Annotated in this window: 33 protein-coding genes and 1 pseudogene (2 of these 34 only partly in view); 17 read left to right on the top strand and 17 right to left on the bottom strand. The window is 68.9% G+C overall.

All coding sequences use genetic code 11. From position 1 onward, the window contains the following. Together G7063_RS00960 and G7063_RS00955 are read left to right on the top strand one after the other, a co-directional pair. Positions 1-368 carry the 3' portion of a TetR/AcrR family transcriptional regulator gene (locus G7063_RS00960; protein WP_166412668.1) on the top strand. The gene continues 232 nt to the left of window position 1, outside the view, so the window shows 368 of its 600 coding nt (coding positions 233-600); its start codon lies beyond the left edge, outside the window; it ends in the stop codon at positions 366-368. Positions 369-1001: 633 nt separating this feature from the next. Continuing rightward, positions 1002-1241, top strand: a complete 240-nt coding sequence (locus G7063_RS00955; RefSeq protein WP_166412667.1) for a hypothetical protein — start codon at positions 1002-1004, stop codon at positions 1239-1241. A gap of 187 nt (positions 1242-1428) precedes the next feature. On the opposite strand, the gene G7063_RS00950 is transcribed toward G7063_RS00955, so the two are convergent. From G7063_RS00950 to G7063_RS00930, 5 genes are all read right to left on the bottom strand, one after another. Further along, a complete protein-coding gene (locus tag G7063_RS00950) occupies positions 1429-1827 on the bottom strand; it encodes a hypothetical protein (protein ID WP_166412666.1) in 399 nt (132 codons plus the stop codon). 57 nt (positions 1828-1884) lie between these two features. Beyond that, positions 1885-11640: an invasin domain 3-containing protein gene (locus tag G7063_RS00945; RefSeq protein ID WP_166412665.1), complete on the bottom strand. Its 9756-nt coding sequence runs from the start codon at positions 11638-11640 to the stop codon at positions 1885-1887. A gap of 246 nt (positions 11641-11886) precedes the next feature. Further along, positions 11887-14442: a LuxR C-terminal-related transcriptional regulator gene (locus tag G7063_RS00940; protein ID WP_166412664.1), complete on the bottom strand. Its 2556-nt coding sequence runs from the start codon at positions 14440-14442 to the stop codon at positions 11887-11889. A gap of 243 nt (positions 14443-14685) precedes the next feature. Further along, positions 14686-14952 carry a hypothetical protein gene (locus tag G7063_RS00935; protein ID WP_166412663.1) on the bottom strand — a complete coding sequence of 89 codons (267 nt, stop codon included), beginning with the start codon at positions 14950-14952 and terminating at the stop codon, positions 14686-14688. Positions 14953-14991: 39 nt separating this feature from the next. After that, the gene (locus G7063_RS00930; protein ID WP_166412662.1) at positions 14992-15858 is read right to left on the bottom strand and encodes a nuclease-related domain-containing protein; all 867 of its coding nucleotides are present in this window, start codon (positions 15856-15858) and stop codon (positions 14992-14994) included. An 87-nt stretch (positions 15859-15945) separates the two neighbouring features. On the opposite strand from G7063_RS00930, the gene G7063_RS00925 reads away from it, so the two are divergent. After that, positions 15946-16362, top strand: coding sequence for a (deoxy)nucleoside triphosphate pyrophosphohydrolase (locus G7063_RS00925; protein WP_166412661.1), 417 nt, complete (start codon positions 15946-15948; stop codon positions 16360-16362). 44 nt (positions 16363-16406) lie between these two features. Further along, a complete protein-coding gene (locus G7063_RS00920; RefSeq protein ID WP_240916146.1) occupies positions 16407-19487 on the top strand; it encodes a DUF3427 domain-containing protein in 3081 nt (1026 codons plus the stop codon). Positions 19488-19646: 159 nt separating this feature from the next. Here the strand turns inward: G7063_RS00920 and G7063_RS00915 are convergent. Next, positions 19647-20928 (bottom strand): annotated as a pseudogene (locus G7063_RS00915) (ISL3 family transposase). Between the two features lie 288 nt (positions 20929-21216). Between G7063_RS00915 and G7063_RS00910 the strand changes: the two are divergent. After that, the gene (locus G7063_RS00910) at positions 21217-22542 is read left to right on the top strand and encodes a site-specific DNA-methyltransferase (RefSeq protein WP_206188186.1); all 1326 of its coding nucleotides are present in this window, start codon (positions 21217-21219) and stop codon (positions 22540-22542) included. Here G7063_RS00910 and G7063_RS00905 read toward each other — a convergent pair. From G7063_RS00905 to G7063_RS00895, 3 genes are all read right to left on the bottom strand, one after another. Beyond that, a complete protein-coding gene (locus G7063_RS00905) occupies positions 22526-23329 on the bottom strand; it encodes a hypothetical protein (RefSeq protein ID WP_166412660.1) in 804 nt (267 codons plus the stop codon). The two genes, G7063_RS00910 and G7063_RS00905, sit on opposite strands and share 17 nt — an antisense overlap. Before the next feature lie 253 nt (positions 23330-23582). Next, positions 23583-24164 carry a hypothetical protein gene (locus tag G7063_RS00900; RefSeq protein ID WP_166412659.1) on the bottom strand — a complete coding sequence of 194 codons (582 nt, stop codon included), beginning with the start codon at positions 24162-24164 and terminating at the stop codon, positions 23583-23585. A gap of 76 nt (positions 24165-24240) precedes the next feature. Beyond that, positions 24241-26235 (bottom strand): AAA family ATPase, encoded by a 1995-nt coding sequence (locus G7063_RS00895; protein WP_166412658.1) that lies wholly within the window; start codon positions 26233-26235, stop codon positions 24241-24243. Positions 26236-27451: 1216 nt separating this feature from the next. Here G7063_RS00895 and G7063_RS15095 point away from each other — a divergent pair. From G7063_RS15095 to G7063_RS00855, 8 genes are all read left to right on the top strand, one after another. Further along, positions 27452-27808, top strand: coding sequence for a DDE-type integrase/transposase/recombinase (locus G7063_RS15095; RefSeq protein ID WP_206188185.1), 357 nt, complete (start codon positions 27452-27454; stop codon positions 27806-27808). A gap of 636 nt (positions 27809-28444) precedes the next feature. Next, positions 28445-29020: a hypothetical protein gene (locus tag G7063_RS00885; RefSeq protein WP_166412657.1), complete on the top strand. Its 576-nt coding sequence runs from the start codon at positions 28445-28447 to the stop codon at positions 29018-29020. A 129-nt stretch (positions 29021-29149) separates the two neighbouring features. After that, the gene (locus tag G7063_RS00880; protein ID WP_166412656.1) at positions 29150-32419 is read left to right on the top strand and encodes a carboxypeptidase regulatory-like domain-containing protein; all 3270 of its coding nucleotides are present in this window, start codon (positions 29150-29152) and stop codon (positions 32417-32419) included. Positions 32420-32503: 84 nt separating this feature from the next. Further along, positions 32504-34495 carry a carboxypeptidase-like regulatory domain-containing protein gene (locus G7063_RS00875; RefSeq protein WP_166412655.1) on the top strand — a complete coding sequence of 664 codons (1992 nt, stop codon included), beginning with the start codon at positions 32504-32506 and terminating at the stop codon, positions 34493-34495. Positions 34496-34890: 395 nt separating this feature from the next. Then, on the top strand, positions 34891-36270 hold the full coding sequence (locus tag G7063_RS00870) for a hypothetical protein (RefSeq protein ID WP_166412654.1): 1380 nt from the start codon (positions 34891-34893) through the stop codon (positions 36268-36270). 283 nt (positions 36271-36553) lie between these two features. Then, the gene (locus tag G7063_RS00865) at positions 36554-37096 is read left to right on the top strand and encodes a DUF6318 family protein (protein WP_166412653.1); all 543 of its coding nucleotides are present in this window, start codon (positions 36554-36556) and stop codon (positions 37094-37096) included. A 206-nt stretch (positions 37097-37302) separates the two neighbouring features. Beyond that, positions 37303-38052: a PKD domain-containing protein gene (locus G7063_RS00860; RefSeq protein ID WP_166412652.1), complete on the top strand. Its 750-nt coding sequence runs from the start codon at positions 37303-37305 to the stop codon at positions 38050-38052. 115 nt (positions 38053-38167) lie between these two features. Beyond that, positions 38168-38638, top strand: a complete 471-nt coding sequence (locus G7063_RS00855) for a hypothetical protein (protein WP_166412651.1) — start codon at positions 38168-38170, stop codon at positions 38636-38638. A gap of 564 nt (positions 38639-39202) precedes the next feature. Here G7063_RS00855 and G7063_RS00845 read toward each other — a convergent pair. Beyond that, positions 39203-41704 (bottom strand): putative Ig domain-containing protein, encoded by a 2502-nt coding sequence (locus G7063_RS00845; RefSeq protein ID WP_166412650.1) that lies wholly within the window; start codon positions 41702-41704, stop codon positions 39203-39205. A gap of 250 nt (positions 41705-41954) precedes the next feature. Here G7063_RS00845 and G7063_RS00840 point away from each other — a divergent pair, with 250 nt between their 5' ends. Further along, positions 41955-44174 carry a thioredoxin domain-containing protein gene (locus G7063_RS00840; protein ID WP_166412649.1) on the top strand — a complete coding sequence of 740 codons (2220 nt, stop codon included), beginning with the start codon at positions 41955-41957 and terminating at the stop codon, positions 44172-44174. Positions 44175-44380: 206 nt separating this feature from the next. Further along, entirely contained in the window at positions 44381-45202 is an 822-nt protein-coding gene (locus tag G7063_RS00835; protein WP_166412648.1) for a DedA family protein, read from the top strand. Between the two features lie 72 nt (positions 45203-45274). On the opposite strand, the gene G7063_RS00830 is transcribed toward G7063_RS00835, so the two are convergent. From G7063_RS00830 to G7063_RS00800, 7 genes are all read right to left on the bottom strand, one after another. Next, positions 45275-45478, bottom strand: coding sequence for a cold-shock protein (locus G7063_RS00830; protein WP_166412647.1), 204 nt, complete (start codon positions 45476-45478; stop codon positions 45275-45277). 239 nt (positions 45479-45717) lie between these two features. Then, entirely contained in the window at positions 45718-46302 is a 585-nt protein-coding gene (locus G7063_RS00825; protein ID WP_166412646.1) for a CDP-alcohol phosphatidyltransferase family protein, read from the bottom strand. Positions 46303-46344: 42 nt separating this feature from the next. After that, positions 46345-47418: a YihY/virulence factor BrkB family protein gene (locus tag G7063_RS00820; RefSeq protein ID WP_166412645.1), complete on the bottom strand. Its 1074-nt coding sequence runs from the start codon at positions 47416-47418 to the stop codon at positions 46345-46347. A gap of 201 nt (positions 47419-47619) precedes the next feature. Next, positions 47620-48351, bottom strand: a complete 732-nt coding sequence (locus G7063_RS00815; RefSeq protein ID WP_166412644.1) for a glutamine amidotransferase — start codon at positions 48349-48351, stop codon at positions 47620-47622. A gap of 306 nt (positions 48352-48657) precedes the next feature. Further along, a complete protein-coding gene (locus G7063_RS00810) occupies positions 48658-51813 on the bottom strand; it encodes an efflux RND transporter permease subunit (protein WP_166412643.1) in 3156 nt (1051 codons plus the stop codon). 75 nt (positions 51814-51888) lie between these two features. Continuing rightward, positions 51889-52572, bottom strand: coding sequence for a TetR/AcrR family transcriptional regulator (locus tag G7063_RS00805; RefSeq protein ID WP_166412642.1), 684 nt, complete (start codon positions 52570-52572; stop codon positions 51889-51891). A gap of 196 nt (positions 52573-52768) precedes the next feature. Further along, complete coding sequence (locus G7063_RS00800) at positions 52769-54361, bottom strand: aspartate:alanine exchanger family transporter (RefSeq protein WP_166412641.1); 1593 nt, start codon at positions 54359-54361, stop codon at positions 52769-52771. A 222-nt stretch (positions 54362-54583) separates the two neighbouring features. Here G7063_RS00800 and G7063_RS00795 point away from each other — a divergent pair, with 222 nt between their 5' ends. Both G7063_RS00795 and G7063_RS00790 read left to right on the top strand, forming a co-directional pair. Then, complete coding sequence (locus G7063_RS00795; protein WP_240916145.1) at positions 54584-56290, top strand: methyl-accepting chemotaxis protein; 1707 nt, start codon at positions 54584-54586, stop codon at positions 56288-56290. A gap of 198 nt (positions 56291-56488) precedes the next feature. Beyond that, positions 56489-57671, top strand: the 5' portion of a protein-coding gene (locus G7063_RS00790) for an HAD-IC family P-type ATPase (protein WP_166412640.1). It continues 908 nt past the right edge of the window; only the first 1183 of its 2091 coding nucleotides appear in the window; its start codon is at positions 56489-56491; its stop codon lies off the right edge, out of view.

Genomic DNA, 57671 nt, shown 5'->3' with positions numbered 1-57671 from the left:
CCGAACGCCTCAGCACGACGCTCGCCACGGCGCGCGACGCCGCGCGCGCGGACGAGCGGATCGACGCGATGGTGCGCGCCCTGCTGCAGTCGGTTCACACATACCCGGACCTCGCCAAGCTCGTGGCGGCCGAGGTGTTCCGTGCCGAGCGCGAGTGGCAGCAGTCGATCGCGACGCTGCGCGCCGAGACGATCTCGATGTTCGCGGCCGAGCTCGCGGAGCGTCGGCCGGGCGAGGACGTGTCGCTGCTCGCGGCGGCGGTCTTCGGGGCGACGCTCGTCGCGGGGCTCGAATGGCTCGTGTTCCAGCCTGGGCGGACGCTCGACGACGTGCACGCGAGCGTGCGGGGGCTCACGGTCGGGCTCTAGGCAGCGTCTCCCGGGATCGCACGCCACGGCGGGAGCGGTGGCACCCGCCCGCGGGTGCGGGTGCCACCTGTCAGCCTTCCACCGTCGGGCACACAGCGAAGCTGGTTTGCCACGTGCACCGTCCCGTCGCGCGGTTCGCAGACGAGGCCCCGGAATGCGGGGCCCCGTCGGGTCCCGGAAGCAGAACCCGGCCTCGGCCAGTCCAATGGGGGGAGGGTGCTGGCACCGAGCGTGACTCGGCTGTCGAGGCACTACGACGCTACGGCGCGCCGAGCGCCTCGTGACGTGAGGACGTCCCGCTGAGCACCGCACCAGCGTCGGCCCGCACCAGGACCGGTACGTCCGTGCCCCCCGCTCCGTAGCTCCCGCGGTCACCACCAGCGCCCCCAGGGGTCTCCGGCCCGGAGTCCGCAAGGCACGCGCGCGGACGCGTCCGCCGACATGGACGACGCCATGCCGGCAACTCGGGTGCGGACCCACCGCCCCCTGCTACCGACGGACGCGCAGAGCCGTGCGGGTCGGGACGGCACCGCGACCGATCATCCGCGGCCGGGTACGGAGCCGTCGTCGAACGCGAGGTCGCCGTCCGAGGCTAGGGGTGTCAGCCGCTCAACCCACCCCTGGACGGACACCGTGAAGGACCTGCATTCGAACGTCGCAGTCGTCAGAGCGTCGCTCATCGCACGACTCCTGTGCGGCCCCGCGTCGACCCTCGAGCTCGCGCCCGACGGGCTCCGCGCCGACGTGCTCACCGACCTCTGCCTCGACGGCCTCGTCCTGCTCTCGGTCGACGGCCTGCAGGCGAGCCTCGAGCCGAACCTGACGTCGTACGCACTCGACCGCCTCTGGGGCGTCGTCGCGCAGGCGTCCTGACCGAGGCTCCTCCTCGGAGACGGAAGGCCTCTGACACCGCGGTGTCAGAGGCCTTCTGTCGTCCATGGCCGTGGGGCAACGGCCGAGCGGCTCGATGCCACCTGGACGAGCCATCGTGCGAACTCCACGGGGAATGCCGACCGGGGAGGTCGTCCCGATCTCGAGGCGACCTCCCCGGACATCACACCTAACGTGCCGTCGTCACGACGACGTACTCGACGACCGGCACGCGATCCTCCGTACGCAGCACGAGCGACATGCCAGTCTCACCCCGGCGTAACGTGAACGACCGCACGTCGTCGCCCTCGAGGCTCGCATCGAGCACGAACCCGGCACCCAGGACCGCGGCGAGCGCATCCTCCTGGTCCGAGGCGTCATCGACCTCGACGGTCGCGTACCAATCGATGTCGACGTCGTCGGCACGCGATCCGGCTTCGACGACCCGACCGGGAGCGATCGAGCTTGAGCCAAGCCCCTCGGGAAGGGGAATCTCTTCCCTCCCCTGACGTGCTCCGCCTCCGGCGCACCCCGCGAGCAGTGCAACGCATACGAGCGTCGCAGTCTCTTTCCACATCTTGTTCTCCACTCTTGAAGGCCGGCGGGCCCAGGCGTCTTGACGCCTGGGCCCGCCGACGACTGCCGATCAGGCCTCGTCGTCCTCCCGGCGGCGGCGTACCGCGAGGAGGAAGAGGCCGAGCAGCATGATGAGCAGGCCTCCGAGGGCAAAGGGCGCCACCGTCGAGCCGGTCGTCGGGAGGCTGGTCGGAGGTGCATCCGTGGGTGACGCCTCCGGTGCGACGCCCTCGGTCGTCTCGTCCGACGGATCGACCGTGTCGGACCCCGTCGGGACCTTCGGCTGCCCGCCCGTCTCAGGTTCCGACGGGGCCTCCGTCGGTTCGGACGTCGGCTCTTCCGTCGGGACGGGAGTCGGGTCCTCCGTCGGGACGGACGTCGGGTCCTCCGTCGGGAGGTACGTGACGACCACCGGCTCGGAGGTGTTCCCCGCCGGGTCGGTGACGACGACCTTGACGACGTCCTCCTCAGTCAACGGAGTCTCAGGCGTGAACGTCCAGGAGCCCTCACCGTTGTCCGTCCAGGAACCCGGAACCTCGTTGCCCTCACCATCAGTGATCGACGGCTTGGCACCATCCTCAACACCGGTGACCGTCACCGAAGAACCATCCGACGGAGCAGCCTCAGGAGCGACCGGCGACGTGGTATCGATCTCGACCGTGACCTCGCCCGAACTGTTGCCAGCCGGATCGGTCACCACGACCTTGACGACGTCCTCCTCGGTCAACGGCGTCTCAGGCACGAACGTCCAGGAGCCCTCACCGTTGTCCGTCCACGAACCCGGAACCTCGTTGCCCTCACCATCAGTGATCGACGGCTTGGCACCATCCTCAACACCGGTGACCGTCACCGAAGAACCATCCGACGGAGCAACCTCAGGAGCAGCCGGCGACGTGGTGTCGACCTCGACTGCCACCTCAGCGGAGGTGTTCCCCGAAGGATCGGTCACCACAACCTTGACCACATCCTCCTCGGTCAACGGCGTCTCAGGCGTGAACGTCCAGGAGCCCTCACCGTTGTCCGTCCACGAACCCGGAACCTCGTTGCCCTCACCATCAGTGATCGACGGCTTCGCACCATCCTCAACACCGGTGACAACAACCGAAGAACCATCCGAGGGAGCAACCTCAGGGGTTGCCGGCGACGTGGTGTCGATCTCGACCGTGACCTCGCCCGAGCTGTTGCCAGCCGGATCGGTCACGACAACCTTGACCACATCCTCCTCGGTCAACGGAGTCTCAGGAACGAACGTCCACGAACCCTCACCGTTGTCCGTCCACGAACCCGGAACCTCGTTGCCCTCACCATCAGTGATCGACGGCTTGGCACCATCCTCAACACCGGTGACGACAATCTCAGAACCATCCGAGGGAGCAACCTCAGGAGCGACCGGCGACGTGGTATCGATCTCGACCGTGACCTCGCCCGAACTGTTGCCAGCCGGATCGGTCACCACGACCTTGACGACGTCCTCCTCGGTCAACGGAGTCTCAGGAACGAACGTCCACGAACCCTCACCGTTGTCCGTCCACGAACCCGGAACCTCGTTGCCCTCACCATCAGTGATCGACGGCTTGGCACCATCCTCAACACCGGTGACCGTCACCGAAGAACCATCCGACGGAGCAACCTCAGGAGCAGCCGGCGACGTGGTGTCGACCTCGACTGCCACCTCAGCGGAGGTGTTCCCCGAAGGATCGGTCACCACAACCTTGACCACATCCTCCTCGGTCAACGGCGTCTCAGGCACGAACGTCCAGGAGCCCTCACCGTTGTCCGTCCACGAACCCGGAACCTCGTTGCCCTCACCATCAGTGATCGACGGCTTCGCACCATCCTCAACACCGGTGACGACAACCTCAGAACCATCCGAGGGCTCCACGACCGGAGTCGTGGGCTGCGAGGAGTCGACCTCCACGGTTGCCGGACCCGAGACGTTCCCCGCAGCGTCAGCCGCGACCACGCTCAGCTCGACACCATCACCAGGACGCGGCTCCGGCACGCAGGAGAACGAACCCGTCACCTCGTCTGCAGCGGTGGTGCACAGCACCACGTCACCCTCAAAGACCGTCACGACAGAACCCGGCTCAGCCGTTCCCGCCACCACAGCCCCGCTGGTGGGATTGACCACCGGCGCCTCAGGAGCAGTCGTGTCAACAACCACCTCCACCGGCTCCGAGCTGTTACCAGCCGGGTCGGTGACGACGACCTTGACGACGTCCTCCTCGGTCAGTGGCGTCTCAGGCGTGAACGTCCATGAACCCTCGCCACCATCAACCCAGGTCCCAGGAACCTCGTTGCCCTCACCATCAGTGATCGACGGCTTGGCGCCATCCTCAACACCGGTGACAACAACCGAAGAACCATCCGACGGAGCAACCTCAGGAGCAGCCGGCGACGTGGTGTCGATCTCGACCGTGACCTCGCCCGAGCTGTTGCCAGCCGGATCGGTCACGACAACCGTGACGACGTCCTCCTCGGTCAGCGGCGTCTCAGGCGTGAACGTCCATGAACCCTCGCCACCATCAACCCAGGTCCCAGGAACCTCGTTGCCCTCACCATCGGTGATCGACGGCTTGGCACCATCCTCAACACCAGTGACCGTCACCGAAGAACCATCCGAGGGAGCAACCACCGGCGCCGCAGGAGCAGTCGTGTCAATGACCACCTCCACCGGCTCCGAGCTGTCGCCAGCCGGATCGGTCACGACAACCGTGACGACGTCCTCCTCGGTCAGCGGCGTCTCAGGCGTGAACGTCCATGAACCCTCGCCACCATCAACCCAGGTCCCAGGAACCTCGTTGCCCTCACCATCGGTGATCGACGGCTTGGCGCCATCCTCAACACCGGTGACCGTCACCGAAGAACCATCCGACGGAGCAACCTCAGGAGCGACCGGCGACGTGGTGTCGACCTCGACTGCCACCTCAGCGGAGGTGTTCCCCGAAGGATCGGTCACCACAACCGTGACGACGTCCTCCTCGGTCAGCGGTGTCTCAGGCGTGAACGTCCAGGAGCCCTCACCGTTGTCCGTCCAGGAACCCGGAACCTCGTTGCCCTCACCATCGGTGATCGACGGCTTGGCGCCATCCTCAACACCGGTGACCGTCACCGAAGAACCATCCGACGGAGCAACCTCAGGAGCAGCCGGCGACGTGGTGTCGACCTCGACTGCCACCTCAGCGGAGGTGTTCCCCGAAGGATCGGTCACCACAACCGTGACGACGTCCTCCTCGGTCAGCGGTGTCTCAGGCGTGAACGTCCAGGAGCCCTCACCGTTGTCCGTCCAGGAACCCGGAACCTCGTTGCCCTCACCATCAGTGATCGACGGCTTCGCACCATCCTCAACACCGGTGACGACAACCGAAGAACCATCCGAGGGAGCAACCTCAGGAGCCTCAGGAGCGATCGCATCGACGAGGACCGGGGCGGGCACCGACTCGAAGCCGTGCTCGTCGATCGCGACGACGACCACGGTGGTGCCGTCGGCGAGCGCGGGCTCTGGGACGAAGGTGAACATCCCGTCGTCTGCGACCGTGACGGTTCCGGGGACGACGTCCCCGTGGGCGTCACGGATCTCGACATCGTTGCCCGGGGTGACGACGCCCGTGACGGCGGTGCCGTCGGAGGGGTTGACGACCGGGGTCAGCGGAGTCGCGACGAAGAGCACGTCGGCCGACAGGAGTGCCGTCGAGCCGTCGATCGTGAAGGTCACGTGGGCGAGGCCCGCGACGACGGAGGTGATCGAGGTGCTCCAGGTGCCGTCGGCGTTGCCGACGACCTCGCCCACGAGGCCGAGGTCCGAGAAGACCTTGACGTCGTGCGCGCTCGTGACGAGGTTGCCGAGCGCGTCGAGCAGGGTGACGACGACGTCGGACGTGTCGGCGCCGTCGGCCTGGACGGGCGACGTGGCTGAGATCGTCGATGCTGCCGTCGACGCGTCGCCCGTGGTCCACGCGACGGCGGTGCCGTCACCGGTCCCGACCGGCTGACCGGCGACGAGCGCGTGGACGATCGCGGTCGCGGCGGACGTCGCCGTGATCGTCACGGTGAACGTCCCGTCAGCCCCGGTGCGACCGAACGACGGTCCGTCGAAGGTCGCGTCCGTACCGGCCTGGTCGAGCGTCAGTGCGACGGTCGTGCCGGGGACGGGCAGGCCTGACGTCCCGACGGCCGTGACCGTCGCGGTGTAGCTCTGTCCGGCCACGAGCGGCGAGGCGGGCGTGACGACGAGGGTCGACAGAGCCGCCTCGACGTCCCCGGTCCCGTAGGCGAGGGTGACAGCTGCGCCACCCTGCACGGGGGTCCCGTCGACCGAGGCCGTGACCGAGAAGGCACCAACGGCGGTCGAGGTCACCGGGACGACGACGGTTCCGTCGGCCGCGGTGGTCCACGGTCCGTCACCGGTGGCGAGGCCCGCGGGGAGGTCGAGCTCGACGGCGCGTCCGGCGACAGGGTTGCCGTACGCGTCGCGGAGCGTGACGGTGACGCTGTGCGCGTCGGTGCCGTTCGCGTACCGGGTCCCGGTCGTGGCAGTGACGGTCGAGCGGCCGTCGGCCCCGAGGTCGGGGTCGCCGACGGTCCAGGCACGCTCGGCGGTGCCGACCTCGACGGGCTCGCCGTCGAGGACGAGCGTCGCGACGATCGTGTCGGTCCCTGCGACCGTGCGGACGACGGTCGTCGTCCAGCGGCCTTCGGCATCGGTCGTGCCTGCGGCGACGCGGCCGTCGGCGAGGAGCGCGACCGCGACGGAGGAGCCGGCGACGGGGTTGCCGTCGGCGTCGCGCACGATCACGGTCGCCGTGTAGGGCTGGCCGACCTCGACAGGTCCGGCCTCGGCGACGACGAGCTCGGAGCTCGTCGCCGACGCGGCGCCCGCGACGTAGACGAGTGCGACCGTCGGCCGCTGCGGGACGGCGGTGCCGCCCACCGTGACCTCGACGCCGTAGGTGCCCGCGACGGTCGTCACGAGATCGACCGTCGTGTTCCCGTCGGCGTCCGTGACACCGAGGGCGCGCGACTTCGTCGCGAGCCCGTCCGGGAGCGCGAAGGTCACCTCGACGTCGGGCACGGGGTTGCCGTGGGCGTCGCGGATGCGAGCGGTCACCGTGTGGTGGTCGGTGCCGTCGGCGAGGCGTGCACCGGTCGTGCCGACGACGGAGCTGGCGCCGTCCTCGGCGAGGTCGGGTGCTCCGGCGACGAAGCGCAGCGCGGCCGGGTCTCCGACGGTCGCTCCGCCGACGGTGGCCGTGAGCGTCGCCGTGCCGGCGACCGTGGAGGTGACGTGCACGGTGAGCGCACCGGACTCGTCGGTGACCCACGGACCGTCCTCGACGATGCTCGCGGCACCTTCGAGGTCGAGGCCGACGGGGGCACCTGCGACGAGGTTGCCCTCGGCGTCGCGCACCGTGATCGTCGCGGTGAAGCTGTCTCCGACGGTGACGGCACCGTCGGGCGTCACGACGAGGGTCGACGACGACGCGTCGGGAGCCCCGACGGTGAAGGTCACGGATGCAGGGACTCCGTCCCGGACAGCGGCCCCGTCGATCGAGACCGTGTCGACCATGTACGTGCCTGCGGTGCGCGACACGACGTCGAGCGCCCAGGTGCCGTCTGCACCCGTGACTCCGGTCGTCCCAGCACCCCGGGCGGGCTCGAGGCCCTGCGGCAGCGGGCCGAAGGCGACGTCAGCACCGGCCACGGGGTTCCCGAAGGAGTCCACGGCGGTGATCGTCAGGGTGTGGACGGCGGTGCCGTTCGCCTCGACGTCGCCCGTCGTGGCGGACAGCGAGCTTGCGCCCTCAGAGACGTCGACAGCGCCGGCCTTCCATGCGACCTCGACCCCGGCGACCGGAGCGATCTGTGTGCCGCTCACGGTCGCGGTCACCGTGAAGGTCCCCGCGACGGCCGACGCGAGACGGAGCGTCGCGCGGCCCTCGGCGTCGGTCGTGACGGTGAACGGACCCGACGTGCCGTCGGCAGCCTTGACCGCCGTCGGTGCCGTGAACGTCACGGTCGTGCCCGCGACAGGATTGCCGTGCGCGTCGACCACGGTCGCGCGCACGACGTGCACCGAGGCCGCGTCCGGGGCCGCGGGGTCGGTCACCGAGAGGGCGCCGTCGGTGAGGCGCTCGAGGAGCGTGAGGTCGTGACCCGGCGCAGGCGCACCCGCGACGAACCTCGCGACGACGGGCTCGCCGACCGTGGCACCGTCGAGCGTGACCGTGACGGTACGCGTTCCGGCGACGGTCGAGACGACGTCGGCGCGATAGACGCCCGTCGTGCCGACCTCGGTCCATGCCGAGACGGTCGTGCCTGCTGCGGCGGTGCCGGTGAGCTCGGCGGCAAGACCCGTCGCCGGGTTGCCGTGAGCGTCGGCGAGCGTCGCGGTGACCACGTGCACGGCGCTGCCGTCGGCTGCGCGTGCCTCGTCGTCGTCGATCGTCACGATGCCGGTCCCGTCGAGGACGGGCGCTCCGGCGACGAACGTGGCGTCGGCGTTGCCGTCGGCCGCGAGCCGCAGCGTCGTGGACGCGAGGCTCGGGACCACCGTGTACGTCCCGGCCACCGTCGAGGTGACAGGTGCGGTGTAGGTCCCGGCTGCGGTCTCGGCGAACGCGCCGATGGTGGCACCGGCGGTGGCGCTCAGCTCGGCGGCACGGCCGCGGGCGGGCTTCCCGACGATGTCGACGAGGGTGACGGTGACGGTGTGCGAGTCCTCGCCGTCGGCCGTCCGCTCACCGGTCGTCACCGTGTACGACGTCCCGGTCGCCAGCAGGTCGACCGGCACTGCCTGGAACGTCACCGTCGCAGGAGAGCCGTCGATCGACCGGCCGTCGAGGACCGTCGCACCCACCTCGGACGCTCCCGGGACCAGCGACACCACGGAGATCCGCGCGATGCCGTCAGCGCCGGTCCGTGCCGTGAGCGACGAGCCGGACGCGCCCGAGACACCGTCCGGGACGGTGAACGTCACGAGGGCGTTCGCGACTGGCTTGCCGTGCGCGGCCCGGACGGTCGCGGCGAGCGAGTTCGTCGCGACGCCGTCCGCGAGCGCGCCGTCCGCCGTGATGGCGAGCGTCGAGCCCGTCGCGGATGGGGCGTCGTCGTCGAGGATGTCGACGCGGAGCGTGTCGAGCTCGAGGCCGGCGAAGTTCGGGTCGTCAGTGACGACGATGGTGTCGAGCGAGACCTGACGCGTGCCGTCGACGACGCGGTTGTCGATCGCGAGGACGTCGACGTCGACCTGACGGTCGATCGTCGTCATCGTCGGGTTGGCGGCGTCAAGGACCGGGTTGTTGGCGACGGTCCTCGCGAGCGTGCTCGCGCCGGGGGCAGGCGAGACGGGGTTCGCGGCGTCCTGCACGACTCCGCTCCAGCTCTGCTGGAGGACGAGCGTGCTCGTCGGGGCGAGCGCGACCCGGCCCTCGCTGTCGCGGGCGACGTTCTCGATCCGGAACGCTGCCGGTGCGGTGCCGGGCTCGGCGACCTCGAGGACGTTGTTCTCGGGCAGCGTGAGCTCGAGGGGCGAGCGGTAGAGCACCGACGCGTCGAGGTCGGTGACACGCATGCCGTAGAGCCCGGGGTCAGCGGCCGCCGCGGCCTCGGGATCGGTGGCGCCGGCGTGCTTGCCGAGGAGACCGGTGAAGTCGACGGGAGCGTACGTGATCGAGGGGTCCTCACCGTCGGGGATCCCGGCGGTGTTGGAGTCGGCCTTGCTCGGGTTGCCTGCAAGGTCCTTGACCTTCCCGGCGGCGACGACCGGCTCGATGGTACCGGTCGCGTTGGCGCGGGTGACGACCGTCCAGCGGGTGTTGACGGTCGCGTCGTCATCGACGGGGGTCACCGAGACGACCGCGGAACCCTTGGCCGTGCCGACGAACGAGAGCGCGGACGCGGGGAGCCCTCCCGAGAGCGGCTCGGACGACATGACGTCGAACGTCACGAGACGCTTGTACGTCGGGTCCTCCTGCGAGGACGCCTGCTTGACCCAGGTGACGGGGGCGCAGCGGTCGGGGCCGCTCGCGGTGATGGTGCGGGACATGCGCGACGTCAGGCCGTCGGAGCCCTTGGTCTGGAGGCGCAGGAGCTGTCCGTCACCGGCACCCGTGTAGTAGAAGCTCAGGGTCGTGGGCAGCGCGGCGGTCGTGGTCTTCACCCGACCGAGGTACTGCGCCATGCCGTGCGTCCCGCCGATGTAGGCGTCGACGTAGATCGGGTCGACCGGGGCCGTCCCGTTCGCCACCGGCTTCTCGACCGCGACGTCGATGCGGCACGCCATGTCCTCGTCCGGGACAACAGCCTTCGACGGGTAGGCGGTGGTCGTCTGGCGGTTGGCATCAGGCGCGTAGAGCGGGTTACCGGTGCTCACCGTCGTGGTCTCGGCGGAGACGAGCGACGTCGCACCCGAGATGTTGCTCATCGTGTTGCGCTCGACGACGACCTTGGCGCCGACCGGCACCTCGACGTTGATGACCTGACCGACCGCCGCGTTGGCACGACGCCAGCCGGCCACCGTGTTGTCCGTGATGCTGATGCCCGTGTCACCCGTGGACCCGGTGTAGTTGACGCGCACCGCGGGCACGGTCATCGAGACGCTCTTCTGACGGTTGATGAAGCTGTTCCCGCGAATGGCGAGGGTCGCGCCGGGAGCAGGCGCCGTGCCCACGTAGATGCCGGCCCCGAAGGCGTAGAGGGCGCTCTTGCGCGCGTCGTTGGAGATCGTGTTGCCCTCGATGACGCTCGTCCCGCTCACCTGGATGCGCTGCAGGCTGATGGGCGAGCCGAGATCCGGGTTCGAGTAGTAGTAGAAGTCGTTGAAGGTGTTGCCGACGATCCGCAGGTCTCGCACGTACGCGGCGACATTCCACGTTCCGAACCCTGAGAAGTAGTTTCCAGAGGTCGCGGCGAGCTGGGCGTCCGAGACGAAACGGGATCCGGTGACGGTCAGCCCGTTGACGGGCGTCGAGGTAGCTCCGTACTGGGGGACGATGTTGACGCCGACCGCCCATAGCGAGTCGAACGTCACGTTGTCGATGACTATGTCGCTGGCCCCGCCGACTACGCTGACCGCGCGTTCGTTGGCGATGATCCCGTACCCGGACGGGGCGTTCCCGATCAGACCGTTCTCGAGCCGGAAGCCCTTCGCTGTCTTGCCGACGTAGACGGCGCCCTCGGCGGTGTAGATGTTGCCGAAGTTGCGCAACACCTGGTTCTCGCCGGTGAATGACATGAAGGCGCCGACGTATGTGGCATCGCCGTAGTTCTCGGAGCCGATGCGGCTCTGGAGGTCGACGACGACGTTGCCCTTGAACCAGAGGACCGAACCGCCGTCTGCGTCGGAGTACCCACCCACCGTGCTGTTCATGAGAGCGGCGCTCGGGATCATCCCCGTGAAGCCCGACGAGATGTTGTTCGCCAGGCCGAAGAGGTAGACGTTGCCGGTGTTGGACGTGGTGCCGTCGCGTGCGAGGAGTGAACCGCCCGCGGTCGGGTCGGCCGGCACGATGAGGTAGCGCTTGGCGGGGTCCTTGTCGTACAACGCGTTCGTCTCCATCGCTGCCGCGACGAGCGAGCAGCGAGACCCGTAGGACGTCGCCGAGGCGCACACGCCGTCGCCGGGGTTGGCGTCGACGGTGAGACGAAGGTCGTCGACGTAGAACGTCTGGTCGTAGCCGTTGCCATCCGCGACGGTACCGGCGGCGAACGAGGGAGCCGCGATGCCAACGAGGACGAGGGCCGCGGCCGTGAGGGCTGCGAGGATGCGCGCGGCAGGGCGGCGGTAGCCGTCCGGCCGTCCCGCACGGGACGTGGGTGCTGTGGGCACGAGGACTCCTGGACCTGGTTCGGGTGGGCGTCCCGGGCGTCTCGCGGAAGCCGCAGGCAGACGAGGGACGAGTCCATGACACCCGTGAGACTTTGTCGTACCAATGGGACACGGTGGGGGCGACAGCGATCTCGGTAGCGACGACACGGACCTTCGGTGCCGTCTCTCACCCGTCTCGGCAGGGGAGCGGGTGAAGAGTCCTCAGCCCGGTGCTCACCGCGATCGGCTCCGCAGCGCCTCATGACCTCAGTGGTGGGCGAGCCAGGTCCGTACGGCGAGCGCCAGGTCGTCGCGGTTGTCGACACCGATCTTGCGACACGCACTGAGCACGTGGGAGTCGACGGTGCGCACGGAGACGACGAGCGCCTCGGCGATCGCAGAGTTGCTCATCGACCGTGCGACGAGCTCGGCGACCTCACGTTCGCGCACGGAGAGGTCGACGAGCTGCCGGTAGTGCGCGAAGAGCCGTCCGCGTGCGACCCGATCGTCGTGGATGCCATCCCACGTAGCCTGGACGAGGTTCGCACCGCGTGCGGCGTCGCCAAGCTCGCGCAGCAGTCGAGCGGCCGTCAGCGGAGCGCGTACCGCGTACTGCATCTGCCCTACCGTGGCGAGCGGACCTTCGAGGATCTGGAGCGTCTCGACGTCCTTCTCCTCGATCGCGATCGCATAGGCGGCGACGAGTCGTCCCGCCTCTCCCTGCAGCTGTGGCAGCAGCCCTCGGAGGACCGGGCCGACGGGGCTCCCGCCACCGAGCTCCGCGATCCACGCGGCCAGGGAGACGGCAAGGAACGTGAACCCGCGAGCGACCGCGTCCTTGAAGAGCGCCACGAGGCTGGCCTCAAGATCCGGCGTGGGGCGCGTCGAGGCACTTTCGACGAACGTCAGTCCAAGCTCTCCGGACATTCCGGGGAACGGACCCATCCCTGGGCTGACCTCCCGGGCTCGGACGGCGAGCGAGCGGGCATACGCCTGCAGGCCGTGGTCGGCGGCGTCGACCGCGCCGATGCCGAGCAGGCCGACGAGGAACTGGCTGTGCCCGTTCGCGGCAGCGCCGAGGGTGAGGACGGTCGCATTGTGCGCCTGGAGCTCGTCGTCGCGCGCTCCCATGCGCAGGACGAGCGAGACGACGTAGGCGAACGTCTCGATCGCCGCGACGTCGAGCGCGTCGAGCGCGTCGTCCAGCCGCCGTGACGCTAGCTCGAGCGCGCCCTGGGTGTCGCCCTCGAGGTAGAGCGCGATGCAGAGCGAGGAGTCCCGCACGAGCCGGTGGTGGTGGCTCGTCGGCGTGAATGACGTGAGAAGCGCGATCGCGTCGGACGTCCGGCCCTGCGCGACGAGCACGGTGCCTCGGACGACGTTTGCCGCTTCGAGGTTCAGCGGATCGTCGCAGGGCTCGACGTCGAACAGCGAGTCGTCGGGCATCGTGCCGGACATGAGCTGCAGGTAGGCGATGTGCGCGCCGAGCAGCCCGCGGAAGATCGGGTTTGCCTCGCGGACGCGTTCAAGGCTTTCGACAGCACGGGCTACGTCACCGGCGATGTGTGCGATCGCGGTCGCCCGCCACACCTCGAGCCTCGCCAGCTCGAGCCCGGACCGGGTGTCCGTCCCGTCGACGACATCCTCCATCTCGCCGAGATCGACCTCCGTGTCGAAGAGCGCAGCGAGCAGTGCAAGGGCTTGGGTACCCGTACGATCGGCCTCCCACGCCCTGCGAGTCACGACGACGCGGCGGTCCTGCTCGCGGCGGATGACCTGGGGAAGCACCGCCCCGGCCCGACGACGGTCGACCGTCCAGAGGTTCCCCGGGGCGACCGGGTCGCTCAGTCCTGCCCGGCCAGGCAACTCGTCGCCCGACGCCCGCAGTCGCGCGAGGATCGCTGCCTTCCTCACCGCCGGCGCCTCGCTCTCGAGGTAGGTGCCGAGGATCATCGGGAAGACGGCGACGACCGGGGCCTTCGGGCCCGCGATGACGTAGACGAGCCCCAGCTCTTCGAGGTGACCGAGCATCTCGGTCGTCACGAGTCCCGCAGCGACGGACACCTCCTGAGGGCCCACGACGGCAAGCGTCTCGAGTGCGGCGAAGCCCTCGTCATCGAGCAACGACGTGAACACGGCGACGGCGTCGCCGAGGACCGGGCTCCACAGGTCGCCGACGACGCTCCATGCGCCGCCTCGGCGCGCGAGTACGCCGCGGCGCACGCCCTCGGCGACGATCGCGACAACCAGACCGGGCAGGCCGCCCGACTTCGCCGCGACACGAGCCACAGCATCCTGCGCTACCTCCCCGCCGAGGACGGAGGTCATGACGGCGAGGACCTCGTCGTGCCGCAAGGTCGGGACTGCCACGCGCTGGGCGGCCTCGGTCGAGAATATGCGGTCGGCGTGACGGGTGAGCGGCCCGGTGCTCAGCAGGGCCGGCGCACCGGCCCTCGCGCGGGCAGTTCGCAGCACGCCAAGGCTGGCCTGGTCGAGCCGCTCCGCGTCGTCGACCACGAGCACGGCGCGGCGAGAGAGCCGCTCCGTCGTCTGCTCGACGGCGTCGGCGACGACCCGCGCGGACAGCACGGGGCCACCGACCTCGATCCCCGCCGTGGCGAGCACCGCGAGCGGCCGGTCTGCGAGGCCCGGGTTCGCCCGGAAGACTAGGGAACCCTCCCCGGCCTCGTCGAGACGTTCGACGACCTTGTCGAGCGTGAAGCTCTTGCCCGAACCCGGCAGCCCGACGAGTCGCACGACACCTCCGGTGCGCACGCGCGTCAGTACGTCGTCCACGACCCGGGAGTGAAGCTTCTGCGCCATGTCACCATGGAACTCCGCCGTGCGCCCGCCCACAACACCTCCAACGCCCACGTCCACCACGCGACCTGGAGCGAGAGAGCCCGCACCCGCATGTCACACGATGATGCGTCGCAGCCGTCGGCCTACCGGCTCGACGTACGTCAGGACCGGGACGGCTCCGCACCGGCCGACGGAAAGTCGGTAAGGCGGCGGGCGACGCTCGGCACCGAGCGCGTGCACGGGACGCCAAGCCCGTGGGTTCCGTCAGGCGAAGCCGACGAGCGCGTCGTACGCGACGAGCACGACCGCGGACACGACGACGCACCGCCCGAACCACAGGCCGCCGAGGTTCGCGGGGCGACGGACGACCTCCTCCGCCTCGTAGGTCGCGAACAGCACGGGGATGTCGGACTCGACGACCGTGTAGGCGGCGGGTGCCTCGTCGACGATCGCGTGCAGGTGACGGGACGCGGCAAGAGCGGCGCGCCTCGAGGAGGTCGTCGCGGCGGGCAGCGGGTGGAGGTCCGTCATGTCCGTGTTATCGGACGGTCGCGTGGGCGGCTTGAGTTTTCACGGGGTCGAGGTTGAGGACGTGACGACGGCCGCGACGACGTCGCCGACCCACCCCGCGATCACGGGCCCGTACGCGACGAGCCACGCGACGCCTATTGCCGCCAGTCCCAGCTTGAGCAGGCCCATGCCGAGCGCGCGGCCGCGGCTCGGCGCCGCCCGCTTCCTCGGGCCTGGGGTGGGTACCGTCGTCGGCCGACGCTTGCGGCCGTGCGCCCGCGGCGCACGCGCGTCGCGCGGCTGCACGAGCTCGCGATCGAGGACGGACGCGACGGCCGCGACGTCGAACGGCGTGAGCCGCGGCGGCAGCGTGAGCAGCCACGGCCCCAGCTGAGCCCGCCCGACGACGGTGATCGACCCGATCGGCACGGGATCGACGTCGTGCGCGACCGTCGTGAGCGCGCCGCGCGCGGCGGTGCGGTGCTCGGGCCGCAGGAGCGCCGCGACCGACGCCGCCTGCAGGCCGACCGCATCCGTCTCCTTGGTGCGCGCGTAGCCGTTCTGGCGGAGGACGCCGCCCTCCGTCGTCACGGTGCCCGTCCAGTTCTTCGCGTCGATGACGACGACGCCACCCGGGCCGATCGCCACATGGTCGATGTTCGCGAGCTGCCGGTCTGGCTGCCGCACGTCGTGCAGGAGCGTCCAGCCGTAGCGCTCGAGCGCGCCGAGCGTGTGCGCGACGAGCCGCTCGCCCTCCGCACCCTGCGACCACGTGCGCTGCTGCTTGAGCGCCCGCTCGAGCTGCGCCTGCGCGGCCGCATCCGTCTGATCGCGCAGCTCCTGCTCACGACGAAGCGCCTGGGCACGACGAGAGGCGCGGGACGCAACCTCCTCCGCGCCCCTGCCGGGGAGAGTCGGATCGGTCATGTCGTGGGGATCGGCAGATTGGGGCGGGGGCGTGAGTTCCTACTGCGCAACCAGCCTGTCCCACTGAGTCGCTGAGATACTCGCGTGGTGACATCTCCTCGACTTGTAGTGGGCGCGGTCCTCGTTGACTCGCTCAACGTCCCGACGACGTTTGTCGGAGCCCGGCGCACGAAGCCTGCTGAGCTCGTTGGCCGGTGGGAGTTTCCTGGCGGGAAGGTTGAGCCCGGCGAGTCGCCTGAGGCGGCGCTCGTCCGTGAACTGCAGGAGGAACTCTCGATCACCGTTCGCCTCGGTTCCGAGATCGTGGGACCGGTAGGCGGGGCGTGGCCGATCTCCACGTCGTACGAGATGCGCGTGTGGTTTGCGGTCGTCGATGAGGGCTCCATTAAGCCGACAGACTCACACGACGAGCACCGATGGCTCACTGTTGACGACGCCCTCTCCGTTCCGTGGCTCGACGCGGACGTCCCGATCGCCAGGGAGATCGCACGCCGACTCGTGTAGTCGATGCTGGTGAAACGTCGGTCGTCCATGCCAAGCTCGGGCCCGTGGCTGAGAACAGGGTGGTCGGCCTCTACGAAGAGGTCCACACAGGGGCAGTAGAGCGGGAGTTCGCGCGGGCGCTGGGCATCAGCCCGCAGTTCCGACCGATCCCCGAGGGCGACGTGCCCGCTGTTTTGGCGCGCCATGTTGCGAGCGTTGTCGAGCGACGACTCACCGGCCTGACGGCCGAACAGCAGACGGCCATCGCGAACGAGGCACTAGCGGCGTACGGCTCCGAAGACGACGTCCTGGTTGCACTCGAGCAGCTTGTCGCGGTCAACAGCACCGACTCGTATCGCGCGCGACTTCTCACTCCGCCGCTGACTCCGCTCTCCCAGACGGCACTTCTCACAAACGCGCCCGGCGAACCGAGCCTTGGGCACGAACTCCGTTCGGAGCTCACGAGCGCTGACTCGGTTGATCTTCTTTGCGCGTTCGTGAAGTTCACAGGCATCCGCATCATCAAGGAGCAGCTCGAGCAGCTTCGCGACCACGGGATCCCCCTGCGCGTCATTACGACGACGTACATGGGCGCCACCGATCGTCGAGCGCTCGACGTGCTTGTCCGCGAACTCGGCGCAAGCGTCAAGGTCTCCTACGAACGTGACTCCACCCGACTGCACGCGAAGGCGTGGCTCCTGAAGCGCGCATCCGGCTACGACACCGCCATCATCGGCTCGTCCAACCTTTCCAAGGCTGCCCTAGTCGATGGCCTTGAGTGGAACATTCGCGCGTCAAGCGTCGCGACGCCGGCTCTCATCCGGAAGTTCGAGGCCACGTTCGAGACGTACTGGAACGACCCTTCGTTCGAGTCGTACGACCCTGACGTCGACGCCGAGAAGTTTGATCTCGCCATCCAGCGAGCGAGCGGCAATAGTTCCATCGTTCTGTCGGGGCTCGAGGTGCACCCCCGGCCGTATCAGTCGATCATGCTTGAGGCCCTCGCCGCCGAGCGCGCGCTGCACGACCGGCATCGCAACCTCCTCGTGGCTGCCACGGGCACCGGCAAGACCGTCGTCGCGGCGCTCGACTACAAGTCCCTGTGCGAGGGGCAGACCCAACGCCCAACGCTGCTCTTCGTCGCGCACCGGAGGGAGATCCTCCAGCAATCGCTGCGAACCTTCCGTGAGGTGCTTGGAGATCCCTCATTCGGTGAGCTCATGGTGGACGGCATCCGCCCGTCGCAGAAGCGGCATGTCTTCGCGTCGATTCAGTCGCTCGCCGCCGCGCTCGACTTGATGCCCGCGGACGCCTTCGACGTCGTCATCGTCGACGAGTTCCACCATGCCGCGGCGCCCAGCTACCGAACACTCCTCGAGGAGCTCGAGCCGAAGGAGCTCCTCGGCCTCACCGCCACGCCCGAACGAACTGATGGCTTCGACGTCCGGAGCCTCTTTGGCGATCGAGCGGCCTACGAGCTCCGCCTGTGGGACGCGCTGGATCAGGACTTGCTGTGCCCCTTCCACTACTACGGCATCGCTGACGACGTCGACCTGTCGCGCGTCGAGTGGAAGCGCGGCGGATATGCGGTCGCTGACCTTGATCGCGTGTACACGGGGAACGACGCCCGTTCCCGGCTGGTGCTCCGAGCACTTGCCGATCGCGTGGCCGACCCGACTCAGATGCGGGCGATCGGCTTCTGCGTCTCGGTCGCGCACGCCGCGTACATGACCTCGGTCTTCACCTCGCATGGGATCGTCGCCCGTACGGTCGTAGGTGACACCCCGCGTGAGGAGCGCGCACAGGCGCTCAACGACCTTCGCGACGGCGCAGTGCAGATCATCTTCACGGTTGATGTGTTCAACGAAGGAGTCGATGTTCCTTCGCTCGACACAGTGCTGCTTCTTCGTCCCACCGAGTCGGCCACCCTGTTCCAGCAGCAGCTCGGGCGTGGACTCCGCCGATCCGATGGCAAGGCACTTCTGACAGTTCTGGACTTCATCGGCCAACAGCACCGCGAGTTCCGCTTCGTCGACAAGTTCCGGGCGATGGCCTCGGGCACCGCAGCCGACATCGAGCGTCAGGTGGACGAAGGCTTTGGCTACCTGCCGTCGGGTTCGCAGATCGCACTCGACCACGTCTCGCGACAGATCATCCTCGACAACATCAAGTCCGCAGTCCGGGGCGCACTGTCGACCCTCGCTCGCGAGATCAAGAGTGCCGGCGATGTCGACCTAGCCGACTACTTGGCGGAGTACGACCGCTCCGTCACCGACATCTACTCGGGCGGGCGATCCTGGACGTCCCTCCGCCGCCGCGCAGAGATTGAGACGTCCACGGTCACCGAAGACGAACCGAGCCTCCTCTCGAAGATGTGGCGGTTCGCTCATGTCGACGATCCGGAGCGTGCAGCCGCCTACCGGCTGTGCGCGACGCCCGGCGGAACCGACTACGACCACATGACCGGGCGGCAGCAGCTCTATGCGGCGATGCTCGTCGGGCAGCTCTGGCCCGGATGGCGCGGTGTCACCACCGTCGCGGAGGGTATCGAACGGCTACGCGCGACACCGATTGTTGCCGATGAGCTCCGGCAGTTGATCGCCTACACATCCGAGTCCGCACGGCGCCTTACGGCTCCCCTCGAACGTGGGCTTGAGGGCGTTCCGCTCTTCACGCACGCGACCTACACGCGCGACGAGATCCTCATCGCGACTCGATGGGCGGAGCTACGGACGGGCGGCCGGACAACTACGGGCAGCGCCACCGGAGTCCTCTGGGTGGACGAGATCAAGACTGACCTCTTCTTCGTGACACTCCAGAAGGACCAGAAGGAGTTCTCACCACAGACGATGTACCGCGACTTCCCGATCAGCCAAGACCTGTTCCACTGGGAGAGTCAGAACCGGACGGCGATCGAGTCCGCAGTGGGTCAGAGGTACGTCAACCACGCGAGCCTCGGCACCCGCGTCGTCATCTTCACGCGCCTCACCAAGAACTCGGACCTCGGACAGGCTGCGACGTATGTTTGCCTCGGCACCGTCAGTCATGTCGACCATCGCGGATCTCGCCCCATCTCCATTACCTGGAAGCTCGATAGGGCGATGCCCGCATCAATCCTCGGCGCGGCAAACGTAGTAGGCGCGTGACCCGCGCGCCAGGCCCGCCTGGTTCCTGCCCCGCTCGCGTCGGCGACCTGCTCGAGCCCCGGAAGTCGTGCCGCAAAGAGCATTCTGTTTGGCGTCAGCGCATGACCCATACTGGCGACAATGATGCCCTCCGGGGTCGAGGACTCGGCGATAGCAGGCTCATTGCAGATGAGCGTATAGCGCGGGTCTGAAGCCTCCGGCCTCGATCAGGCTGCGGGCGATATAGGGCGTGAGATTCCGGAAGCCGAGGGCGGTGACGCGTAGGTGTTCGAGGCGTCCGTTGATCGCTTCGGTCGGGCTGTTCGACGCGCCGGGGCACTCGAATGGAGCCATGACGTCGGCGGCGCTCTTGTGCAGCGTGCGGCCGAGCGTGACGACCACTCGTAGCGCGGCAGGCACGCCGTGGCTGATCGCGGTGATCAGGGCAGTCATGTGATCTCGCGTCCACGGTCGGGTTCGCGGTAGGCCAAGACGTCGCGATGGTCGATGCCCCAGGTCACCTCTACCTGGACGTGCTCGTCGGCCGCGAACAGCCCCTTCAATCGGGCGCGTCGACGTTCGGAGAGCAGCCCGACGCCGGTGTTCAGGGTCCGCCGGAATAGACAGCGGGTCACCGGCGCGTCCGCGGGGCCCGTGCAGGTCCTGCTGGACGCGTAGCTGCCAGCGGTCCAGCGCGTCACTGGCCAGACGCACGACGTGGAACGGGTCCATCACCGCCACAGCGTCGGGCCGCTCTTCGACGGTGGTGGTCTTGAATCCGGTGAAGCCGTCCATCGCGACCACCTCGACCCCGCCGCGCCAGGCTCTGGGACACCCGGCAAGCCAGGCTTGGAATCCCGCTTTGGAGCGGCGCTCAACCATGTCCAGCAACAAGGTCTGACTGGAACCGTCGCGGATCGGGCTCAGGTCGATGAAAACGGACACGCACTTCTCGCCGCATCGGGTACGACACCACACGCGCTCGTCGACTCCGATCACACGCACCTGCTCGAACCGAGCGGGGTCGTAGGTCAGCAAGCGTCTGCCCTCGGCCAGGACCGCGTCGTTGGCGGTGTGCCAATCGACGCCGAGCGCTTCGGCGACCGGCACCACGCTCAAGTGCGCCACCGTGAGCCCCTCCAACGCCTACGTCGGCCCACCTCTCGACAGCTTCGGCGCAGCTCGGCCGCCCCGCTGGTCTCTTGGCACCACACGTGCCCGCAGCCGGGGCACTGGTAGCGGCGCACGACGACCTAGAGCACGGTCGGGCGCCAGCCGGCCGGATCGTGTGCGAATCCGCGCACCACGCTGCCCCGGGCACCTCGTCGCAGCAACGCCGACGACACCACCTCTCGGCGACATCATCGGCGGGCAAGCCCCGACATTCCTGCACCGCCCGCCCGGCTTCCAGGCGCTCTCCGCTCACCTCCAGGCCGAGCCCGTTGATCCTGCAGAACAACATGGTCGGATCAGCGCGCTCGAAGCCCGCACGGGCAACGTCAGGCACGTGTTGGTCTTCCGGGTGGTCAGTGTGAGAGCTCCCGTCCTGGGGAGGCCTCGGCACCTACCCCAGGAGCGCCACACCGCAACTCGCTACACCCACATCTGCGATGGGCCACGACACCGTCGACATCCGGCCGGGCGCTTCGCACTCCGACGATCGTGACGATCAGCGGTACCAGCGGGTCGAACGCCGCCAACCCGAGTTGTCTGACGACATCAGCCACGTCCATACGACACAATGGTAGCCGTGCCCAAGCCCCACGCTCTCGATACGCCCCCTGTCCAGGCAGGACCGCCGCCTGCGCCGACGGACACGTTTACGGCTTGGACTGGCAACAGGAGTTTGGCGAGCATCGGCACGAATGCCGGATCAGCTAGCATTCCATTCCAGAGATGGAAGAAGTTCAAGGAGGCCTTCGCGCCCGAACTGGTCTGGGAAGCTCTCGCCGCGAGCTCGATACCGGTACGAACCCTTCTGGATCCTTTCGGAGGTTCTGGGACGACCGCACTCGCCGCCCAGTTCCTTGGGGTCCGTCCGCTTACGGCAGAAGTGAATCCGTACCTGGCAGATCTGATTACGGCGAAACTCACGACGTACAACCTCCCTGGGGTTCGGGAGGATCACGCTCGGGTGATCGAAGCCGCGATGAGTGGGGTCCGAGAAGAAGCTCGCAAGAGGTTTCTACCGCCAACTTTCGTCGAGCCGGGAGTACGCGATCGGTATCTATTCAATGCCGACATTGCCGAGACCATCGAACATCTTATGAGTTGCATCGAAAGTGTTGAGTCATCAGATCATCGCAGGCTATTCCGAGTAGTCTTGAGCGGCGTGCTCCTCGACTTCTGCAATGCGCGCGTAAGCGGGAAAGGGCGGAGGTACCGAAGCAACTGGCGCAATCGCAACGTTACGCCTGCGGCACTCCTCGGTGCTTATGCATCCCACGCCGAAGAAATTCTCGCCGACCTGGCAAGATTCAACTACCGTCCATGCAGTGAGTTCAACGTGCTCTTGGGCGATAGCCGGGAACTCAACCTGTCAAATCATCAGATAGATCTGGTGGTGTTCTCGCCGCCCTATCCAAACTCTTTCGACTACACCGATGTCTACAACATCGAACTCTGGATGCTTGGTTACCTATCGGAGTGGAGCGACAACTCCCGACTGCGCGCCAGCACCTTGTCCTCACACGTACAGGCGCCGCGCGCGTTTGATCCGGCACCAGATGGATCCGAAACGCTCCGTTCGACCCTCGCGGATCTTGATGTGGTCCGTGGGTCTCTTTGGGATAGGCGGATTCCCGAGATGATCGGAGGCTACTTCGCCGATCTTTGCGCGGTCCTCCAAAGAGCAATCGACGCACTCACCCCCGGGGGCCAGGTATGGATGGTCGTTGGCGACAGCAGATACTCTAATGTTGACATCAGAGTGGCTCGAATATTGACCGAGTTGATGATCCATCGTGGCATGGTGCTGGTGGAGAACCGACCATTTCGCTCGATGAGAGCATCGCCTCAGCAGGGCGGAAGAGCGGAACTTGCTGAGACGCTCATCGTCGTCAAGAAGCCGAAATAGACTCTCGATACTTCTTCACCGAATTGAAAAGGCGCCAACGCGAGACATTCACATCGTGCTGAACCGCCTCGCCAGCGATTGCCGCAAAACATTCGTCCGTCGCGTCAGGGTCTTTTCGCATATCAAAGCAGCACAAAGCTGCCCAGAATGCGGAAAGATCATTACGGTAAGAGTACGCCTGCACCAAACCGTCCTTCACTGCAGCAAGGTTGTCAGCCGCGGCGACGATTGCCCCGCCCGAACCAGCAGACTTGAGAACCTTCAGTTCGAGAACGCCATAGTAGGTTCGCGTGCGCGTACTCGGATCAACATATGAGATTGATAGGTCAAAGCGTCCAGTCTTGACGTGCCCCTCTTTGTCGACTTCACAGAAGACGAAGGTTGATTTCAGCGCAACCTTTATCACGCTCTGGATGACAGCCTCAGCGTTGCTTGCGGCCCAGTGAGTCGGGGCCTTCTTCCAAGTGGGCACGATTTGTGTGTGCGGGCTCGCGAGGTGTTCCGAGTGCGCGAGGTCAATAACTTCGCGCGCCTGCCTGAATGTGACCTCGCGTACTGCCCCCAGCGGGTACGCCCTAACTTCACCCATATCCGAGAGACCATTAGCGTAGTACCTAAGTTCGCCACCATCGACGGTGGGATCGAAGATCACAGCAGGTCTGGAGCCAAGGCCGAGAGTGTCAACAACCCAATCGAAAAGCTCCAACCCGGAATGTTGATGCTCGACGAAGTGACCGAAGGTGAGCTTTTCGTTAGCAAGCCAAAGGCGCCCGTTGATCGTGGCCATGGCCCGATCCAGCATCGGCTCAAGACTGAATGGCTCGAGGAACGGGTCATCCCGCTCTCGTGTCTCGAGCACCAGTACGGCAGCCGCATCCGTATCGTTGAGAGCTCCGTCCCGGGTCCGACGCTTCACAAGGAGCCGAGCAACTGCTCGAAGGAATCGAACTTCCTGTGGCATCTCGCTGTCGGACCCAGCGCCTGCAAAGAGCTCTGCTGTCTCGCGGAGCTCACTGGCGCTCCAGGCAGCCGGTAGCACACTAGGCGACATGGGTCGCTATCCGATAGAGGTGGCGAATATAGAGGTTTGCCTGTTCTGCAGGATTTAAGCTCGCGCCCGCGGGAAGGAGTTGCTGAAACTGGCTCGCCGCTCTCGAAGTGCTGTTCTTGCCGTCGGGTTCGTAGAGCGAAAGGAGCGTGTTGTCGCTTGATGTTGGACTCGAATAGGCAACGTCAAGTTGAAGCACCTGATCGACCACGTCTGGAGGAAGAGCCGAAACGGCTAGACAGATCTCTTTGGTTACATGCGCCGCTTCTCGCTCGTCTGGTAGCCAGTCGAGCTCGCGCAAGAGCGGCAACGACAGTTTGAGATTGAGTGAGTACAGCGCTGCAACTCTCCAGCGACCACGGTCATCCTGAAAGTAGCTCAGGTCGCGGGCGCGGGCTAGCCCCATGCCGACGAGGCGGTCCATGTCGAGTTGGAGGCCCGCATCGTACGGAGTTCCGTACAGCTTCAATATCTCAGGTGTTAGTGGTGCGAGTTCCCAAACTGGAGCAAGTGCATCAGTAAGATACGCAAGCTGATGCACACGCGTCGCGGACAACGGGGCAATGCCGGCCACTTCAGCTGCATGGAGTAAGGAGAGGAGGCGGGTCTGACGGAGAACGCTATGGGATGCCACCTTTGCGGATGACGGATTAGGAGGCAGATTCGATATCATACATCAACCTCTCATACGCATCCCTATACTCATCTCCGAGTTCTTCGATCGCGGGAGTCGGTCTCGCGATGTCAAGAAGATTCGTAATGTTCCACGTCGCGCTCTTGCCGACAGTGGCGCCCACGAGTTTCGGTATCAGCCTCCCGTCCGTCAGGTTCGACGCGACGACCAAACGATTATCGGCGGTCGCTGCGAAGTCGGACAATACGCTCGCGGCGCGATCGGAGAATACGCGATCCAGCGAGGACTCCGGTGTATCAATAACTAGAGAAGCGCCGTGTTCTGCGCCGGCGGTCTCAATTAATGCCATGCGAAATGCTAAGTCAATGAACTCCTTCTGGCTCTCAGACACATCGTCGATGCCTGAACGGATCGACGCGGCTCCGGTGTCGTTCTTGCTCAGCTGCAGTTCATAGGCGGGAAACTTGACTCGGTACGAACTCTGTCCGATCTGGTCTTCCCGCGGCGACCACGAGAGTTCCCCTCTTCCCAGTAGGAACAGTTCTGAATAGTGGTCGAATCGTTGCTTGATTGAGTCGGCGCTCGAAAGAATCGAGCTTGTCTTCTCCGCAATGAACTCCTCGAAGCGTGCGGCGAGGACGGCGAGCTCTTGCGACATTGCGTTCGACCTGGACTTCATTGAGCTCAGATGCGAGCGGTCTTTGAAGTACCCATCGGCATCTGCCGGAAGTTGAGCGCGGAGAGTCCCGATACGTTGCTCGTTCACTGTTCGTCGAACATCGAGCTGCGCAACTTCTTCCAGGACGTGCTGGACGGCCTCTTTTGACGCTTCATACTCTTGCTCGAATGCTCCGAGTAGCGAACGCTGCTGCTCAAGCTGTGCCCAGGCTCTCGCGGATCGCTCCCGGCTGAGCTCAATAGGCTCGTGCTCTACGTCTTCTCTTTCGAGAGGGCTATCACATACTGCGCAGTGACGATTCTCGATGCGGCCCTCGATTGCCACCCTCAGGGCAGGCACGTCGTTGCCGCAGAGTAGACACTCGCTGTCAGCCAAGATCTGATTCCAGATGTATAGCGAACTATCGGCGGTAGTGGGGAATTGAGCAGTCAAGGCTGTGAGCTTGACATGTTCATATTCCCTAGTGAGTTCGTCGAGACGTTGCAGCGCCTGAAGGCGTTCGAGGTTACGGTTGGCGCGTGCTTCGTGTGCGCTCGCAAGCTCCGCGAGCGCTTCCTCTTGTCGTCGCATGTCGAGTTCGTCCTCTTGCAGGAGCTTATCCAGCATACTTCGGAGGTCCGCGTGTGCGTCCGTGTCCGGGACGATGAGACGTGTTATGCGAGCTGATTCATTGTTGTAGACGTTCCTGAAGTTGCGAAACCGACTGTCCTGCTCTAGCACCTGTCGCTCGAGCCCAACCCACTTCTCAGCATCCGAATTCGACAAGAATAGAGATCTGAGGAGTTGTTTTTGCGCCGAACGGTCCCAGAATAGGACCTGGCGATCGTCCATGTAGAATGTGACGTAGCGGAGGATGAGAATCCAATCGGAGAACGACCAAACTCCGCATTCGCGCGCAATCCGTGCCTGGAGATCGTCTTCGTTTAGCGGCTGGGTGACGCCGTCCACGCTCCAGCTCTGCAGGCTGAGATCACGCAAAGACCTTGCGACCAAGAAGCTTGTTGCGCCCAGGCTGAAACGAACTTGCGCCATGGCCTTAGCCGCGCCGTCGGTGACTCGATCTGCGAAGCTCTTAACCTCCCGCGGTCGAAGACGCTTGACGTCGAGGCGCGCGGATCCCAAGTCGCCGTCTCGAAGGGCGCCTGGAATATCGTAAGGACCGGTGAGCGCGCGGAAGATGATCAGCAGCAAGGTGCTCTTGCCAAGGCCGTTGGCGCCGACAACCACATTCAGGTCGGACCTCAGGTTTGCGTGGAGGCCGTCACCGTTGGTGCCTGGGTAGAGCCCGAAGTGCTCGACCTTGACGTCATCGATGACTGGAAAGCTGACCACTAGGACGCCCTGCCTCTCTGTCTCTCGGCGAGACCCGACACCCTGATAGTGACGACAGTGTTCTTGGCGAGAGCCTAGTCGGAGGTGTTGGCGGGGCTCAACTACCCCATCGTCGTGACGTTACCCAAGAGGCACCTCGGCCGCGCGGAGGCGTCGCCTGCCTTCTTCAAGAGCGAGGGCGATCGAAGTCCCTAGACTCGGTCAAGAAGGCGTTCGCGGCGCGTCGCGGTCACGGGGAGAAATATCACGTGCGGGGCGTTGGGGCAGAACGTTGTAGATGGTGCCGATATGTCGGAGTAGGGGTTCAGAGTTTCCGCTTCCACACATCTCGTGACGTGCGCTGGATGATCTGGGACCCGGAACCGCACCGATCTTGGTTCTAGGGGAGGCATCTGGACGTCTAGGTGTAGTTCCTCGTGAGGTTGTGGGCGCGGTCCGCTCGTACGGAGCTGCCGACGCCGCTTTGGGGTCGGTGGAAGTTGTGGTGGTGGAGTCAGGTGGCGTAGTGGTCGGCTCTGGAGGTTTCACTGAGGTTGGGGCGGTCAGAGGGGGCTTCGCCGATCTGGTGGGAATCACCGCGTGACTCCTCCTCCGGCTCGGAACATCCGTAGCCGGCAGTTCTAGCGGTTGCGGTGGCGGGGCTGCTGCACAAGTAGGTGAAGCCCAACCCGTGGCGCTTCAGCGCCGCTGAGAGGATCTCCCCATGTCCAGGCGCTGCCCCCGCGAGTTCCTCGGGTGGCGTTGTGCGCGTGGCCCTCGCACGTGATCCTGGCGCCCCGCTGGCGCGCATCGCTGCTGACTTCGATTTGGGCAGGTCCAGCCTGCAGAACTGGCTCCGTGAAGCCGCTGAACTATGTTCCCCTGCGGTCCTTCCGGCGCCGTCGAAGCCCGTGAGCTTCGCCGCCAGGCGAAGCTGCCGGAGCAGGAGAACGAGGTTCTACGCCGGGCGGCTGCCTACTTCGCCTAGGTATACCTGCCGGGAAGATGAGCTACCCGCTCGCCTGTGAGCTCGCCGCCGACAAGATCCCTGTCGCGGTGAGGTGCCGGGCGCTCAATCTCGCTCGCCTTCACTACTACCGCTGGCTCAAGAACCCATTCACCTGGGCAGAGTGGGCCCGGCCGCATCGCGCGGACGCGCTGTTCGACGCTCACCGTGACGACTTGCGAGCTCGGCCACCGTCTCCTGGGTGAGGAGGCCCGCGCGGCCGGGGAGCCGATGGCTGATCGCACGGCCGAGCTCATCGCATCGGCCAACGACTGTTGGTCCTCCTTCGGGAAGAAGCATGCCAAGAACTGCCGTCGACCTGGCCCGCCCGTTCATGACGAGCTGTGCGTCCAGATCGACGAGAAGGGCCGCACTCGTCATGTCTTGGCAGCCTCCGGGCCGAACGAGTTGTGGTTGACCGACCAAACCGAGCACAAGACGACCGAGGGCAAGCACTACATTTGCGCGATCAAAGACGCGTTCTGCGGGAAGATCGTTGAGTATGCCATCGACTCCCGGCCGAAGTCCCGCCTGGTCGTGCGCGCGATTGTGAATGCGGTGGCGATGCGCGGGGACGTGGCGGGGTGAAATGTGCACTCCGTTCAGCGCAGTCAGTTCCGCCGCCGCAAGGCCCTGTGGCTCCTCGCCCGTTACGGGCTCTTCGGACCGAGGGTGCGGGACGGAGCGGCGGGCAACAATGCGACGATGGAGTCGTTCTTCGCGTTGTTACAGAAGCAACGTCCCAGGCGGCCGTGCGTGCAGGAGGCGGGCCGAGCTGCGGATCGCGATCGTGACCTGGGTCGCGCGGACCTACCACCACCGCAGGCAGCAGGCCTGTCTGGGGCGGTGGACACCGGTGGAGTTCGAAACCCTGATAACCACTCAGGTCGTACTGGCGGCCTGAGCCTGACTGTCACCTGTTCGTGCAGCAGTCCCCATACCTCAAGCGCGGTGCCACGAGCAACGGAGAGTCCCCTGGTTGAAGCTCGCCTCGACAGAACCGGATCTATCTGGGCTACCGACATTCGCGAGAGTGACCGCGAGACCTATCGGAACAGGGTCACGTGCCCGGACGACAGATGCCGGGCTCCGCTCGGGTGGCGGAAGCGATCCCGAGACGGGAAGTCGCCGACATTCTTCGGTACGCACGAGCCCGGTTGCGCATACAGGATCGAGACGGAGTCGCAACTCGCGGAACGGGAGATCCGGGAGGTCAACATCATCGTGAACTCGAACGAGGAGCTCCAGATCCGGCTCCAGCCAGCGGGCGACCACCGCGAGAATGCACACGCGGTCGAGGCACCCGACGCCCAGGGTTCGCAAAGCCACGTGCTCCACAACGCGCAGAGAACGAGGCGCGTCGGCACCACTGGGCTGAGGCCGCTGCTGCGCAAGCTGCTCGCCGACCCTCACTTCCGCGAGAGCCGCATGCCGCTCACCCTCAGCGAGGGCACACTTACTACCGTCGCGGAGGGATGCCTCCACAGCGGGACCGCTACGGGGTCCGAGTTCTACCGGATCGTCTGGGGCACCATCGTGAGGGCGCGCACTGACATCCTCTCGAACGGGTGGTTCGACAGCGGACGCAGCATCAAGCATCTCCCTGCCGTGTGCGCGATGGGTGAAGCGAGACCGACACTCTGTTCAGTCGCAGGAGTCGAGTCCTTCGCAGAACTCGTCGGCTGGCACTTCATCGTCGAGGCGGAGTTCAGACGATCCGGTATGGGAAACCCAACCGCGTGGATCAACGAGCCGGCCCAGATCGCGCTCGTGCCTCCCACCTCCATTCATGTCCGCTGACGGGCGCTAGATGTACCAGGCCGCACAGTGTGGCGCCGCATCCCAAGGCAGGTCCTGCAACCCTCACCCTCCCCGGCACCCCGCCGCTACGCTCGCGCCGTCACTGTCGGACAGAGCTCAGGGGCTGTCATGCTGCAGAAGATCAGGGACCTCGTCGCACGCTCGTTTGCGCTCGTCACGGCGGCCACGCTCGCGCTGACGCTCGGCCTCGCGACGGCGCCGTCGGCCATCGCGGACGGCGGCGCGGAGACCGCGCTCACCGGAAGGGTTGTGGACACGGCAGGCGATCCGATCGCCGGCGCCCAGGTCACCGCGTACGCGCGCGACGCAGTGCTCGGCTCCTGGGGCGCCCTCACCAGCACGAACACGGCCGCCGACGGCCGCTACGAGCTCACGTCGCTCCCCGTCGGAGAGTCCTTCCGTATCGGCTTCACCCACGACGATTTCCAGTCGACGTTCTACGGCGGTTCCGACATCGTGGAGTCCGCGGCCGACATGCTGACGGTGGCCGCGCCGACCGCCCTCGAGACCGTGACGCTCACGCCCGGCGCACGCATCACCGGCCGCGTCGTCGACGACGCGGGCGAGCCCGTCGTCGGCGCGAGCGTCACGACGTACGTGTGGACCGGCGCGGGCTGGCAGGACATCAGCACCGTCGACGTCGACGACGCCGGCGTCTTCACCATCAAGAACCTCGTGCTCGACGGCCGCTACCGGCTCGAGATCGTCGGCCCAGGGGACTCCTCGTTCCTGCCCGCCGACCTCGGCGGGTCGTGGGGCAGCGACGACGCCGCCGCGATCGTCACCACCCAGCCCGCGACGTCCGTCGGCGACGTACTGCTCACCCGCGCGACGACCATCTCCGGGCGCGTCACGACCGACGGCACCTCCGGCCTCCCGGGCGTCGGCGTCACGGCCTACACGCGCGACGACGACGGCTCCCTCGTCTGGACGGAGTCCGCGTCGACCGAGGCAGACGGGTCGTTCACCATCGAACGCCTCACCCCCGAGACGCCCTACATCCTGCAGCTCACGCCCGAGGACGACGCCTACGCGACCGTCTACTTCCGCGACACCACGGACGAGAACGCCGCTGAGCCTGTCATCCCGGACGCTGGCGGCGCGCAGATCGGCACCGTGACCCTGCGCATGCGGCCCCGCCTCACCGGCACCGTCACCGACGAGGGCGGCGGCCTCGTCGACGGGGCGCGGGTCCACCTCTACGCGCAGCGGGACACCCACGGCGTCGTCGGCTGGCAGCAGGTGGCCATGACGACCACGAACGGCCACGGCAGCTACACGCTCACCGCGCCCACCGCGGGCGGCACCTACCGCCTCGGCGTCGACGGGATCGGCGACCTCGCGCCCGCCTTCCACGGCGGCCCGACCCTCGCGCAGGCCGCGGACGTCGTCGTCGTCCCCGGACTCAACGAGATCCCGCCCGTGCGGCTGCCCGTCGGCGCCATCCTTGTCGGATCCGTCACCGGCGACGACGGCGTCGACGGCGTCGAGGTCGCGCTGTACGCGCACGACGACGACCTCGCGGACTGGGTCGCCGTCGCGTGGGAGCAGACCGACGACGACGGCTCCTTCAGGTTCGACGGCCTCGCGGCCGGCACGTCGTACCGCCTGCGCTACAGCGACGCGCGCTACCCCACGATCTTCCACGGCGGCGCGACGTCGCTCGACGACGCCGAGCAGATCACCGCGACGCCGGGCCTCCAGACGCTCGCACCCCAGCCGCTCACCCCCGCCGTCGTCATCCCCGCCAGCCTCACGGGCGTCGTCGCCGACGACGCCGGCAACCCGATCGAGTTCGCCGAGGTGTACGCGTACACGCTCGTCATGGGCGAGTGGTCGGTGACGCACGACGCCGTCACCGACGACGACGGCCGCTTCACCATCGGCGGGCTAACGCCCGGCGAGTACCGCCTGCAGCTTCGCGCCGGAGGCGACTTCGCGACGATCTTCTCCGGACCTTCCGCGACCGTCGACGACGCCACCGGCTACGTCGTCAGCACCGGCGCCACGGACATCGGCACCGTCACGGCGCCACCCGCCGCGTCGATCTCGGGCACGGTGACGGTCGACGGCACGACCGGCTACGCCCAGGGCTACATCGAAGCCCACACGAAGACCGCGGCCTGCGCGTGGCGACGCGTCGGCGAGACGAGCACGAACCCCGACGGGACGTTCACCGTGCCGGGGCTCCTCGGCGGGACGGCCTACGTCCTGGCCGTCTGGCCCGAGGGCGGCGGCGAACCCGTCTACTACCCCGGAGCACCCACGCTCGCGTCAGCGACCCCGATCATCGCGACGATCGACGGCCCGCCGGCCCCGCCCATGACGATGCCGGGCGAGAACTCCCTCACCGGCCGCGTCGTCACCTCGCCCGACGCGGGCCTCGCGGGCGTCACCGTCCGCGCCACCCCCGTCACCGGCGGCACGACCGTCTCCGCCGTCACCGACGTCGACGGCTGGTACTCGCTCGACAGGCTCACCGCGGGCACCGCGTACACCCTGAGGTTCACCACCGACCCGGCCCTGTACGTGCCGGTGTACTACCTCAACGCCACCGACGCGGCGGGCGCCGAGCCCGTCACCGCGGTCGTCGGCGAGCGCGAGCTCAGCACCGTGACGCTCACCAAGGTTCCGGTCGAGACGACGGAGCCGCCGACGACTGCGCCTCCTACTACTGCGCCTCCGACGACGAGGCCGCCGGTGACGACTCCGCCGCCCACCAAGCCGCCGGTCACCACACCGCCGACCACGGCACCGCCCACGACGGCGCCGCCGACCCCGCCGGCGCCGACCAGGGTGACGCTGACGCGACCTGCCTGGTCGCGCACGACGCAGACCTACGGGTCGACGAAGGTCGGGTCCGTGACCACCACGGTCACCGGGCTGACGTCGGGCACCGTGACGTTCAAGCGCGGCGGCACCGTCCTGGGCAAGGCGTCGATCAAGAACGGCCGCGCAACCCTCAAGATGTCGCGCCGCGCCAAGGTCGGCTCCTACGCGGTGACCGCGCACGTCAACGCAACCTCGACGACGACCGCGGCGACCTCGGCGAAGTCGCGGACGTTCAAGGTCGTCAAGGCCAAGCTCAAGGCCACCGCGAAGATCAGCGGGAAGTCCTTCACGAAGAACACCCGACCCAAGGTCACCGTAACCCTCGGCCGGCTCAACACCGGCGGCTACGCGACCGGCAAGGTCAAGGTCTACGTCGGTAAGAAGGTCGTGACGACCGTGACCCTCAAGTCGAAGCACAAGGGCAAGATCACCGTGACGCTGCCCAAGAAGTACGCCACGTCGATCAAGCTCAAGGCCGTCTACATGGGCTCGTCGACCGTCGCGTCGTCGACGTCGAAGACGGTGACGGTCAAGACCCGCCGCTGACGAGTGCCGGAGAACCCTCAGCATCGCCCCGAAACGTGCCGATACACGCAGGACTTTGCTGTCGGACAGAATTCAAGGACTGGCATGGTGCAGACGATCCGGGACTTCGTCGCGCGCTCGATCGCGCTTCTCACCGCATCAGCGCTCGCGCTGACGCTCGGACTCGTGGTGGCCCCGTCGGCCGTCGCCGCCGTCAGCCCGGGCAGCACGCTGTCCGGGCGCGTCGTCAACGATGTGGGTGACCCCGTCGCCGGCGCCATCATCACCGTCCTCCGGGTCGATGGCTCGAGCGGCGCAGACGCGCCGCAGGTCGTGGCCGACGGCAGCGGCAGGTTCCGCACCAGAGCGCTCGTCCCCGGCAAGGAGTACTTCTTCCGCGTCGAAGGACCGACCGACGGCACCCACCTCGACCGGTTGGTCGGCCGGCCGTGGCCGAACGACGAGACGCCGTTCGTCCCCGGTGACGCAGAGACACCGGTGGGTGACATCACGCTCACGCGCGCCTCGTCCGTCACGGGCACGCTCGTGGACTCTGCCGGCGACCCCCTCGTCGGCGCCGTGGTGATCGGCTACGTGTACGACGAGCGGTACGAGTACTGGGGTGGGGCGTCCTACACCACGACGGACGACGCGGGACGCTACGAGGTCACGCACCTCCCCGTCGGGAAGAACGTCCGGATCGGCTACACCCACAAGGACTACCAGCAGACGTTCCACGGCGGCACCGACGACGTCGAGTCGGCCATCGACGTACCCATGACGGCCGACCCGGTCGACCTCGGAACCACGACGCCCCTGCCCGCAGCCCGCATCTCCGGCCGCGTCGTCGACGAATCCGGCAACCCCGTCGACGCCGGCGACGTCAGGACGTCCAGGTGGAACGGCGAGACCTGGGTCTTCACGTCGTACACCGACCTCGACGGCACCGGCACGTTCACCATCGGAACTCTCACGCCCGGCAGCCGCTACCGGCTCGAAATCTCGGGGGCCTGGAACGCCGGGCTACTCCCCACCCACCTCGGCGGGACCGATGACGACCCCCTCGACGACGCGATCGTGGCCACGGCGCCCTCGACAGAGCTCGGGGACATCGTGCTCCGACGCGCAGCCACGATCTCCGGGCGCGTGACGACCGACGGCACCACCGGGATCGAGGGCGGCCGCGTCGATGCCTACATCCGCGGCGACGACGGCCACCTCAGCTGGAAGCAGTCCACCACGAACGGAGCCGACGGCTTGTTCACCATCGGCAATCTCACCCCGGGAGCGTCGTACATCCTCCAGTTCACGCCCGGGGACGAGACCTACGCGCCCGTCTACTTCCGCAACGCCACCGACGGCGACTCCGCGGAGCCCGTCGTCGCGACCGCCGACGGCACGCAGATCGGCACCGTGACGCTGAAGCGGGCGCCTAGGCCTACGCCTACGGTGACGCCGACGCCGACGGCGACGCCCAAGCCGACGCCGCCGACCACGCCGCCTGGGCCGACCGCGGTGACGCTGACGCGACCTGCCTGGTCGCGCACGACGCAGACCTACGGGTCGACGAAGGTCGGGTCCGTGACCACCACGGTCACCGGGCTGACGTCGGGCACCGTGACGTTCAAGCGCGGCGGCACCGTCCTGGGCAAGGCGTCGATCAAGAACGGCCGCGCAACCCTCAAGATGTCGCGCCGCGCCAAGGTCGGCTCCTACGCGGTGACCGCGCACGTCAACGCAACCTCGACGACGACCGCGGCGACCTCGGCGAAGTCGCGGACGTTCAAGGTCGTCAAGGCCAAGCTCAAGGCCACCGCGAAGATCAGCGGGAAGTCCTTCACGAAGAACACCCGACCCAAGGTCACCGTAACCCTCGGCCGGCTCAACACCGGCGGCTACGCGACCGGCAAGGTCAAGGTCTACGTCGGTAAGAAGGTCGTGACGACCGTGACCCTCAAGTCGAAGCACAAGGGCAAGATCACCGTGACGCTGCCCAAGAAGTACGCCACGTCGATCAAGCTCAAGGCCGTCTACATGGGCTCGTCGACCGTCGCGTCGTCGACGTCGAAGACGGTGACGGTCAAGACCCGCCGCTGACGGCGACGATCACACCTGGCGCTGAGGAGCGCCGGTTGCCTGCGCCCTCGTACCTCCCAGAGGTACGAGGGCGCAGTCAACCGCCCCACCGCGACTCGTAGGTCTCCAGCACCATCGAACGGTGCTGGAGACCTACGAGTCGCCACCCCCGTCCGACTCGTAGCACCCCTGCACACTCCCCGAATGTGCAACGACGCTACGAGTCGCCCCTTCGATCGACTCGTAGCACCCCTGCACACTGCGGGGAGACGGATCCGCCTCGGCGCCTCCACCTCGTCAGCCTGTAGAGATCCCGTGCAGCCCCGCGCCGTCCGCTGTCCGTGCCTGCCCGCGGCAGGGTTCACTGATCCGACGAACCGCGTATCGCACGTCGGTCAGACGAAAGGCGCACCTCGATGACAACCCTTCGCCACACCCGCAGCACCACCCGACGAACCACCGTGTCGCTCGACCTCCTCACGACCGTCGGGCTCGCGCTCGCACCCCTGCCGGCGCACGCGGCGCCGTCGAGCGCTGGCACGTCGGGAACCGCCCTGCCGAGTACCGCGCCGGCCGCGCGCCCCACCTGGGTGACGCGCGACCTCTCGACGGAGAAGGCCGTCGACTCCGTCTCCATCACGGCCGACGGCACCGTCGACCTCCTGCGCATCGACCGCACGACGGGCGACGGCCCCTCGACCGAGTGGACCGCAACCCTCTACCGCCAGTCGCCCAGCGGCACACGCACGCGCGTCCGGGCGTTCGACGGTGTCACGGCCGGCGTCTTCCCCGAGCTCCGCACGGGCGAGAACGGCTCGAGCGTGCTCGTCGTCCCCGCCGACGGCGACAAGTGCCGCGCAAGCATCTGGACGCGCAAGAACGGCTCGACCCGCTGGACGCGCACCGTCGCACCCAAGGGAGCGAGCGAGGCGCTCGACGCCGACGTCCAGAAGAACGGCACGATCACCGTCGCGTACAACGTCGGCCGCACCCTCAAGACGTCGACCCGCAAGCCGGGCCAGAAGCGCTGGACGACGCCCCGCACCGTCGTCACCACACCGAACCTCAAGGCCTCCGCGAGCCTCCGCTCCGTGCACCTCGACGTCACCGCCAACGGCGCCGCGACGGTCGCCATGCGCTCCGTCGCCGACATCTTCGACAACGACGGCAAGGCCGACGGCCACCTCTACCTCGCCTCCCGCTCCGCCGGCACGACGAAGTTCGGCACGGCCACGAAGGCGTCGTCGACCACCGTCTGGAACGTCGCCGTCGCCCAGGCCGGCGCCAAGAGCGTCGCCTCCTGGACCGAGAACAAGGACCTCGACACCGACAAGGTCTACGTCCGCACGCGCGCGCACGCGAAGCGCGCCTGGGGCAAGCGCACGACGCTCGCGACGAGCGTCGCCGGCTCGCCCGACGGCCGCGCGACCATCGTCCACACCGGGCACGATGGGCGCGCCACCGTCCGCGTCCTGCGCCGCGGCGGCGACACCGGCTTCTCCAAGCCCGTCCTGAGCGTCAAGGGCTCGCAGGAGACGCGGCTCGCACAGCAGCACGACGGCACGGTGACGCTGGTGTCGGTCGTGGCGGGGCGCACCGCATCGACCGGCAAGCTCGTCGTCCGGACGTCCACCAAGGCCGGGACGCGCTGGTCGAAGCCGCGGACGCTCGGCCGCTCGATCGTCGGCGGCTGGTACACGCTCGACCTCGCCGTCGCACGCGGCGGCGCGACGGCTGTCGCGTGGGTCGCGAAGACGGAGGGCACGGGCACGCACTACGTGGCGTCCCACCGCTGACCCGTCCCGGCTCTTCCCCTTCTCGCGACTCGTAGCGTCGTTGCACACTCCCCGAGTGTGCGTAGGCGCTACGAGTCACCTCCTTCGTGCGACTCGTAGCATCCCTGCACACTCCCCGGGGCTCCCTGCCGCACCGCGCCCCGCCCGTTGTCCACAGGATGAGGCTTCCGCATGCGTTCGTCCCGAACGCGACCTAGGTTCGACGACGGACCCACGACGGAGGACGCCCATGAATGCCGCACGACCGACCCCCGCCCCGGCCCTGCGCGCCGCGCTCGCCGCAATGGTGCTCGCGCTCGGGCTCGCTGGCTGCTCTCCCGACGCACGCACCACGACGCCGACGACTCCAGCGCCGGCACCCACGACGACATCCCCGACGCCAACCCCCACACCGACCGCCGACCCCAACCCCGCCGGTCTCAAGCCGCTCCCCGCCGACGAGATCGACGCATCGTTCGTCACCATCGAGAACTTCTTCAGGGCGTACGAGTACGCGCTCACCAGCGGGGACACAGCGCCCCTCAAGTCTCTGTCCACGAAGTCCTGCAAGTTCTGCTCCAGCGCGGTGGACGACATCCAGGAGTTCTACGGTGCCGGTGGAGAGATGACCGGCGGTAGCTTCCTCATCTCCGTCTTCAAGCTCCTGCCATCAACTCGCGACAACGTTGACGTCTGGCGCCTCGAACTTAGGCAAGCGGACTCGAGCTCGCTGCGTAGCGATGGCAGCACACGGACGATTCCTGGATTCGTCGGCCCGGTCCTCGTCGAGGTCAGTACGGGACCAGACGTCAAGATCTCCGAGGTCGACACGGAACTCGACAAGTGAAAGGTCTCTTCACGTGGCGCGGCATCCGGGACGGAGTCATCGCTGTGCCAGTACTTGCAGCCGCGTCGCTTACCGGGGCCGCTACTGCTTCCGGCAACCCGCCGTTAGTCGAGTCTTCGAACCTCTCGCACGGTGCCTCAGTCGCGGTATCCCCGACGACGGTCATTGATCCAGCGTTCTCAGATCACCGTGCCGGCGAGGTCGACGTGGAGGGTGAGGACCCCGGTTCGCCCGGCGTGCCGCCCATCAAGCCCCCACCTCCGGACGTCGTCACCCAGACCCTTCCCTGGCAGCCCGAGGACTGCCAGATCATCACCATCCCCCTCGCCGAACCCAACCTCCGCGCCCAGTGCGCTTCTCCCGCGACCTTCGAGTGCCCATCAGGCGCCGTCACCGTCACCGCCTACAAGTACCGCACCCGCCCGCTGACCTCCGAGGACCTCTGGTCCGGCTGGCGCCTGCTCAACGGACCGTGCGCACCCGTCGGCGAGCCCGTCGACGACCTCGCTGACGCCGTCGCCCGCGAGCTCAAGACCCTGAAGATCCCGCCCAAGCACGCCACCATCGCCCCCGTCACCGACTGGTTCACCGTGCAGATCCCCATGACGTACTACACCGACGACACCCCCGAGCACCTGACCACGACGGTCCTCGGCACGGAGGTCGAGCTCGAGCTCACCCCGTCGTCGTTCTCCTGGGACCCCGGCGACGGCAGCGCACCCGTCGTCACGACGACGCCCGGCGCGCCCTACCCCGACACGACGACGACGCACACGTACACGAAGGTCGGCACCTACCACGTCACCCTCACGACCACGTGGACCGGTCGCTTCCGCGTCGCCGGCAGCGATGTCGCCAGCGACGCTGGCACATGGCGCCCCATCGCGGGCACCGGCAGCACCACCCACTCGACCGCCCCGTTCGAGACCCGCGAGGTCCGTTCGGTCCTCAGCTGACGGGCACCAACCGGCGGGCACCCCGCGCCAGCGCGACCCCGACTCGTAGGGCTCTGCACAATCCCCGGCGGCGACGGGGCGGCGACGCGTCCGCCTTACCCGAGGAGACACCACCATGACCAAGACGCCCGCCACCCGTTACCGGCGGTCGATCATCGTCCCGGTCCTCGTCCTCGACGTCGCCGCCGCGCTCATCACCGTCGCCGTCCTGGCGTGCCGGGGTGGCTCCACCCCGGCTGCCGCGGGGGCCACGCCCGGCTACGTCGCCCCCACCGAGGTGCAGAACCCGGAGCTGCCCGACCTCGCCTCCGTCGGGGCCCGCGCCCCCGACGACCTGCTCGCGACGGGCCCCGACGACGCCCCCACCGCCCTCGCGGGCGGCCTGGGCCTCGAGACCGACCGCTTCACCGCCGACCTCGCCGCCGCCGACGCGACCCGCGTCGTCGCCGACCACCGGAAGCTCGGACTCGACCTCGGCACCACGTCGACGCCCGCCTTCACCACGGGCGGCAGGCCGATCGTCGGCGCCCAGCCCACGCAGGTCTTCGAGGACGCCTTCCAGTCCGCGCTCGCTGCGACGAGGTAGCGCGCATGGACATCGGACTCTCACCGCCTTCGTCGGAGGCGCCCTCGCGCTCGACAGCCCGTGCGCGGCGCTCCTCATGCCCGCGTTCCTCGCCTCGACAGTCGGCACCGACCCGCGTCTGCTGCTCCACGGCGGGGTCTTCTACCTCGGCCTCCTCGTCGTCCTCGTGCCCCTCGGCCTCGGCTTCGACCCGTCGCGCCTCCTGCGCGACGGCGGCTCCATCCGCGTGCACAACATCCTCACGGGCGAGGTCACCCGCGGGCATGCGCTCGAAGGACAGGGCACGATCATCGTGCCTCAGCAGTTCTCCGCGGACGGCGCCAACGTCCTGCTCGACAACGACCGGTCCTGCTCCCGACGGTCGGGGACGCCCCGCCGGACGACCCGCATAGCTGACCCCTCGCGCTCGCCCCGCTCCTCCCCGTCCCTTCTGCGACTCGTAGAGCCGCTGCACACGGCCCGAGTGTGCACGGACGCTACGAGTCGTGGCTGGATTGGGACTCGTAGGTCTCCAGCACCATTCGATGGTGCTGGAGACCTACGGCTCGAGAGAGAGGTTGGGTGTCAGGCCGTGCGACGGCGTGCCACGAGGGCGAGCGTGCCCGCCGCCAGCAGCAGCGCGGCGAGGCCGAGGCCGACGACGCCGTTCGCGCCCGTCGCGGGCAGGTCGTCGTCACCCGGCGCGGCTGTCGCGGAGGATGACGGCTCAGCCGTCTGATCGTCGCTCGGGTCCGGGCTCGGTGACTCCGTCGGGGCTTCGGTGACGGGCGTCTCCGTCGTCGTCGGGTCGTCGGTCGGCTCCTCCGTCGGCGGCTGGGTCGTCGGCGGCTGGGTCGTCGGCGGCTGGGTCGTCGGCGGCTGGGTCGTCGGCGGCTGCGTCGTCGGCGGCACCGCCGCTGCGACCTCGAGACGCACGACGTACGACACGTCGCCAGACAGGCTCGAGGCCGTCACCGTCACCTCGTGGACCCCGGCGGCCGCCGGCGTGCCCGAGAGCGTCCCGGACCCGTCGCCGTTGTCGACGAACGTCATCCCTGCGGGCAGCGTGACCGGCATCGCGCGCGCGACGAGCGCGGCGAGCCCGCCCGTCGGCGCGGTCGACGAGCGTGACACCCACAGCTGGGGCGTCGGGTTGCCCGTCGCGTGGAAGCGCAGCGAGAACGACGTCCCGGCCGTGAGCGGCACCGTCGGCAGCGGCGCCTGCCCCCACGACGGCGCCTGGGGCGCGGCACCCACCGTCACCTCGATCGTCCCGGTCGCGGTCTGGCCCAGGGAGTCGGTGGCCTCGACGACGACCTGGTGCGTACCGACTACGTACGGCGTCCCGACGAGGTTCGAGCCGTCGAGCGTCAGCCACGCCTGGCCCGAGACGAGCTGCCACGTGACGGGTGCGGCCGAGGTCGTGGTCGCGGCGAGCGGGATCGAGGTCGCGACGCCGACGGTCGCCGTCGCCGCCGTGGCAGCGGTAACGACCGGAGGCTCGACGACGGTGACGCTGCGTGCCCCGGATCCTCCGGCTGCGGGCACGCCGTAGACGTCCGTGACGGCGCCGGGCGCGAGGGTGAGGACGACGTCCTGGCCCGTCCACCCGCTGCCCTCGACGACGACGACGTACACGCCGTTCGACCCGGTGACGGAGGAGACGCTGCCCGCCACGAGCCCTGTGACCGTGAAGGCCTGCGTCGTCAGGCCGACGACGTTGACCGGAGCTCCCTGCGAGAGGCTGTCGGTGAACTCGACGTGGAACGTCGCCCTGCCTCCGTCGGCACGCACCTCCCCCGAGGGGACCGCAGCCGTGATCGCGGGGGTCGCGACCGGCGCGGCGGCCACGGAGACGGCCACGGAGCCGTTCGTGGTGCCCGCCCCGTGCGTGACCGTGAAGGACACGGACGTCTGGCCCATGGCCGTCGGCGTACCCGAGAGCCGGAGCGACGTCTCCGTCGAGGTACCTGTCGGCAGCGTCGGGACAGACGCCATCCATGCGGGCAGGGTGCCTGACACGCTGCGTACGCTCGTGTCGGTGGAAAGGAGAACGGTGACGTCGAGCGGTCGGCCGACGTACGCCTGGATGCTTGCGGGGGACGGACTGACGACGGGGTAGGGAAGGACGGTGACGGTCACGACACCCCGCCCGAGCACGACCTCACCGCTGCCGGCCGTCTGGTACGCCTCGAGGTTCACGCTGTACGTCCCCGGCGCGGTTGCGGTCCCGAGGATGGCAGGGGCGTACGACGCCGTCGTGCCCAGCGTGAAGGAACCGAGATCGCCTGCTGCGACGCGGTACCGGGTGGAGGCGGTAGCACCAGAGACGGCGACTCTGCGTGTATCTGCGACACCGACATAGGTGGTGAGACTGGTCGTGGCGTTGGTGAACGTCACCGCACCGAACCGCGCGAGCGACACGGTGCGGGTCACGCTCTGTCCGAACGCGTCGGTCGCCCTGACCCCGACCGATCCCCCGGTGACACCGTCCCAGACGACGACGTCGCCCTCGACGCTGACCCCGACGCGCGGGGCCGAGAGCTCGTACGTCACGGGGCCGAAGGTCGAGGTCGCCACCTGGGTCTGCCTCACCTCGCTGCCCGCCGAGTACATCGGCTCGGTCGTCTGCCACGCGGGGACGCCGTGCCTGTGGACCGTGAGGTCGAGCTGGGCGGCCTCGTTCCCGAACGCACCGAGATTCGCCGGCACCGCCACCTGGACCGGCTCGGCAGACTGCGTGCCGGCCGCAGGACTGCCCGGCAGCAACGAGTACGTTGCGGTGAACATGACGCTCTGCGGCGCCGGGGTGCGCGCCATGTCGGACAGTCGCGACGCCAGCAGGTTCGTCGCGCCCCAGAACTCCTCCGCCGTGAGGCCGCTCGGATCGACCGCAGGGATCTCGATCCGCAGCCAGACGGTGTCCTCGCTGCTCGGGAGGTCGACGGTGGTCCCGTTGAGGAGCATCGGCGTCGGCCCACCAACCTCGGCCGTCGCGACGGACGCGGGCGCGAGCGCGAGAAGCGCGAGGAGCGCGGCGAGCAGAGCAGCAAGGCGCGGGCGGGCGGCACGAGGACGTGCATGCATGGGTGGTCTCCGGTCATGACACATCGTCGGGAAGATGGCTCACAATGACACCTGACCTGCAAGGACGGAAGACCCTGCCCAAACTCTGGCGGCCTCCGCAGATGAAATGCACATCGTTGGGCTCTTTGCCACCCGAAGCTCGCGACGCGACCCGCATCACACTTGGGTATGGGACGTTCGTCGTCCACCTCCCCGACGTCCAAGGTCCGTGCTTGGCTGGCACCGTCGACCACCTCACCCGGGAGCCACCGTGCCGAACCGTCTCGCCCACTCCCTCTCCCCCTACCTGCGCCAGCACGCCGGCAACCCCGTCGCTTGGCACGAGTGGTCCGACGCAGCCTTCGCGGAGGCCCACGAGCGCGACGTCCCCGTCCTCGTCTCGATCGGCTACGCCGCGTGCCACTGGTGCCACGTCATGGCCCGCGAGTCGTTCTCCGACCCGGAGGTCGGGGCGCTCATGGACGCGGGATTCGTGAGCATCAAGGTCGACCGCGAGGAGCGCCCCGACGTCGACGCCGTCCACATGGCCGCGCTCCTCGCGCTCACCGGGCAGGGTGGCTGGCCGCTCACGGCCGTCCTCACGCCCGACGGCCGCCCCTTCATCGCCGGCACGTACTACCCGCCCGAGCCTGTCGGCGGCCAGCCGTCGTTCCGGCAGCTGCTCGACGGCGTCCAGGCCGCGTGGCACGGTCAGCGCGAGGCCGTCGAGCGTCAGGCGGACGCGCTCGCCGCGCACCTGCGGCGCACGTCGGCCGCGGACCCGTCACGCGTCGGGCAGGCTCCCGACGACGACGCGACAGCCGCCACCGTCGAGACCCCCGCGACCGGGCCGATGCCGGGCGCGCGCCGCGCGGTGGCACCCGGACCCGACGACCTCACCGCCGCGGTCGAGCACCTGCTCGCCGCCGAGGACCGCGTCCGCGGCGGCTTCGGGGGCGCGCCCAAGTTCCCGCCGTCGGCGACGCTCCTCCATCTGCTGCGCCACCACGGCCGCACGGGCGACGCCCGCGCGCTCGGCGTCGTCCGACGCACCGTCCTCGCCATGACGGCGGGCGGGCTCCACGACCAGCTCGGTGGCGGCTACGCCCGCTACTGCGTCGATGCGACGTGGACGGTGCCGCACTTCGAGAAGATGCTCACCGACAACGCACAGCTGCTCGCCGTCCTCACGGGACTGTGGCGCGCGACGGGCGAGGACTGGGTGCGCACGACAGCCCTGCAGCTGGCCGCCTTCCTCGAGGAGTCGATGCTCACGACCACAGGGTTCGCGACCTCGCTCGACGCCGACACCGACGGCGCCGAGGGCACCTTCTACGTGTGGACGCCCGCACAGCTGCGTTCAGTCCTGGGGGACGAGGACGGGTCGTGGGCCGCCGACGTCTGCGCCGTCACCGACGCGGGAACCTTCGAGCACGGCACGAGCGTCCTCCGCCTCGATGCCACCGTCCTCACCGCCCCGACGTCCCCCACCTCCCGACGGATTGACGCGTTCCCCCCGTCGGATGAGGGGAACGCGTCAATGGGTGGGAGCGGGGAGTCCTCGGGGTCCGGCGTGGCGCCGGGCGAGGGTGAAGGCGCGCGGTGGGCCCGGGTGCGCGCTCGGCTGCGCGACGCGCGCGGCCTGCGCACGCACCCCGCGCGCGACGACAAGGTCGTCGCCGGCTGGAACGGGCTCGCGATCGGCGCGCTCGCCGAGGCCGGCCGCACGCTCGACGCCCCGCACCTCGTGGATCTGGCGGCGCAGGTCGCGGACGCCGTCGTCACGCGTCACCTCGACGACGACGTGCTGCGTCGCACGAGCCTCGGCGAGCGTGTGAGCCCCACCGAGGCCACGCTCGAGGATCACGGGCTCCTCGCCGACGGCCTCCTCCAGCTCCACGCCGCGACGGGCGACGCCCGCTGGTACGACGTCGCGGCACGCCTCGTCGACCGCCTGCTCGACCGCTTCGTCGCGGGCGACGCCTTCTACGACGCCCCGCCCGCGGACGACGGCCCAGCGCTCGTCGTCCGCCCGGGCGATCCCACCGACGGGTCGTCGCCGTCGGGCCGCTCCGCCGCGGCGGGCGCGCTCGTCCGGATCGCCGCGCTGAGCGGCGAGCACCGTCACCTCGCCGCCGCCCACGCCGCCCTCGCGCCGTACCGCGCGCTCGCGCACGGCGCTCCGCGCTCGGCCGGGTGGGGTCTCGCTGTCGCGGAGGCTCTAGCCGACGGGCCGCGATGCGTCGTCCTCGCGGGGGCGGCTCCCGACGGACCGCTCGCCCACGCGACGTGGGCAGCGACGTCCCCGGGCACGGTCCTCACCCTCGTCCCGGCGCCGGACCGCGGAGCCGCCGTCGCGATACCGGCGCACGAGGACCGCGGCTTCGTCGGCGGGCTCCCGACGGCCTACGTCTGCCGAGGCACGACCTGCTCCCTCCCCCAGACAACCCCCGAGGCCCTCGCGGCACTTCTCGCCACTGCCCCCGCCTAGGTCCCCGCCTCCGCGTCCACGACGGGTCGACGCCTTCCCCCATCGAACGGGGGACCTCGTCAGTCCGTCGCGGAGAAGGGGAAGAGGCGGGTCGGGAACGCATTCCTACGACACCTCCCCATCCGGCACCGTCCACCGGGGACGCGGGACGGTAGGTTCAAGAGGTTGCCACTCCGCCCGCCCGACCTGCCGACAAGCCCGGAGCCATGAACCTCACCCCCATCGTCCAGCTCGCGTCCGACGTCGACCCTTCAGCCGGCTACGACGGCTTCATCGGATGGGTGCTCGGCCTCATGGAGAGCATCGGCGAGGTCGGCGTCGGCATCGCCGTGCTCGTCGAGACGTTCGTGCCCCCGATCCCGTCCGAGGCAGTCCTGCCCGGCGCCGGCTTCCTCGCGTACGAGGGCCGCATGAACGTCTGGCTCGCCTGGACGCTCGCGACGCTCGCTGCCGTCATCGGCGCGTGGGCCTGGTACGGCATCGGCTATGCGTTCGGCCGCAACCGGACCCGCGCGATCGTCGGCAAGGTCCCGCTCATGGAGTACGAGGACTTCGACCGCGCCGAGGCCTTCTTCTCGCGCTGGGGCGGCACCGCGGTGTTCGTCGGCCGCTGCGTGCCGCTCGTGCGCTCGTTCATCTCGATCCCCGCGGGCATCGAGCGCATGCCGCTCGGCAAGTTCACCTGGTACACGTTCGCCGGGTCGGGCCTGTGGAACGCCATCTGGATCGGCGCGGGCTACGTCGCAGGTCCCGCGATCAAGCCCGTGCTCGAGCGGTGGAGCGGCGTCCTGTCGAACCTCGTGCTCGTCGTCATCGCTGCGCTCGTCCTGTGGTTCGTCGCCGCGCGACTCCTGCGCCTGCAGCGCGTCCGCGCCGCGAACCGCGCCGCGCAGGACGCTGTCGAGGACGTCGTCGAGACCGTCGTCGAGGCCGTCACCGACCGCGACCTCGCCCGCGACCCCGAGGCTCCCGCGCAGACCGCGGGCCCCGACAGCTCGCGCGACCCCCAGGCCGAACCCCACGCCTGACCCCGGGGAAGCAGAGAACCCCGCCCCCCGTGAGGGGAGCGGGGCTCTCAGAGACCTTCGCGCTGTGCGAGATCAGATGGGGCGGATGTTCTCCGCCTGCGGGCCCTTCGGGCCCTGCGTGACGTCGAACTCGACGCGCTGGTTCTCCTCGAGCGAGCGGTAGCCGCTCGACTGGATGGCCGAGTAGTGCGCGAACACGTCGGCGCTACCGTCCTCGGGGGCGATGAAGCCGTAGCCCTTCTCCGAGTTGAACCACTTCACGGTTCCAACAGACATTCCGTACTCCTTCAGAGTGCTCGGACGACCCCCGTCCTTCGAGGGCCGCTCCGTCGCGGTGTTCTTCGTCCACTCCTGAAGCCGGAACGCGATGATTCCATCGCAGCGAGACGAGCAAAGCACAGCAACTACCCACTGATCATAGGGGTGCTAGGCGTCAGGACGCGACTCGGTACCAGAACCTCTTCATAACGATGCGGAAACGACACGCATCCCACGCAGCGTCAGACTACGGCGAATCAGACCTTCGCACCGGGACCTTCGGCCACGATGCGGTGCCGACCCGACCCGTAGACGAGCCGCCACGCGCGCACCGCGTACGTCGTCGCAGCGATCGCATGACCGAGGCACCCGGCCACGGTCAGGCCGAACGCGACGTGCCACAGCACCCCGTCCGTCCCCGACGCGAGCAGCAGCAACGGCAGCCCCGTCATGAGCGCGGCGGTCCGCGCCTTGCCCAGCAGCGAGACCTCGAGGTCCGGCAGCGGCCAGCGCTTCGTCGCCATGAGGAACAGGGCTCCGCAGATGAGCACGGCATCCGGCACGACGACGAGCCCGAGCATCCACAGGCGCAGCTCGCCGAGCAGAGTGAGCGTGATGACGACCGCGAGCATCCCGAGCCTGTCGGCCAGGGGGTCGAGGGTCTTGCCGAGCTCGCTCGTCATGTCGAAGCGACGCGCGATGAAGCCGTCGGCCCAGTCCGTCACGCCGAGGATCATGAGCGTCACGACCGCCGCACCCGTCTGGCCCGTCGCCGCGAGCACGACGAACAGCGGCGTCAGGACGACAAGACGCACGAGAGTGATGATGTTGGGGATCGTCACCGGCGTTCCATCCTGTTGTGCGTCGTGGTCGTCCGCGCAAGCCTATCCGCCCGCGCGGTCGCGGCCGGTGGCCGTCCCACGGCCGGGCTGGGCGGGGCCGTCAGGCTCCGCCTTCGTGGTGGCGGTGGGCACCGGTGCCGCAGAGGCGTCGTCGGCAGCGTCGTCGTCCGCCGCACCCCCCGCCCTGAGCGCGAGCGCCACCCTACGCACCTCCTCGTCCCGCTCAGCCCACTCCACACGACGGACCGAGTCCTTCTCGAGGCGCTGCGTCGAGCGCAACGGCAGCAGCGCGCCGTCGATCGCGGGCAGGCCAGCGCGCAGCTGCCGGCCGCGAAGCAGCTCGTGGTCGAGCTCCGCCCCCAGGACGAGGATCACCGAGCAGATCCACAGCCAGACGAGCGCGACGACGACCCCCGCGAGCGTGCCGTACGTGCGGTCGTACGACGCGAAGTTCGCGACGTAAAAGCTGAAGCCCCAGCTCGCGACGAGGATGACGCCGATCGCGACCGCTGCCCCCGGCGACAGCACGCGGTAGCGGCCGGGCCGGACGTTCGGCGTCCAGTGGTAGAGCAGCGACACGAGCAGCACGAGTGCGAGCAACAGCACCGGCCAGCGCCCCCACGTGAAGACGGTGACGAACGTGTCGCTCAGCCCGATCGGCCCGCCGAGCGCCCGCGCGAGGTCTGCCGAGACGACCTGCAGCACGAGGCCGACCGCCGCGACCGCCACGAGCACGACCGTGAGCACCGCCATGAGCGGGCGCAGCACCCAGAACGGCCGCCCCTCCTCGACGCCGTGCACGGTGTTCATCGCGCGCGAGAACGCCGTGACGAACGCTGACGCCGACCACAGCGCGAGGAGGAGGCTGATGACGAACGCGACGCTCGCCGCCTCGGTCGTCGCGATGTCCCCGAGGATCCCCGCCACGACGTCGACCACGTCCTCCGACGCGACCTCGCGCAGCACCGCGAGGATCTCGTCGACGACCGTCTGGGGACTCTCGAACAGCCCGACGACCGACAGCAGCGCGGCCGCCGCCGGCGCGATCGCAAGGACCGCGTAGAAGGTGAGGGCCGCGGCGACGTCCGTCCCGCGGTCGTCGAGGAAAGCGTGCACGACAGTGCGTCCCACCACGAGGGGGGAGCGGCGCGGGGCGAGTTGCTGGGCGTCTGGCATAGGTCGATCGTCCCGCGTGCGGCGCGGGAGTGCCATCGGGTAGCCCCGACCGGTCATCTCCTGCTCGGGCTCTGTGCTGCGAGGGAAGAGCTCGGGGACGACCGCGTCCGCTTCGTCGCTAGACTCGTCGGTCGAACGCGCTCAGCGCGCGAAGAGCTCGACGAAGCGTCGCAGGATGCGCAGCGGCACGGGGGCGTCGCTCGCGCGCGCCCTCGCGAGGACCTGCTCTGCCTGCTCGGGCGGGTAGTAGCCGTAGCCGGCGTAGGCCTCGAGGCGCTGCACGTAGGCGTCGCGCGTGAGCTCGGGGTGGAACTGCGTCGCGTACGCGCTCGTGCCGACGCGGAACATCTGCACGGGGCACGCGGCGCCGGTCGCGAGGACGACGGCCCCCGACGGGAGCGTCGTGATGGCCTCCTTGTGCCCGACGTACGCCGCGAAGACGTCGGGCAGGCCTGCGAGCAGCGGGTCCGCGCGACCCGCGTCGGTGAGCGTCACGTCGATCGCGGCCGCCTCCTCGCCGAACTCGGTGCCGACCACAGCCCCGATCTTCGTGCCGAGCGTCCCCACCCCGTAGCACGCACCGAGGTACGGGACGCCGCGCGCGAGGACGTCGTCGAGCAGCGTCGAGATCTCGGCCTCGACGCGCAGCTGGGTCGCGCTCTTGGACGCGACAGGGTCCGACGACGTGAAGGGGCTGCCGGCGACGATGATGCCCGAGACCTCGTCGAGGTCCAACGCGGGCATGGGCCCCTGCTCGAGGCGAACGCGCACGAGCTCGTGGGGCGCGAGACCGCCGAGCTCGAGGTAGGCGGCGTGCTCGACGTCGGCGATGTCGTCCTCGCCCCGCGTCGCGAGCAGCACGAACGGCTTCATGGCGGACCTCCTCGCGTCGTCGCGGCCGGGGCGGCCGTCGTCCCATCCTGCCGGACGCACGCCGCCGACGGCGAAGCTGCCCACCTGCGCAACCCCCGACGCCCCACCACCCGACACCCTCACCACCTCCCCTTTGGCTCGATAGCCGATCCGTGCACGTCATGTGCACGGATCGGCTATCGAGCAACCTGCCCTGCCGCTCGATAGCGGATCCGGACGTCACACGCGGTCGGATCGGCTATCGAGCCACTACAGCGCTGGGTCAGTGACAGGGGCGGGGCAGCGACAGGGGTGGGGCAGAGCGGGTCAGTCCTCCAGGACTCGGGTCGCCCCGCGCTTCCCGATGCTCTCCACCAGGTGGTACAGCACCGGAAGCACGATGAGCGTCATGAGCGTCGACGAGAACAGACCACCGATGACGACGATCGCGAGCGGCTGCGAGATGAACCCGCCGTGCCCCGTCACACCGATCGCCATGGGCGCGAGCGCGAGGATCGTCGCCGCCGCCGTCATGAGGATCGGCCGCACACGGTGCACCGCACCGCGCCGCAGCGCGTCGGCCATCGGCACCCCGCGGTCGCGGTACTGCTTGACGAGGTCGACGAGCACGATCGCGTTCGTCACGACGATGCCGATGAGCATGAGCACACCGATGAGCGACGGCACGCCGAGCGCGACACCCGTCGCGACCTGCAGGAGGATCGCGCCGGTCGCCGCGAACGGGATCGACACGAGCAGCAGCAGCGGGTGCAGCAGCGAGCGGAACGTCGCGACCATGACGACGTAGACGATGAGGATCGCCACGAGCATCGCGAGGCCCAGCTGGCTGAACGCCTCGTCCTGCTCGGCCGTCACGCCGCCGATCTCGGCGGTGACACCGTCGGGCAGGTCCACGCCCTCGAGCGCGGTCGTGACGACGGACGACGTCTGCCCGAGGTCGTCGGACTCCGGCGTGACGTCGACGACCTGGTTGCGCACGCCGTTCTGCGTCGTGATCGAGACCGGACCGTCGACGACCTTGACCTCCGCGACGTCACCGACGGTCGCACCGCCCGGGCCGAGCGGCAGCTCGCGGATGCCCGACACCGAGCGCGCCGGGTCCTCGGGCGTGAGGAACACGCTGACGGACGAACCGCCGATCGTCACAGCACCGATCTGCTGCGGCGTGATCATGCCGGCGACAGCCTGCGAGAGCTGCGTCTCCGTGAGGCCCGCGGCCGCAGCCTTCGCGCGGTCGATGACGACCGACACCGTCGGGCGCGCGTCCGTGAGCGTCGTCGACACCTGACGGACACCGTCGAGCGGACGCATCGCCTCGGCGATCGCCTCCGTGCCGCTGGCGACGGCCTTGGCGTCCGAGCCCGTCACGCTGATCTGCACGTCGTTCGACATGCCCATGCCTGCGAACGGCGAGATCGTCACGTCGTCCGCGTCGACGACCGCCGTGACGGCCTTGCGGACGGCCTCCTGGATCTTCGCCTGGTCGCCGTTCTCGTCGGTCGTGATCGAGTACGAGATCGTGTCGGCGCCGCCAAGCATGAGGGACTGGTCGGTCTGGCCGATCGTTGCGGCGACGAGCTCGACGCCGTCGACCTGGCGCAGCGCCTCGTCGACCGTGCTGGCCGTCGCGAGCTGCTTCTCGAGGCTCGTCCCCGGCTTCACCTGCTGCGTGATGCCGAGCGAGTTCTGCGCCATGTCGCCGAGGAAGCTCGTCTTCATGAGCGGCACGAGCGCGAGCGTCCCGACGAGCACCGCGACCGCGATGCCGACGGTCGTCCAGCGGTGGCCGAGCGCCCAGTCGAGCGTCCGGGCGTAGGAGCGCTGGATCCCGCCCTGCGCCTCCTCGGTGAGCTCGTCGTCGGCCTGCTCGGCGTCCGCCGCCACGAGGGCGGGGACGTCGGCGGGGGCGTCGGCGGACGCGTCGTCCGCCGCGTCAACGGCCGCAGCCGCGGCCGCGTGTCCCTTCCAGCTGAGGAACCAGAACGCGAGCACCGGCACGATCGTCAGCGAGACGAGCAGCGACGCACCCATCGCGATCGCGACCGTGAACGCGAACGGACGGAACAGCACGCCCGACATGCCGCCGACGAGTGCGATCGGCACGAACACCGCGACGGTCGTCACGGTCGACGCCGTGATCGCGCCGCCGACCTCGCGGACGGCGTCGACGATCGTGCGCCGTCGCGACTTCCCGTACCTCATATGACGTTCGACGTTCTCGATGACGACGATCGAGTCGTCGACGATGCGCCCGATCGCGATCGTCAGACCACCGAGCGACAGGATGTTGAGCGTGTAGCCCGCGGCCTGCATGCCGACGAACGCGATGAGCAGCGACACCGGGATCGACACCGCGGTGACGAGCGTCGCGCGCCCCGAGCGCAGGAACGCGAGGATGACGATGATCGCCATGACGAGGCCGAGCAGACCTTCGGTCGCAAGGCCCGAGATCGAGTCCTCGATGAACGGCGCCTGGTCGACGAGCACGTCGAAGCTCGAACCCGCGACGCTCGCCTCGAGCTCCGGCAGGGCGTCCTGCACCGCGTGGGAGACGTCGACCGTGTTGGCGTCGGGCAGCTTCGTGATCGAGAGGGTGAGCGCCTTGCGGCCGTCGACGAGCGAGTACGACGTCGTCGGGTCCGTCGTCAGCTCGACGTCGGCGACGTCACCGAGCGTCACGGGCGGGAGGCCCTGGAGCGCGTCGTCGTCCATGCCCGGGACCTGCGAACGCACGAGCGGAAGGTCCTCGATCTGGTCGACCGACGTGAGGCGCGTGCCGACCTGCACGGCCATCTCGCTGCCCGCGTCGACGATCGTGCCGGCCGGGACCATGACGCCGTTCTGCATGAGGAGCGTCGCGATCGACTGCGACGTCACACCGTTGAGCGCCATGTCCTCCGCGCGCGGCGTGATCGACACGCGCGGGCCGGGGGCACCGATGATCGACGCCGACGCGACGCCGTCGAGGCGCTCGAGCGCCGGCACGACCGACTCGGCGAGCGTTCCCGCGAGCTTCTCCGGGTTGTCCGACGACACCGCGACCTGGATGACGGGGAAGTCGTCGAGGCTGATCGCCATGACCGACGGGTCCGTGCCCTCGGGCAGGTACGAGCGGATGCGGCTGATGGACTGCGCCATCTTCTGCTCGACCTTCGCCGTGTCCGTCCCGAACTCGAACTCCGCCATGACGACGGACACGCCCGTCGACGAGGTCGTCGTCGTGCCGAGCAGGCCCGGGACCGTCTGCAGCGCCTTCTCGACGGGCGCCGTGACGTCGCTCGCGACGACCTCGGCCGACGCGCCCGGGTGGACCGTGAGCACCGCGAGCTGCGGCACCTCGATCGACGGGATGAGCTCCTGCTTGAGGTTCGTGAAGGCGAGGGCGCCGAAGGTCGCGACCACCACCGTGACGAGCGCGATGAGCGCCCGGTTCTTGAGGGAGAAGGCAGAGAGCTTGTGCACGGGAGTCCTGTCGGTGTGGGTGTGGCGTGCGGAAGGTATCTGTGGTCAGGGTGCGCCGGGCGCGACCCTGCGACGTCAGGGGGCGGGCGACGCGTCCTCGCGTGCACCGGCCAGGAAGCCGTGACGCAGGATGTCGAAGGCCTCGGTGACGAGCGCTCGCAGGCGGTCGCGGAGCTCGGGGGTGAGGTCCGGGATCTCGGGCATCTGGGGGCGGCCGTGGGCAGCGGGGGCAGCGTCGGCGCACGTCGCGCCGAGCTCGTCGAGGACGACGTGGAGGCTGCCGGCGAGCAGTCCGACGAGCGCCGAGAGGTAGAGCATCGTGCGGGTCTCGCCGAAGCGCTCCACGAGGAGCGCGATGTTGGCCGAGCCGCGGAACGCCTGGAGTCGCGAGTGCGCCATCGACTCGACGACGGGGTGCTCGCGCGCGATCGCGGCGAAGGCGCGCACGTCGTCGAGGGCGGGACCCTCGAGAAGTGAGGCGATGAAGGCCTCGCTCGCGTCGAGGAGGTCGGACATGGTGCGCGGCGCGGTCCTGCTGTCGAGCACCTGGGGGCCGAAGCGCTGGAGGAAGCCGTCGACGACCGCCTCGGCCTTGCCGCCGAAGTGGTTGGCGAACGTGCGGCGGGAGTAGCCGGCGTGCTCGGCGATCTGGTCGATCGTCACGTCGTCGTACCCGCGCTCCTGCACGAGGACGAACGCGGTCGCGGCGAGCTCGCGGGCGGTCGCGGCCTTCTTGAGGTCCCGCAGCGAGGTGGTCACCCGACGACACTAGACCCGTCGTTTCCCAAAGTGCAACGTTGCCCAGTGTGCAACAACCCACACCTGCCCTGACGACTCGTAGGCCTCCAGCACCATTCGATGGTGCTCCGGACCTACGAGTCGCTCCAGCGGTTCGACTCGTAGCGCCCCCGCACACTGCCAGAGCGTGCAGAACGGCTACGAGTCGTGGGTGGGGCTAGAGCGAGCCGAGGATGCCGCCCGCCACGATCTTCACGATCATCGCGGCGGGATACACGAGCGCATACCCGAGCGCGACCCGCGGGTCGAAGCCCGTCCGCACGTTCGCAAAAGCGAGCACCGCGGGCTGCGTCTGCGTGCCGGCGATCATGCCCGACGCCGTCGTCGCACCCACGTGGCACAGCCTCCGCAGCACGCACCACAGCCCGACCGCGACAGTCGTCGTCACCGCGGCGCCCAGCGCGAGGATCCGCAGCCACTCGCCCGACGCGAACGCAGGCGCGACCTGACCGCCCGCGACGAGCCCCGCCTGCGCGAGGAAGATGAGCAGACCGAGCTCGCTGAGCGCCTGCGCGGCGGTGAACGACATCGACGTCGAGAACGGCCCGACGCGCCCGAGCCGGCCCAGGACGAGCCCCATGACGAGGGTGCCCGCAGCCGCGCCGATCGTCACGTGCACCCCGGGGATGGGAAGCACGACAAGACCGAGCAGCACGCCGAGCGCCATGCCGAGGCCGAGGACGGCCGGGTTGATGTCGGAGAACCCGCGGGTCGAGTCGCCCAGCAGCGTCGTGATCGCGCCCATGTGGCCGCGCGGCGCGACGATCCGCACGCGGTCGCCGAGGCGCAGGACGGTGCGCGAGTTCGCGACCTCGTCGACGTCGCCGCGACGCAGGCGCGTGACGACGGCCCCGTAGCGCGAGTGCAGCTCGAGCTCCTCGAGGGTGCGGCCCGCGACCTTCGTGCTCGAGACGGTGATGCGACGCATCGCGACGACGCGCCCGTCCTGCCGCAGCTGGTGCGAGGACACGTGTCCGAGCGCCGCGACGATCTCCTCGACGAGCCGCTCCGGCCCGACGACGGTGACGACGTCGCCGACGACGAGCACGTCGTCGTCGAGCGCGGTGCGCGGCGCGGCGTCCTCGGAGCCGGAGCGCAGGCGGGAGAACGCGATGCGCTCGCCGTAGAGCTCCGTGAGCTCGCGCACGGACTGGCCGCTCGCGAACTCGACGCGGACGGCGCGCTCGACGAGCTCGGGCGGCGCGTCGGTGTCGTTGCCGCGGCTCCGCAGGGTGAGGTGCGCGACGATGAGCACGCCGACGACGCCGAAGACGTAGGCGACGGCGTAGCCGACGGTCGGGGCCGCGTCGTCCCCTGCGGCGTCGCGTGCAGCGGCGAGCGCGGGCGTGTTGGTGAGGGCCCCGGCGAAGGTGCCGGCGATCGTCGCGGTCGAGAGGTCGAGCAGGCGCCCGAGGCCGACGGCGACGCCGGCCCCTGCGGCGACGACGACGATCATCCAGCCGATGACCTTGAGGCTGCGGCGCAGGGACGCGAAGAACTCGGCGCCCGAGACGATGCCGACGGTGAACGTGAAGAGCGTGAGGCCGAGCGTGCCGAACGCGTGCGGGACCTCGAGATCGATCTCGCGCGAGGCGCCGAGAGCTCCGAGGAGCAGCGCGCAGAAGAGGACGGCCGCGGCGCCGAGGCCGACACCCCGGACCCTGATGTGGCCGATGGCCGCACCGATGCCGACGAGCAGGACGAGCAGCAGCACAGGCTGCTCGACGAGGAGCGAGAGGACAGCGTCCATGACGACCTTTCGGCAGGGGTGGGCCGGCGGGTCGTCCTCGTCCCAGCCGTACCACCACCTCATCACTCTGTGACGCACATCTCGTGGGACTAGTGGCCCGACCGCAGCCCGGGTGACCTCCGCCACGGGTTCTGCTCACTTCCGGACCGAGTGAGCCGATGGGAGGGCCACAGGGGGTGGCCCGAGCCGCGGACACCCACGGTCCAGATCAAGGACAGACCGATGACGCTCACCATGACGGCGAAGTACCCGGCGCCTTCACCCAGCAACTCTGCCCTGTCATCCACGTCGGGCAGCGACCCCCATGATCTCCCTGCGGGCGAGGCCCGCCCGGACGCCGCGCCACCCGCCCGACGACGGACATCGGTCCGCCGTCGGCTCGCGCTCCTTGCGGGGTTCGGCATGGGCGGCGTCGCGCTCATCGGCGCGCTCTCGATCTTCCTGCTCAACACCCTGGCCGCGTCGTCCGACGAGATCGCGAACGTCAACGCGACGCTCGGCCGCCAGCTCAACCTTGTCCACCAGGACCAGCTCAAGGGGCGCATGATCATCGCCCAGATGGCAGCCGCGGCCGACACCGCGACCGTCGACGAGTGGGCGGCGAAGCTCGAGGAGAACGATGCGACGCTCGAGACGAACATCGCGGCGCTCAGCGCCACTCTCGGCGACGTATCGACGAGCTGGACGCGCTTCCTCGAGGCGTACGACGGCTTCCTCGCCGTGCGCGAGACCCGGCTGGTGCCGGTCTTCGAGGTCCCCGACCATGCCCAGACGTTTGCGCGTGTCCAGCAGATGTACGTGCAACCCGCGATCGACGAGTACGTGGCGGCGCTCGACGACGCGGCCGCCGAGATCCAGGCGTACATGGACGGCATCGCCGAACGCTCGCGGGCGAGCGCTCAGACGTCGACAGTGGTCGTGGTCGGCGTCATCCTCGCCGTGGGGGCCGCGCTCCTCGTCCTTGCGCGCGGCGTCGTACGCTCCGTGGGCAGCTCGGTGACGAGCCTCGAGACGTCGATCGAGGCGATGGCGCGCGGAGACCTCACGGTGGACGCACCGATCGTCACCCGGGACGAGCTCGGCCTCACCTCCGAACGCCTCAACTCTGCCCGCGGGAAGCTTGCCGGGACGTTGTCCCAGGTTGGTGAGACATCGGCGACGGTCGCTGCCGCGGCGGAGGAGCTGGGCGCGGCCGCGGGCGAGGTGACGCGGGGCACGGAGGACACGTCGGCGCAGGCGGGCATCGTCGCGGCGGCGGCGGAGCAGGTCTCCCGCAACGTCCAGACGGTTGCCGCGGGCGCCGAGCAGATGGGCGCCTCTATCCGTGAGATCGCCCAGAACGCGGCGCGCGCGGCTGAGATCGCGGCCCGGGCGACGGACGTCGCGGGGACGACGAGCGTGACGGTCGCACGTCTGGGCGCGTCCTCGCAGGAGATCGGCGCGGTCGTCCGCGCTATCACCTCGATCGCCGAGCAGACCAACCTCCTCGCGCTTAACGCAACCATCGAGGCCGCCCGCGCCGGCGAAGCAGGCAAGGGCTTCGCCGTCGTCGCCGGCGAGGTCAAGGAGCTCGCCCAGGAGACGGCGCGCGCCACCGAGGACATCGCTCGTCGGGTCGAGGCCATCCAGGCCGACACCGACGGCGCCGTCACCGCGATCGGCGAGATCACGCACATCGTCGGGCAGATCAACGACTACCAGATGACGATCGCCTCGGCGGTCGAGGAGCAGACGGCGACGACGACGGAGATGTCGCGATCGGTGGCCGAGGCCGCGACCGGCTCGACGCAGATCGCGCACAACATCACGGGCGTCGCGGAGTCCGCGGCGCAGTCGTCGCGGACCGTCGAGCAGATGGGCGAGGCGGTCGCCGAGCTCGCACGCATGGCCGCCGAGCTCGACGGCCGCGTCGCGACCTTCAACTACTGAGCGTGCGGGGACGGCGGTCGCAGCCCCCGCACGCGCGTGTCCCGCCGGCTCCGGCGGGACACGTGCCGTCAGCGCACGCGGAGCACGAGCTCCGTCATGTCGACGAGGTCGGCGTAGCCCGCTGACTCTCCGCCCGAGGAGGTGAGGCCAGCCTGTGCTTGCTGGAAACGATTCTCGATACGGCGTAGGACTGGAGGCATGGAACGTCTCCGTGCCTATCCCTGGGTCGTCGCCACGCTCGTCGTCGGCGCCGTCGGCCTCGGGCTGCTCGCAGCCGGTGACGACGACGCCTCCCGCTGGGTCGTCGTCGCCTGGGTCGTCCTCGTCGCCGCCACCCAGGCCTGGGGCATGGTCCGCTCGCTGCGCGCCGGTGACGTCGGCCTCGACATCCTCGCCGTCCTCGCGATCTCCGCCGCCGTCGCTGTCGGCGAGCACTGGGCCGCCCTCGTCGTCGTCGTCATGCTCACCGGGGGCGAGGCCCTCGAGGACTACGCCGAGCGTCGCGCCCAGCGCGAGCTCACCGCCCTCCTCGACCGCGCACCCCGCGTCGCCCACCTCGTCGACGCCACCGGCACGGTCGCCGACGTGCCCGTCGAGGACGTCGCCGTCGGCGACACCCTCCTCCTCAAGCCCGCAGAGGTCGTCCCCGTCGACGGCGAGCTCGCGTCCGACGCCGCCGTCCTCGACGAGTCCTCCGTCACCGGCGAGTCCCTGCCCGTCGAGCACGTCCGCGGCGACCGCATCGTCTCCGGCGCCCTCAACGGCGACCGCGCCGTCCACGTCCGCGCGACCGCCCGCGCCGCCGACTCCCAGTACCAGCAGATCGTCGCGCTCGTCGCCGAGGCCCAGAGCTCCCGCGCCCCCATGGTGCGCCTCGCCGACCGCTACGCCGTGCCGTTCACGATCGTCGCCGTCGCCATCGCGCTCCTCGCCTGGTGGGTGAGCGGCGACCCGCGGCGCCTCGCCGAGGTCCTCGTCGTCGCCACCCCCTGCCCCCTGCTCATCGCCGCACCCGTCGCGTTCGTCGCCGGCATGTCGCGCTCCGCCCGCGCCGGCGTCGTCGTCAAGGGCGGCGGCGTCCTCGAACAGCTCTCCCGCGTGCGAACCGTCGCGCTCGACAAGACCGGCACGCTCACGCACGGCCGCCCCCACATTTCCCGCGTCGTGGCGACCGACGGGATCAGCGAGGACGACGTCCTCGCGCTCGCCGCAGCCACCGAGCAGTACTCCGCCCACCCCCTCGCAACCGCCCTGGTCGCGGGCGCTCGCGCACGCGGCATGGCGCCCGGGCCCGCCGCCGACGTCGTCGAGGAGACCGCGCACGGGGTCGCCGCGACCATCTCCGGGCGGCGCGTGGCCGTCGGCAGGTGGACGTGGGTCC

The sequence above is a fragment of the Sanguibacter sp. HDW7 genome (genome assembly GCF_011300875.1).
Taxonomy (GTDB): Bacteria; Actinomycetota; Actinomycetes; order Actinomycetales; family Cellulomonadaceae; genus Flavimobilis.
This window is presented reverse-complemented; position numbering and strand designations above follow the sequence as displayed.

Coding starts and splice junctions, on each gene's coding strand:
- G7063_RS00800 (WP_166412641.1), bottom strand. CDS start 54,361: ATGGACGCTGTCCTCTCGCTCCTCGTCGAGCAGCCTGTGCTGCTGCTC.
- G7063_RS00930 (WP_166412662.1), bottom strand. CDS start 15,858: ATGACCGATCCGACTCTCCCCGGCAGGGGCGCGGAGGAGGTTGCGTCC.
- G7063_RS00795 (WP_240916145.1), top strand. CDS start 54,584: ATGACGCTCACCATGACGGCGAAGTACCCGGCGCCTTCACCCAGCAAC.
- G7063_RS00940 (WP_166412664.1), bottom strand. CDS start 14,442: ATGGCGCAGAAGCTTCACTCCCGGGTCGTGGACGACGTACTGACGCGC.
- G7063_RS00875 (WP_166412655.1), top strand. CDS start 32,504: ATGGTGCAGACGATCCGGGACTTCGTCGCGCGCTCGATCGCGCTTCTC.
- G7063_RS00845 (WP_166412650.1), bottom strand. CDS start 41,704: ATGCATGCACGTCCTCGTGCCGCCCGCCCGCGCCTTGCTGCTCTGCTC.
- G7063_RS00835 (WP_166412648.1), top strand. CDS start 44,381: ATGAACCTCACCCCCATCGTCCAGCTCGCGTCCGACGTCGACCCTTCA.
- G7063_RS00815 (WP_166412644.1), bottom strand. CDS start 48,351: ATGAAGCCGTTCGTGCTGCTCGCGACGCGGGGCGAGGACGACATCGCC.
- G7063_RS00830 (WP_166412647.1), bottom strand. CDS start 45,478: ATGTCTGTTGGAACCGTGAAGTGGTTCAACTCGGAGAAGGGCTACGGC.
- G7063_RS00865 (WP_166412653.1), top strand. CDS start 36,554: ATGGTGCTCGCGCTCGGGCTCGCTGGCTGCTCTCCCGACGCACGCACC.
- G7063_RS00880 (WP_166412656.1), top strand. CDS start 29,150: ATGCTGCAGAAGATCAGGGACCTCGTCGCACGCTCGTTTGCGCTCGTC.
- G7063_RS00855 (WP_166412651.1), top strand. CDS start 38,168: ATGACCAAGACGCCCGCCACCCGTTACCGGCGGTCGATCATCGTCCCG.
- G7063_RS15095 (WP_206188185.1), top strand. CDS start 27,452: ATGGCTGATCGCACGGCCGAGCTCATCGCATCGGCCAACGACTGTTGG.
- G7063_RS00935 (WP_166412663.1), bottom strand. CDS start 14,952: ATGACGGACCTCCACCCGCTGCCCGCCGCGACGACCTCCTCGAGGCGC.
- G7063_RS00870 (WP_166412654.1), top strand. CDS start 34,891: ATGACAACCCTTCGCCACACCCGCAGCACCACCCGACGAACCACCGTG.
- G7063_RS00905 (WP_166412660.1), bottom strand. CDS start 23,329: ATGGCCACGATCAACGGGCGCCTTTGGCTTGCTAACGAAAAGCTCACC.